A 56375-nucleotide genomic window follows, 5' to 3' on the forward strand; every position below is an offset into this window, starting at 1 on the left:
GAGTTCGCAGGCTTCTCCCCGGTTCCCCAGGGAATGCTTTCCGAGATCGTTATGGGTATCAGAAAGAGAAAGGGTCTCAAAGAACAGATCCCGACTCCGAAGGATTACCTCGATTAATTTTTCACGTTCAAGGGTCATCTGGCCGTTTCCCGCAGGCGGTATGCCTGGGGAAACCTGAATATTTTTTCTGTTTTAATTGCAGCACTCCCTCCAGTCCCCTCCTCCAGATCGGCCGCATGTAAACTATAATTGCCATATTGGTTTGTTTATGTTACATTATGTAAAACCATTGCCGCGGCCAATTACTTTTTGACCTCCGCGCTCCAATATACTAAAGACAGATGCAAAACAGTGTTCAGTATATCCCTTTTGTAAAGGACGATGAAAATAAAGGATTCGATATGCATGTCCATTCGACCGCGTCGGACGGACGTACAACCCCGAAAACACTGGCAAAATATCTCAATAAACACGGCCTGTCCGCCGCAATAACGGATCATAATGTGATTTCCGGGGTAAAGGAGGCGCTTGATCATTCTGAAAACATCATTCCGGGAATCGAGGTCTCCGCTCTCGAAGGTCCGCACATTCTGGTGTATTTCGATACCTACCGTGATCTTGCCTCGTATTACTCCTCCTCGATCCAGTATCACCGGGGCAAATGTCCGCACATGGCAGTGGACATTTTAACCGAGGATGTCATCTCCGGCGCAAAAAATGCAGGAGGATTTGTCGTGTCTGCTCATCCTTACGGGTATGGAGTAAGCGTGAGAGGCGTGATGAAAGGAGTAGACGTGGGAGTCATCGATCCCGCGGTCGCGGGAGAGCTTGACGGACTTGAAGTGATATGCAGCGGGATGTCGATGCGGCTGAATATGCGGGCCGAGCAGTATGCGGAAAAGAACGGTGCGTGCATGACGGGCGGATCGGATGCCCATGTTCTCTGGGAAGTGGGACGGGCGGTTTCGGTCGGCTGTGAAAATCAGACGCCGGTCGAGTTTTTGGAGGAGGTCCGAGGGAAAAGAACGGGTGTGTGCGGGGTAAACCGTTCATCCGGGCAGAATCTGCTGATGGGAGCATGCATGACGCCGGGATATATCCCGTATGTGGCGCCGGCGATGAGGATCCACGCACGGCAGAGCTGGATGCGGATGAGATCTTAATTCCTGATAAAAAAAGAAATGTGGAAGATCAGTAATTTATTCTGATAAATCCGAGCGGTTCATCTTTTACTTCGTAGGCAAGTTTTGCGTCGCCCTGAGGGATGATATATGTGAGCCATCCCTCGATCTTTGCATATTTCAGAATGTTGGTCGTCGAAAGCGGCGTATAACCGTTTGGAAGGGCGGCTGATACGGCAGGATAGCCGATCCCGTTTACATAAATCTCATAATGATACGGAGCAACGACTTTTGCGGCTTCGTCTCCGCTTTCATAAGTCTCGGAGATCTTCAGCATCACTGCATACTGTCCCGGAGCCGGTTTTGGATTTGCGGCTGAGCCTTTTTTCAGGATCTCTTCAACTTCACTGCCGAATTTTTTCTGTATGATACGTATCGAGATCGTTTTGCCGGTATCGGTGACAGTCAGTTCCTGACCCTGCATGACTTCGGCCGGTGTCGGAACAGGCGTAGGCGTCGTGGTCGGTACCGAAGTGACGGGTGTGGGTGTATCAGAGGGTGTTGAGATGCACCCGGCCGACAGGATTATCCCTGTCAGGACGATGAGCATACCAAAAACATACCAGATTTTTTTCATATGTTTTCTACTGGTTCTCTTCGCTATAAATAGATTATTGAAACTCCTCACAGCAGAGCAGAAAACAGCCGCGAAACTCCCTCTTTTATCCTCACGGATGTTGATCGCAGATTGTACTCTTCCAGCGTGATCTCCGTACAGTTCGTCTCCAGCTCCTCAAGAAAGATCCGGTTCATTCGTTTTCCAAACTCGATATCATAGACGAACGCGTTCGTTTCAAAGTTCAGTTTGAAACTGCGGATATCCCAGTTGGCTGTACCTATGGTTGTACTTATCCCGTCGAAGATCCCGGCTTTACTGTGGATGAATCCGTCATTGTATATATAACCCCGCACGCCTGCCGCGAGCAGATCCCCCAGATACGAATGATTCGCCCAGTACACAAACGGATGATCGGGTTTGCAGGGGATAACGATCCGCACATCGATCCCTGAGCGTGCAGCAAGCACAAGACCGGTAAGCATCGGTTCATCCGGAATGAAATACGGCGTGTGGATATAGATCGACTCCTTCGCATGGCCGATCAGACTCATGTACCCGGAATAGATGGCTTTTTCCGCAGAATCCGGTCCGGAAGAGGCGATCTGGACATAGGAATGCCCCGTAACATCTAAAAACCCGTCCTCGGGATAGTACGGACAGTCCCTGTCTTCCACTGATATCTGGGCATCCTTTGCCGCATAGTTCCAGTCCATAATGAACCTGGTCTGCAATGCAACGACGGCTTTTCCGTGAAGACGCAGATGAGTGTCCCGCCAGTATCCCATCGGTCCTTTCCCCAGATACTCATCCCCGATATTGAACCCGCCGATAAATCCGGTCACCCCGTCGACCACCAGGATCTTTCGGTGGTTCCTGAAATGCAGCCGGGTATTCAGAAATGAAACCTTGAGCGGGAAAAAGATCCGCACATCCCCGCCTGCCTTTTTCAGCGGAGCAAAGAACTCATCCTTCACGGAAAACGTCCCGGCGGCATCGAAGATCGCTCTGACTTCGACCCCTTCTGCTGCTTTTTCTGCGAGAAGCTGTATGATCTCATCTCCAAGCTCATCATCCCGGATGATGAAATACTCCAGGTGGATGTGATGTTTTGCTCCCGCCACTGCTTCTTTGAAGGCGGCGAACTTCATCTCTCCGTCGGTGTAGAGGGTGAGTTCATTATTTCTTGTCAGGACCGCCTTGTCCAGACTGAGAAGGAGTGCGATCGTGCTGTCGAACCGTGAGATGCTTGGGGCAAGTTCCAGTGCGTTCTCCGTGATCTTTTGAAACTGTTCCTCAGCCTGAGCCGCCAGCATCAGATCGGCTTTGGTCTTTTTGCTGAAGATACGCGATCCGTAGAGGTGTCTGCCGAAGAACAGGTACAGAAATAATCCCAGAAACGGGAGAAAGATCATGACCAGGACCCAGGTCAGTGCCGTCTGGGGGCTCCGTCTTTCCAGAAATATCACCGTGATACATGCGCCGATGTCCAGCAGCACAACGATCAGCTGCAGAAACCAGAGAAACTCTTCGATGATTACGGATACCAGATCAAGCATAAGATACATGAATATGCGCTTTGCGGATGATAAAAGTTGATGTATCTACACCTCGAATGATACTATATTGTGGTGTCTTACAGAATGCTCTTCGAGTACTGGGGAAAAGGGCTCCTGGTTGCTTCGGTCGTCTCGGCAGTTGCCGGACTTTTGATCGGCAATGCCGGTGTTTTTTATTTAGTCGCCGGCGTATGCCTGACCCTTTCACTCGCTTGCATCTTCATCGGACGCCGTTTTGAAAATGAGGTTGTGTGATATGCCGGTCATTACGTTTTCCCGCAATGTGTTTCTCCCGCTGACCAATGTCTGCGCAAATGCCTGCGGATACTGTTCGTTCAAATCCTGTGTGGCGGACGGATGTGTTATGCCAAAAGAGGAGGTCATCTCCACGCTGGAACGGGGAGCCGCGTTTTCCTGCACCGAAGCCCTCTTTACGTTCGGCGAACGCCCCGAACGGGAAACCGGGTTCACCGCATACATCAACAGGATGGGATACCCGGATATTCTTTCCTACTGTAAGGACATGAGCCGCTATGCCATATCGCTTGGGATTTTGCCTCACACGAATGCCGGCATCCTTACCTATGAAGAGCTGGAGGATCTCCGGCCCGTGAACGCGAGCATGGGTCTGATGCTTGAGACCACCGCCGCGATCCCTGCCCATGCCCACAGTCCGGGAAAAGATCCGGCCGTCAGGATCGAGATGATGGAAAATGCCGGCAGACTGAAGATCCCGTTCACGACCGGACTGCTCCTTGGGATCGGCGAGACACGGGACGACCGGATCGAGTCTCTCGAAGTCATCCGTGATCTGCATAAAAGATACGGGCACATCCAGGAAGTGATCGTCCAGAACTTCTGTCCAAAACCGGGAACCGAGATGGCGTCCTGCCCCGGCGCTTCGACCGAGGTGATCGCGGATACCATCCGGCTTGCAAAAGAGATCCTGCCATCAGACGTCTCGATCCAGATCCCGCCGAATCTTGCCGACGCTTCTCTTCTCCTCGATCTCGGGGTGACGGATCTTGGCGGTGTTTCTCCGGTGACGATCGATTACATCAATCCGGAGCATCCCTGGCCGGCTCTGGATGCGCTCAAAGAGACCGCCCGCGGATATGAACTCAGAGAACGGCTCTGCATTTATGAGAAATACTGTGATCCCGCGTGGGTGGCGCCGGAACTTTTCGGGCTCGTGAGCGAACTGGCAAAGAAGGTGTACTGATCCCTCCCCGGATCATTTCCATGCCGACCTTCTTTATCTCCCCCGACCTATAGTGATGCACATGGATGACGTCTGTCCCGCCCCGGTGAAGGAACGGTACTGGGAGATCGATGCGATACGCGGTTTTGCGCTTCTGGCGATGATCATTCTCCACACCGTTTTTCTTCTGGGTGTCTTTCACATCATTGATACGGAGGTGTGGTTAGGACTCTATGTCTATCTGCCTCTCGGGACAAGCGTGTTTGTCATCATATCCGGAGCGGCCCTTGTCCTTCGTCACGGACGAATGGCCGGCCGGCCGCGACGTGCTTATCATTTCGCCATCCTGAAACGCGGTGTCGAGATATTTCTGATCGGCGTAGGCGTCTCTGTCGTTGCCTCTCTTTTGATCCTGCTGTTCATCAACGACGCAAGGTACATGTACTTCAATTTTCTGCAGATGATGGGTCTTTCGATGATCATATGTATCCCTTTTTTGCGGCTCGGAAAATGGAATCTGATCCCAGCGGTATTTTTCATCCTGCTTGGGATCGGTCTTGAAAAGATCAAAGGACCGGCATGGCTGATGGTTTTCGGGATCCTGCCGCCGGATTTTGTTCCGCGTGATTATTTCCCTATCTTTCCCTGGGTCGGCGTTATGCTGCTTGGCGTATGCATCGGAGCTCTTCTGTATCCAAAAGGGATCCGCAGATATGCTTTCCCCGAAGCGGGAAAGATCAGTCAGGCGCTTGCCTTCATCGGCCGGTATCCTCTGGAGATCTACCTCGCCCACATACCTTTGATCGGCGCTGTGATCCTCGTGATCGTCGTAGTTTCCGGTCTGCTCGGTTTTCCGATCGGTCATCTCTGAATCCCTGCTGACAAACTACTTATCCAAAAAGCGCATACATGCCTGAAACAATGAGAAATGAAGAGCAGTGCGGCACTCCGGGTTCTCCTCCGCGGGTGAAAAGTGAACGATACTGGGAGATCGACGCCATCCGCGGTCTTGCCCTTTTCGGGATGCTCTACTTTCATTTTCTCGCGATCCTCGTGATGTTTCACATCCTGGAGGAGACCAACGAGTTTCTCTTTTATTACAGCCCGATCGTGATCGTCTCGGCGGCCTTTATTCTGATCGCCGGCGTGGCGATCGTTCTCCGGTATAACCGCATGCTTGGAAAGCCGATGGGGTCTTATTACCGCGAGATCGCGAAAAAGGCTTTGGTCCTGTTTTTTATCGCGATGTGTATCACGGCGCTGACATGGCTTGCTTCGGTCGTTATCTATAACAACGATGTCTTCATCAAGTTCGGGTTCCTCCATATGCTGAGTATTTCGATGCTGATCGCGATCCCTCTCCTGAGGTTTGGGAAATGGAACATCTTATTCGGCATCCTGATCATCCTTATCGGGGTGTTCATCATTCCAGGGATCCAGGATCCCGGGTGGCTTTATCCTCTCGGGATCCATGGCGCCGATTTTATGGATCACACGCCTGACTACTTCCCGATCTTTCCGTGGAGCGGGTTCATTCTCTTAGGGGTGGGTCTTGGAAACATCTTCTATCCAAAAGGCGTCAGATCGTTTTCCGTCAGACAACCCGGGATCCTCGGCAGATTTTTCGCGAAGATGGGATACGGCAAGATCACGCTGATCATTTATCTCGTTCACATGCCGGTCTTTTTTGTTATCCTGTGGCTGCTCAGCATCACGACCGGGATCGGGTATGTTTAGCTGTTCATAAAGTACTTAGATGCACACAACCAATAGGAATGGAACAATGGGTGGTGAAATACTGGAAAACGACGACTCTCTCCGGGTAATGCCCGGCGGGTCAGGCGCTCCGCAGAGCGAGCGGTACTGGGAGGTGGACGCCGTTCGCGGTATTGCCATTTTGGGGATGCTCTTTTACCACTTACTTGCGTGTCTTGTGATGTTTCACATCATCACCGAGGATCCCCGGTTCCTTGCCTATTATAACACGTATATGTTCGGGTCCGGCATTTTCGTTCTCATTGCAGGCATGGCGATGATCCTTCGGCATGAACGGATGAGGGGAAAAACCACAAAAGAGTATTACGGCGCTCTGGTCGTCAAAGCCCTGTTTCTTTTGGCTCTCGGTTTTTGCATCACGATCGCGAGCTGGATCGGCGCCTCTGTCTTTCTTGGGAGCGAGGCATTTATCAAGTTCGGTTTTCTCCATATGCTCGGGGTGTCCATGCTTCTTGCGATCCCTCTCTTGAGATACGGAAAATGGAACATCATCATCGGCATGATGATCATCGCGGTCGGCGCGTTCATTTTTCCGTATATCAATGATCCGTCCTGGCTCTATCCTCTGGGCATCCATGCAGAGGATTTTATGCAGTATACGCAGGATTACTTCCCGCTGTTTCCCTGGTTTGGCGTACTTCTTCTGGGAGTGGGTCTGGGGAATGTTTTCTATCCTCACGGACGCCGGGGTTTTTCCCTTCGGGAACCCGGGCCGGTCGGGACCGGTCTTGCAAAGCTTGGAAACGGGATGGTGACGCTGTTCATTTATCTCGTCCATGTTCCGGTGATATTTGTTATTTTGTGGATCTTCTCTTCCCTGACGGGGATCGGATATTTGTAGTATGATCATTGACATAGTGAACTCTGATTCCGATCCGGCGGGACGAAATATCCGGGCTGCTGTCGATGACCTTCTGAAAAATCCGCCAAAGGGAGGGTTCCCTCTTTTCAATGGAAACGAGGTGACGTTTCACACTGTTCCCGGCCGGATCATTCACGCGGAAAGATCCGCGGTGAATCCCAACGCTGATCTTATCATCGTTGTTTCCCGTCACTCAAGTGTGAACCCGGTTCCGGTCCTGACGGTCCATCCGGCAGGAAACTTCGGCGTCGCCGGACTTGGCGGCCGGGATATGGAGCTTGGTCTGACGAGTCCGGCCTGGATGAAGGCGGTTCTGCAGAATCATGCAATGTTCGCTCCGGAAGGTTACCGGGTCTCTTATGAGATCACTCATCACGGACCGACGGATCTTCCGGTTCCGTTCTTCTTTGTCGAGGTGGGCAGTACCGAAAAGGAGTGGAACGATGTTTCCGCATGTACGGCTGCGGCTAAAAGTGTTTTGTATGCTCAGCCTTCGCCGGAAGCATTGGCGCTTATCGGGTTTGGCGGGACCCATTATGCAGCCAGGCAGACGGCGATCTGTCTCGAGACGAAAGGGGCATTCGGCCATATGATGCACACCCGGGATGCAGGTTCCGTGTCAAAGGAGATGGTATCCCAGATGATCGCAAAATCCGGCGGGGCCGCGGCCGCGCATATCGACCGTAAAGCTCTTTCAAAGCAGGAGTTAGCGCATATCGACGGGATCCTCGCCGATCTTGGTCTTGAGGAGATCACCGAAGGCGACCTGCGAAAAATCAATGAGATGTCGTTTGGGACATGGCTCGCGTATCGCGATCTGGCCGCAGCTACGGCCCCTGATCTGAAAATCTTCCCGCACGGCAGGATTTTGGACGAAGAACCTTCGGTGATCGAGATGCCTCCGGATCTGTTTTCTGCAGCATTTCTCGGGTATGAAGAGCTCTTTCTGGCTGAGCTGGAGAAAATGGGGAATATTTTTCACACGACAGGAAAAGGCGGCAGGATTATGCCGACTCTGCTGACATCTGCAAAAAACAGGCGTCAGGTATCAGGTGATTTAATAGTCTTATCCGTTCAACAAATAACACGTACACAGGATAGTTTGGTGGAAGGTGATCAAATCACGATAACCCGCCGGCAGTTTGACCCCGGTATCGCGCGCACGCTTGGGGTCCCGTCAGGTCCGCTGTACGGGCAGCTCGCCGCCGGATCATCTGTGGATCTTCCCGACGGCAGAACGATCACGCCGGATATGGTCACGAAAGTGGTCAGGAAATCCATCAAAATACCGGGATTGGAGAATTACTCATGAGATCAATTGTAGAAGAAGCATTATCACGCAAACGGTTCGAAGACGTTGCACGCGACGATACACCGGTCTCCGCAATTTATGATGCGGAAACCGAGGCTGAGCTCGGTGCAAAAACCTACTCTGCCCGTCCGCAGACGCCGGCACCGGCCCAGGCGGCAGCTCCGGTACAGACTCCGGCTCCGGCTGTAAAGAAGGAGCAGCCAAAACCCGAGGTAGACTACTCCAGCCAGTACAGTTTTACCGCTGCCAAGACAACACCGACCGACGATGACGAAGAGTTCGACGACATCTTAGCTGCTCTCCGGACAAAGATCACGGTGATCGGCTGCGGAGGCGGAGGGTCCAACACCGTTGCCCGCGTTTATGAGGAAGGGGTTGAGGGTGCCGAGATCTATGCACTCAACACCGATGCCCAGCATCTCTCTATGCTTCGCGGAAAAGTCGGCCGCCGTATCCTTATCGGCCGGCAGACCACCAAAGGTCTCGGCGCCGGCGCGATCCCCCAGCGCGGCGAAGAGGCTGCCGTTGAAAGCGAGGATGTTATCCGCCAGGCGCTTGCCGGCAGCAATATGGTCTTCGTGACCGCGGGTCTTGGAGGAGGCACCGGTACCGGTTCCGCTCCCGTCGTTGCCAAAGTCGCAAAAGAGATCGGCGCTTTGACGATCGCGATCGTTACTCTGCCTTTTACGAGTGAAAGTGCGACCAGGATGGAAAACGCCGAGATCGGTCTCGAGCGTCTCCGGGAAGTTGCCGACACGGTTATCGTGATCCCGAACGACCGTATCCTCGAAGTTGTACCGCGCCTTCCGCTCGCCCAGGCATTCAAAGTCTCCGATGAAGTCCTGATGCGTGCCGTGAAAGGTATCACCGAACTTATCACGCTGCCTGGTCTCGTGAACCTCGACTTCGCCGATGTCCGGACCGTTATGGAACAGGGCGGCATCGCGATGATCGGTGTCGGCGACTCCGACAGTGAGGACAAAGCGACCGATTCGATCAAAAAAGCTCTCCGTTCCCCGCTCCTCGATGTGGATATCACCGGCGCGACGGCTGCTCTCATCAACGTTATCGGCGGACCCGATATGACGATGGTGGAAGCGGAAGGTGTTGTCCAGGAAGTCTATCAGAGGATCGATCCTGCAGCACGCATCATCTGGGGTGTCCAGGTCGACCCGAAGATGGAAGGCCGCATGCGTACCATGATCATCGTTACCGGTGTTCAGTCACCACAGATTTATGGTAAGCAGGAACAAATATCTAGGGCATCACAATCTAGTCAGGTCCAGCGCTCAAAGTTTGAGATCGACTTCCTGAGGTGAATACATGGTTAAAAACGAGAAAAATACCGATGAAAAAAAGGCACTTCCCACCATTCATATTAAGAAGCCGGTGATCACGAAAGCAAGTGTTTCAGAATTCTTCAGAAAATACCTTCGTGTTCTGAAACTTGCACGCAGGCCCACAAAAGAGGAGTTCTGGAAGATCTCCGCCGTCGCCGCCGTGGGTATCGCACTTATCGGCGTCCTTGGGTTCCTGATATATCTGATATTTGAATATCTCCTTCCATAACTATGACAGAATCAAAGTTTGGCAATCACTACTATATCTTAAAGACGACCTCCAAGCACGAGCGGACCGTTGCAGACAACATCCGTGAGGCTATCGAGAACAATATGACGGACGTCGTCGTCACAGCAGTAGTCGTACCGGAAGATATCAAAGGCTATGTCTTCGTGGAAAGCCCTGAAGAGCATGCCAGGATCGAAGAGCTTGTCGAATCGATCGCTCATGCCAGAATTGTTTTGAAGAATGAAACATCTCTGGAAGAGATCAAACATTTCCTCGTTCCAAAGCCGGCAGTTTCCGGCATCGACGAGGGAACTATCGTGGAACTGATCGCCGGTCCGTTCAAGGGTGAGAAGGCAGTGGTCAAGCGCGTTGACCACACCAAAGAAGAGATCACCGTTGAACTTTACGAGTCGATCGTCCCGATCCCGATCACCATTCGCGGCGATAATGTCCGTGTGATCGATCGTAATCAGGATTGAACCCGGATTTTTCTGCGAGGATGCAGAAAATCCTGATCCATTCTCCAATCCATCTGTTTTTTTCGGCCTATCTATCCAGTAGATTTATGTTCTCAGAGGTCGACCTTAGTGAACCAATGTTGGGCTACCTTCGGGTATGTGCCAACATACGGTGATACAATGGCAGAAACTGTCGAGGTACTGGTACCCGGCGGTAGAGCAACTGCAGGACCGCCACTCGGTCCGGCACTGGGTCCCCTTGGGATCAACGTAAAAGCAGTCGTTGATGATATCAACAAAAAGACCGCTGAGTTCAATGGCATGTCTGTTCCGGTAACGGTAATGGTCGATGACAAAAAGAACGTCACGTTAACAGTCGGTATTCCTCCGACAACCGCTCTTGTAATGAAAGAAGCGGGCGTCGAAAAGGGTTCCGGCACTCCGAACACTCAGGCAGTTGGTAATCTGCCGCTTGAAGCTGTCATTCGCATTGCAAAGATGAAGATGGAATCCATGCTCTCTTACGACCTGAAAACGGCCGTAAAGGAAGTTATGGGCACCTGCGTTTCCGTTGGTGTAACCGTCGAAGGCAAAACTGCCAAACAGGCAATTGCCGCCGTCAATGCAGGCGAGTGGGACGAACAGCTCGCGTAAGTGAGTTAGTTCGCGCCGCTTCAAACGGGTACGTGGATTTCCCACGTAAAAAAATGTACAGTAGTAGAGAACAAAACCATAGGAGATTGGGGAACACTCCAGTCGAAGAACTATGGGAGGCTTCATCAAATGGTTGAAAGAACCCAAATTATAACAGCTGTTACGGCAGCACTCAAGCAGGCCCCCGAGCGTAAGTTCCAGGAAAGTATTGATATCACTATCAACCTGAAACACGTTGACATGGCCCAGCCTAAAAACCGTATTGATGAGACGATTCTTCTGCCACAGGCAATAGGCGTCAAAAAGATCGCCGTTCTTGGTAAGGGAGATATTGTGTCCCAGGCACGTAACGCCGGTGTCGATTTAATTATCGGCCCTGACGAGATCGAGCGTCTGGGCGGCGTTCCGCGTGAAGCACGCAAAATGGCCGGACAATATGACTTCTTCCTTGCAGAGACCGCGGTCATGCCCCTTGTTGGTCGCTGGCTTGGTCAGAGACTCGGTCCCCGCGGCAAAATGCCGCAGCCGATCCCGCCGACCCAGGACATCACTCCGATCGTCGAGCGTCTGAGAAACTCCGTCAAGATCCGGTCAAAAGACAGACTCAATATGTCTGTCAAAGTCGGCAACACCGGCATGACCGTTGAGGAAGTTTCAGAAAATATTGACGCCGTCGTAAAGAGGGTTGTAGGAAGACTTGAAAGCGGAGAGTTAAACATCCGTTCCGTCTACGTCAAAACCACGATGGGTCCAGCAGTGAAGGTGATGTAAGTATGGCAATTTATACCCACCATCTTCCGGCATGGAAACGTGAAGAAGTTGAGCAGATCAAAGATCTCGCCGGCAAGTATACACTCGTCGGCTTAGTTGATGTCTACGGTATTCCCGCAAGACAGTTCCAGCAGATCCGCAGAAATCTGCGCAGCAATGCAGTTGTGAAGGTTGCAAGAAACACTCTTGTCGAGCATTCCCTGAATGAACTCGGCGGTCACTTCGTTGATCTGAACGAGAAGGTTTCCGAGCACTCGGCGCTGATCTTTGCGAACGGCAACCCGTTCAAACTGTTCAAGTCCCTTGAGCAGACAAAGACAAAACGCTCCGCCAAAGCAGGCGAGATCACTCCTGAAGACATTGTTGTTCCGGCAGGACCAACTACCTTTAAGCCCGGACCGATCGTAGGAGAACTCCAGCAGGCTGGTATCCCGGCAGCCATCGACGGCGGTAAGGTCAAGATCAAAGAGACCAAGACCGTTGTTAAGGCCGGTCAGGCTATCAACAAAAAACAGGCCGACGTACTTTCCAAGCTTGGTATCAAACCAATGCCGGTCGGTCTCTCCCTCCTCGCAGTATGTTACGAGGGAGATATGTATCTGCCGGACGTCCTCTCAGTAGACGACGAGGCATACAAGGCAAAGATCACTCTCGCAGCACAGCAGGCATTCAACCTCGCAGTCAACGCAGCAGTTCCAACGGCATGTGCCGGAGTTACTGAAGCTCAGATCGCGAAGGCCGTCCGTGAGGCAAGAAACCTCGGTGTAGAAGCATCCATCTATGAGAAGGGTGTCATCGAGCTGATCATCAGCAAGGCATACAGACAAGCAAACGCCCTGAAGGCAATTTAAACAAATACAAAGGTGAAATCAAAATGGAGTATATATACGCAGCTCTGTTAGTTCACTCCGCAGCTAAGACTGTGGATGAAGAATCGGTAAAGGCAGTTCTCTCTGCCGCAGGTATCGCAGTCGACGACTCCCGTGTCAAAGCATTAATTGCAGCACTTGAAGGTGTTGACATTGAGGAAGCAATCTCCAAGGCAGCAGCAGCACCCGTAGCAGTTGCAGCAGCACCGGCAGCAGCAGGCGCAGCAGCAGCAGCAGAAGAGGCAGCAGAGCCCGAAGAGAGCAAGGAAGAAGAAGAAGAGAACGCCATGGCAGGCCTTGGCGCCCTCTTCGGCTAAATCTTTTTTTTATTAATCCGGCAGTATCGAGCCGATCCTTTATCGTTTGTTCCGGTGTTTTTTAGCAACCGATGGGTTTATGAAAAAAAGGTGTCAGAAACGTTCTACATCAGTATGAGAGTTTCATTCTCAAGATTTTTATTCCATCTGCGTGTCTCCACAGGAATCGTCTCCAGCTGCGTGAGTATGTTAATCTCATCTAAAATATCGCGCCGGTCATAGAGATAGAACTCCACCGGTTTCCAGAGAGCGACCCAGCCGATCACCACAAAACTCTGTCCGATAGCATACAGTATGTCATTTTGGTCGTAGGTGCTTGTAATAATACTGCTGAGGATAAGGCATATCACCAGAAATATCAGACCGCGGAGGAGGTATCGTCTTCCTTTGCTCATCGAAAGCTTATATTTCTGGTTTTCCGAGCAGTGCCTCAGAGCAAAATGCGAATGGATCGCCTGTTCCATATCGGCCCGGATCTCCTCATCATCGTAAAGTGTCCGTTCCAGATATAAAATGATCTTGGCAGAACTGCGTTTATCATTCGGCATGTCCTCAAGGGAGTCCATGATATATGTTTCTGTTGCCTGATTGATCTCCTTTTCATCATTCGGCGCCGGGTCGAGAAAATTATAAAACTGGATCTGATGGGTGATCCGCAGTTCGATTGCTGTCCATGAGTCATGTAATCTGCATGACGTCATATGCGTCCCTCTTTTGCGAGGATTCCGGCGGTGATTACCTGTCCGCAGGAGATACATCCGTCACCTAACGGATAGCGGGGATTTGTCAGGCATGAAACGCCCGATTCACGCAGGGTCAAAATGATCGTCTCCCTGATCTGGCGGTTGATCGCGACCCCTCCGGAGAGCGCTGCTTTGCGTATCCCGGTTTTTTCCACGCCTGCAAGTGCCAGCTCTGCTATTCCTTTCGCGAGCGAGGTTTGTATCGAAGCTGCAATATCTTCTGCACAGATCCCCTCGCTCATCATCTCCATTCCTTCGCGTAAAAGGGCCGGGGTCGACAGAACATCCCTCCCATCCCGTGATTCGATAGTGATCTCCATCGGCTGGGCAACGCCTCGTGCTGCATATGCTTCCAGCATCATTGACGGTTCGCCGTCGTAGGTCCGTTCCCGGCAGATCCCGAGTAATGCCGCCGCTGCGTCCAGAACCCGGCCCGTCGAGGTCGTGACGGGAGTATTGAAACGCTTAGCTGTCTGCTGGGAAAGGATCCTGAGAGCCGTGTCGTTCCATCCTCTGCTTTGGAGAAGTGCCAGGGTCTCTTCTGTTGGAAGAATGCCGTAGAGCATTCTCTCCGGGAATTTTGTTGCCATATCTCCGCCCGGCATCATGACCGGTTCGAGATGGCCGGTTCGGATGTATCCGTTTGCCGGCGATCCTGCAAGGATCTCCCCGCCCCAGATGGTCGCATCGTCCCCATAGCCGACACCGTCGATCGCGATACCCACAACCTCCCCGGTGGTCACCGAGGCGATGTGTGCGCAGTGATGCTGGACCGGGCAGAGAGTTGCCCCGTATCGTTCAGCGAGTTCCTGAGCGACCCGTGTGCTCAGGAATTGCGGATGGAGGTCGTGAGCAATGATTTCGGGAACCGATCCGGTAAGACTGGTCAGTTTTTCGATCGTCTCCTCTAAATATGCCACGGTCGGGGGGTTTCTGATGTTTCCGATATGCGGCGAAGTTATCAGAAATCCGCCCTTATAGATCGTTGCATTCGCGTTCAGTTCCGGGCCTACCCCGAGGATCTGCCTGTCCCCGAGATCCATTCTGGTTCTGAGCGGGGCAAATCCCCGTGACATTCGAATCAGATACCCGTCCCGAACGACAGAATCATCGCACCGGTTCACGATCTCCCGGTCGTGAGTGAGGATAAAGTCCGCGACCCTCCCCATCTTTTCGATGATGGTTTTCGTTTCGGTGATCATCGGCGTTCCCGGAGCATTCGCACTCGTCATTACCAGAAGAGGGGACCTGAGTTTTGCAAAAAGCAGATGGTGAAGTCCGGTGTACGGCAGCATGATCCCGAGATTATGCAGGCTCGACAGGGACCCATGTGATTCCGGATCAAGCTTGTCAAGGACCATGATCGGATGGACAGGTCCTTTGAGGAGATCCCACTCATCTTTTGTCGGTTCGACCACAAACTCCCGAATCGTTTCCGGTTTCATCATCACGGCGAGCGACTGGTTCGGCCGTCCGAGAAGAGTTTTCAGGCGTTCTGCCGTTTTTTCAACACAGCAGATATGAAATCCCCCAACCCCTCTGACGGCAACAATATTTCCCGCATCCAGCAGCTCTGCAGCGGCGGCTATCGGATCGGCCGTCTGCACAAACTCTCCGGATCCTTTCAGCAGAGAAAGTTTCGGTCCGCATTCTGTGCAGGCGATCGTCTGGGCATGATGTCTTCTGTTTCCCGGGTCTTCGTAATCGTTCAGACATGCTTTGCATACAGGAAATTCATCCATGCTTGTTCGTTCCCGGTCGTAGGGAACGGAGTTAATGATGCTGTATCTTGGTCCGCAGTCGGTACATGACGTTGCCCAGTATCCAAAATACCGGCTGTTTGGATCCATAATATCGTGCAGACAGTTTTCGCAGGTCGCAATATCAGCCGGAACAAATCCCGTCCTCGCCCCGTCCTGACTTTTCAGAATAAAAAATCCTTTTGGCGGGATCCAGTCAGGCAGAGGTTGGACCGATACCGAATCGATGACCGCCATCTTGGGCCCTTTTGTCACTTCACGGGAGAACTCATCGAAATTTTCCCCGCCGGCATCGATCTCCACTTCACTTCCGTGATTGATGACCGTTCCGCACATTTCGTAGCGTTGTGCCAGCGCATAGACAAACGGGCGGAACCCCACTCCCTGCACGATCCCGCGCAGGATTATTTTACCTGACTTCATCAATCCCTCTCAAAAAGGATTATAGAATCACAGACAATATAAGTGTAGGGTTTTGTGCCCCACATATTTTCTTTGTGGAGCGCCCATACTACAGAATAGGAGATATACCATGCCTGATGATCCATTAACCAACATCCTTCGCAGTAAACGTGAAACGACCAGATTCCAGGTCTTAGTCGAGGTTGCCGAGCACCAGCCGTCGATCCGCCAGCAGGAGATCGCGGAAAAGCTCGGCGTCACCCCCCAGGCAATATCTGAATACGTTCGTGACCTCGCCGAAGAGGGGTACATCAGCGCTGAAGGGAGAGGGCGGTATTATGTCACCCACAAAGGGGTCGAGTGGGTCCTGAACAATGCGGAGATCCTGGAATCCTACGCCCGGCATGTTCGCCGTGACATCATCCATCAGGTCGTGACCTGGGCCGCTATCGCCGATTCCGATCTGAAAGCAGGCGACTCGGTCGGCGTGTACATGAAATCCGGCTGGCTGTATGCGGGCAAACGCCCTCAGACGGCAATGGGAATGGTCACGGCCGATGCATCGGAAGGAATGGACGTCGGCGTAGCCCGACTTGCCGGCATCATCGAACACACTGAAGGAAAAGTGGACGTTGCCAAAGTTCCGCGCATCGAACGCGGCGGCTCAAAGATGGTTTCGACGGAAAAATTCCTCTCTCTTGCAAAGAATGCGGATATCATCGCAGCCGTCGGACTTGAGGCCTATCTTGCCTGTAAAAATTCAGGCCTAACGCCGGATATGTTCTTCGGGGCGCGGGAAGGGGCTGTTGAGGCGGCATTCCACGGGATGCGCTGCCTGATCCTGATCGTTGACGAGGAGTTCACCGATTTCCTGAAACGTCTGGAAACTGCGGGTCTTTCCTATACGATCCACGAACTGGTGACTGAATAACGTGACGACCATCGTTCAGCCCTGGAAAAAAGGGTATAAAGTCTATTTTTGTGACGACGCAAAGGCAGGCAGAATAAAACATGTAGGTACCGTCGAACTCGAAGAGACCTCAAAAGGCATGCGTCCGTCTGAGTTTTTTGTCAGAAGACCCGGGACTTCCCACGTCGAGAAGACGCCCACAAAAGAGTTCATCACGGTACTTCGGGGGAACGGTCCGATCAAACTCACCCAGACCCTGCCGGAATTCCAGGATTTTCTCAGAGGCATGCAGTTATCCTGGGAAACAACGACACTTTGCCGGACCTGTCTTTTTGACGACCGGATCACCCCCCTTACCGAAGAGACCAGGATCAGATGCGGGCAGGAGTTTGTCTGCCTTGACTGCGCAAAGCGTGAGCTCCGCCGTGAACTCGGTCACATCAAACATCTTGGAAAACGAACCCAGCTCCATATCGAAAATCTTCTCGAAGAGTATCGTGATCTGGATATGGTGCTTGCGATCCTTCAGCCTGAGTCGCTCGACACCAAAAAAACGATGTTCGACCGGCTCGAGGCGCATGATCAGACGCCGACCGAACGTATCGAAAACCTGCCGCTTCCCCGAGAATTTATTGAACGGTGCGGTGTTGAGACACTCATGCCTGCCCAGCAGCGTGCGGTCGAGTCGGGACTTTTGTATGGAAAAGATCTCCTCGTTGTCGCCGCGACGGCAAGCGGGAAGACGTTCATCGGTGAGATGGCCGGGCTGAAAAATTATCTCGAGAAGCGCGGAAGAATGCTGTTTCTCGTTCCGCTCGTCGCTCTTGCCAATCAGAAGTATGACCGATTCTCAGAAAAATACAAGACCATAACCCAGACCTCGATAATGACCGGTGTCTCCCGGGTGAATCTGCCGGAGACCCGTCCTATTGGAAACCGCGGTGCAGGCGGAGGGATCGTTGTCGGAACCTACGAAGGTATGGACAATCTTCTGAGAAAGGGCATGCCGGTCAGCAATATTGGCACGGTCGTTATCGACGAGGTCCAGATGCTCGAGGATCCCGAACGGGGTCACCGTCTCGACGGACTGATTGCACGGCTGAAATATATCGCTCCAAAAGCCCAGTTCCTCTATCTTTCGGCAACGATCGGTTCACCCAACCTTCTCGCAAAAAAACTGAACGCCGCTCTTGTTTCGTATGCAGACCGTCCGGTGGCTCTGGAACGCCATCTGATCTTCACAGAAAAAGACGGAAAGATCCCGTTCATCAAAAAACTGGTCTTTGAGGAGTTCAACAAAACCTCTTCGAAAGGATTCAAAGGGCAGACGATCGTGTTCACGAATGCCCGGAGCAGGTGTCATACCGTAGCCGAGGCGATAGGAGGGACCGCCGCTCCGTATCACGCCGGACTTACGTCCCAGGAACGCCGGGCAGTTGAACGGCAGTTCGAAGAGGGAAAACTTGCCTGTGTTGTCACTACTGCGGCACTCGCAGCCGGCGTGGATTTCCCGGCAAGCCAGGTGATCTTCGATGCTCTCGCGATGGGAATCGACTGGCTCTCCGTTCAGGAGTTCCATCAGATGATGGGACGTGCCGGCCGGCCTGACTTCCATGATCTTGGCAGAGTTGTCGTCCTCGCCGAGCCCGGGGCCTCGTATTCGCGTGAAACCAAACTCACCGAGGAGGAGGTGGCCATCCAGCTTCTCAAAGGAGATATGGAAGAGGTCTCGCCGGTGTATGACATCGAGGAGACATCTGAAGAGTTTGCCGCCAATGCGATCGTCTGCCGCGGACGTGAAGCAGATATCATCGCCGTTGGAAACACCATGGTAGGCGTGGGTGATGATCCCCTTGCGGAACTTATCAAACACAAACTCGTCAGGAAATCCGGCGGGGTCCTGGAACTTTCCCAGCTTGGAAAGATCATGGCCGAACACTTCATCGGTATGGAGCGGTTATTGGAGATCGACAAACTCGTTCGCGTGATGGATGATCCCCTGGAAATGATCGCTGAACTTTCCTGTATGGACGACGAACGGGAAAAGGAAAAGCGCCGGACCGACCGCCGTTCGACGGAGAAAAAGGAAGCCGCCTGGATCGGCGACAAAAAGGCTTCCGCTAAACCCGCCTCCGAGCCGGCCTGGGTTGCCAAAAAGAAGGAGATCCATGCAGCCGACAAGCATGTCCATGAGGATGAACGGCGGAAAAAAGCAGGATCCAGAAAACTCCGCCGTGAATCAGCAGAGCCTGAGCTGCCCAAACCTCCCCGCCGGGCGAACAAAGAGATGGAGGACCGTGTCGAGCGCAAAAAACGCGAAGCTTCCCAGTATATCCCTCCGCCGAAGCGAAAACAGCAGAATACCTCCGGTCCCGGCGAATCCGGATCCAGACGCACATCGTCATCCGGTGATCCGCACACCCTCATCGAGACCGCTGTCGATCTCAGACGTGCCGGAAAATATGACGAGGCACTGTCGATGCTTGGCAATTACGTTGCCGACAATCCAAAAGACAGCCGTGCCCTTGTTGAACTTGGCAAGGTGTATGACCTTCGAAACGAGCGGGATACAGCATATTTGTGTTATCAGAGAGCTGCTGCGGCCGATACCAGAAACCGTGAAGCGATCGACCGAATGAACGCGTTTTTGATCGGGATCACTGTTGACATCGACACGGACATCCCCGGCGCCGGAAAAGGACCTGCTATCGTAAAAAAGAAAAAAGAGTGAGGAGATCCTCTACCTTTTTGTATATTCCATCCTCTCCGCATGGCTCATTTTTGAGAGGGAGACAACTTTATTCAGATCAAGACCGCAGAGTTTTGCAAACCTCGTCCCGTAATCCGGATCTGCAAGATAACAGTGGGCTGCGTGTCGGTATTTGATGTTCTCCGTTACGCCCTCCATGTTTCGTGCGGTGTTTTCGATCAGGACCTGTTTTTTATCCTCCGTCATCAGACGGTACAGATCGCCCGGCTGGTAGAAACAGTCGTCATTCTCATCATCTTTTTGTTCATACCTGTCCATATCCCCGGAAAGTTTCAGGGACGGGTCACGGTATGCCTCCTGCTGTTTCCACTCATCATAACTGTTTGGCACATATCCTTTGGCAGCTCCGTAGTTTCCATCCACCCGCATAAGTCCGTCCCGATGAAATGCATGGACGTCGACTTTCGGACGGTTGACCGGGATCAGCGAATGATTCACGCCTAACCGGTAACGCTGCGCATCGCCGTAGGAAAACAGTCTGCCCTGCAGGAGTTTATCCGGCGAAAGGCCGACTCCCGGAACGATGTTTGCCGGATTGAACGCCGCCTGCTCCACATCGGCAAAGTAGTTCTCCGGATTTCTGTTCAGTTCAAGCACACCGACTTCTATCATCGGATACTCTTTGTGACTCCAGACTTTGGAGATGTCGAACGGATTTTCTTTTCTGACTCTCGCCTCCTCTTCTGTCATGATCTGGAAGTACATCTTCCATCTCGGGAACTCTTTTCGTTCGATCGCTTCAAAGAGATCTCTCTGATTACTTTCCCGGTCTTTGCCTACGAGGATTTCCGCTTCCTGGTCGGTGATATTTTTGATCCCCTGCTGGGTCTTGAAATGATACTTGACCCATACCCGCTTCCCTTCGGCATTGATCAGACTGTAGGTATGGCTGCCAAACCCGTGCATGTGCCGGTAACTTGCCGGGATCCCCCGATCAGACATGACGATCGTTACCTGATGGAGCGCTTCCGGAAGCGAGGTCCAGAAGTCCCAGTTGTTCTGCGCGGAACGCATGTTCGTTTTAGGATCACGTTTTACGGCATGGTTCAGATCGGGAAACTGCAGGGGGTCTCTGATAAAAAAGACCGGCGTGTTGTTGCCGACAAGATCCCAGTTTCCTTCTTCGGTATAGAATTTGATCGCAAATCCCCGGATATCGCGCTCTGCATCGGCAGCTCCCCTCTCGCCTGCCACGGTAGAAAACCGGACAAAGACCTCGGTCTTTTTTCCTTTCTCGAAAACTTTTGCTTTGGTGTATTTTTCCACGTCAGCGGTCACGGTAAAGGTGCCGAACGCTCCGGAACCTTTTGCATGCATACGTCTTTCCGGGATGACTTCCCGATCGAAATGTGCAAGTTTTTCCAGAAACCACAGATCCTGGAGCATCAATGGTCCGCGGGGTCCTGCAGTGAGCGAGTTCAGGTTGTCGGCTACCGGCGCTCCGTTTTCATGAGTAAGATCCTGTTTTTTATCCATAGTATCTTCTTACTCATTTCCGGGGATAAAAAGTATTGCAATGTGGTAAAAAAATTATTGGCACTGATTGCCAAGTTCGTAGAGTGCATATAATTCATTTGCAGCATCTGCTCCGGCACGGCGCATCGCCTGTTCGATCAGAACTTCGGCACACTCGGCCGGCAGACATGCCACTCCTTCTTTTCCGATCCGGATGAGTTCGATGAGCGAAATAAACTCCTCCTCCGTGAGCCTGTTCAGCCGTGCTGCGAAATCATCCGCATCCTTTGCATAATGGTTGGCTACCGGCGGGAGGATCGAGCGAAACGCTGTTTCTGATTTTCCGCAGACAAGTGTATCACACTCGGGTGCGAGTTTTAAAAGAAGGGCTATATCGTGTTCTGATAATATACGAGACATATTCTACATTGGGGATTCATGGATTAATTAGGTTTTGCAAAGAGAACACAGATCCCGCGAGATCCGGAGAACATACAGGATCTCCCCGTCTTCCTGCCGTTCTTCTGCCGTCACGAGAGCGATCAATGCTTCTGTATGACAGATCTTCAGGACGTCATCGATCCCGGTAAGGGAGGAGATGAGAAGGAGGATCCGTCCGAATGTTGAAAGGTGAGGGGGTGCTTCGCGGATAAACCGCTCAACGACCTCCCGGCCGGTCGGCCCTCCGTCAAGAGCATACTCAAGCCAGTCGTCAAGCCGCTCTTCCGGATCCGTCGGAAGATAGGGTGCATTGAATAAGATCAGATCGAACTCTCCGCAGATCGGATCAAAGAGATCCCCTCTGATGACCTCGATACCGTTTACTTCGTGTGCATATTTTGCCGCGTGGGGATTTATTTCGACTGCGAGGACATCCGGCGTTACTTCTTTTACGGATTTTGCCACTGCCCCCGATCCGGTTCCGATCTCAAGGACCCGGTCGGCCGGCTTTACTTCGGCGAGTGCTGCTTTTATCAGGAGATACGTATCGTCAGAGGGAAAATAGATCTGGGTCCTGTCGATATCCATTATATCAGATCACTTAGCCGGTTGGCAAGCTCAATGAAATCCAGAATAGAAAGCTTCTCGGGGCGTTTGCCTGTGAGATCTTTTGGTAGACTGCCGATGAGTTTTGTTATGATCTCTTCACCGTAGATGCTTTTCATTCCTTTGAGTCCGTTCTGGATGGTTTTTCTCCGGTGGGAGAAGAGTTCGCGAACGAGAACTGCATGGACCTCGCGGTTCAGTATTTTGACCGGGGGTTCACGCGGGATGATCTTTACTACTGCTGAATCGACTTCCGGCGGGGGGCTGAACGCCCGGGGCGGAAGTTTGAGGATGAGCTCCACATCCGCATAGGTCTGCACCATTACGGAAAGTCTGCCGTACTCTCCGTCGCCAGGCGGGGACACCATGCGTTTTGCAAACTCCCACTGATACATCAGAACAGCTGTCTCGAATCCGGTTTCGAGGAGCCGGAACGTGATCTTCGATGAGATGGAGTAGGGCAGATTTGCGATCACCAGATCAAAATCCGGGAGGTCAACTCTGGAAGCATCGCCCCGGGTTATGGTCAGCTGACCTGAAGCGAGTTCATCTTTGAACCGCTGTTCAAGGTTTGGGAGAAGCGTTCCGTCCAGTTCGACCGCTCTGACATTTGCTCCGCGTTCCAGAAGTGCTGCGGTCAGTACTCCTCCGCCCGGTCCGACTTCAAGCACCTTTCGTCCCTGGATCGGGACCGACCCGGCGATAAAATCTACGGCGTCTGTATCAATCAGAAAATGCTGATCCTTTGGCGCTTTCATAAAAAAGATTATTTTGAGGTAAAGAGATGATACTTCTCTTCCGGATTCTCAAGTTCGAGCATGATCCGTTCACGGATAAACTTCTCCGGTTTCTGGAGGGTCTTGACCCGGGTGCGGATGTCCTCGAAGCTCTCAAACGGTTTTTTCTGGCGTTCTTCCAGGGTGTCGGTAAGGGTTTTCTTTCCGAATCCGGGGAGGAGATTTAACATATGCATCTTGAGGCTGATGGGAACAGCGGTGTTGTAGAACTCCACGAACCTGCCTTCAGACGCTGCAATGATCTTTTCAACTACCGGCTCAAGCTCGCCTTTCGCGGTCGGCGTCAGCTCGTCATAGGACAGCCGGCGTTTTACCCGCTCGACATGTTTTCTCTCCTCTTCGCCGATGTAGACTTTGTCGTGCAGATTGATCGCGACGTCTTTTTTTGCGATGAGTTCGAGAAGTTTGAACTGGTCAGTGCCGACTGCGATAATAATCGACTCGCGCTGATTCAACGGACGTCTGTCGCTTGCATATCCCCACTGAAGATAGTCAAGGACTACAGCTTCGACTTCCTTTTTATCGGTCCTCTCAGTCTTTGGCGGCATCGCTACCACTCACTCGTATTTGTGCAGAGTGTCAAGAATCTGATCTAAATCTTCTGGAAGAAGGGTGAACCGCTCTTTTGCATAGATCGCTCTGATCTCATCACGGCTCTGCGGCATAATGTTGACGATCCTGCAGGCGATCTCCGGTTTCGTTTTTTCCATTGAGGCAAGGTCAACAAGGAGTGACTTTGCCGTTTCAACACTGCATTTACTGAGACTGTCTGCATGGTCAATACTCTTACGCAGTTCGTATGATATGCTCCGGGATGGTTCATCATCCAGTTCTCCAACCGAGCGTTTTTCGCGGATAGCAATAAGTTCTACGCGAAGCTCCGGAAGGGTCATCATATCTTCACTGATAATTTTCTTTACTTTCATGCGAGACTCCTGATAAATGTAAAATAAGTATTTGGGGGTTAATTATATTTCTGCGCCGTGAGGTGCTGCGGTCTTGCAATGACTGTTTTGGTTGCATTGCCGTCTTTGATCTCAAGGAGCCAGGCTCTGCCTCTCTTGCCGATGATCGTTCCGGTCTTGCCGTGGAATCTCGGGTGGGGCTGTCCTTTCTGAACGCTTGAGTCTAAGACAAGGTGAACTTTCTGTCCTTCGTCGAAGTTCTGAATGACCTTGGTCACGTTGGGCATTCCGCGGGTGCGCAGGGTTTTCTGTAACTTATATCTTGTTCGTTTTTTAATTCCATTGTGCTTTGCCATGTTTACTCATCTCCAATATTTGGTAATCCGTCGACCTGCACCACGTCTAATTCGACGACTTTAGCCGGAACGGCGAGGATTTCAGCAAGACTGGGGGTCGTTCGACCCCCGTCTCCTGATACGAGCTCTTTGATGTAGAGGCCGCCTTCACCGAGCACTTCAAGCCGGTAAAGGCCGTTTTCCACACCAAGAACTCCTATGTCAATGACCTGTCTCTTTCGAACGAGGTCTGCACGTCTGTGCGAGACCCGTTCAGGCGTGCGCTGATCAATCCAGGCTCCTTTGAGCTTGGATACGGCATTCTGAACAGTTTCCAGAGAGATACTGTCATCTATTGAGACTAGAATCCTGTATGTTTTATGCCCTTTGTTTGATTTAAGCATTTCCACGGTTTTTTTGTCGGACCAGCTTTCAAGGACGACCCCTACTCTGGGGTTTGCAGACTCGTTTATCGCTTTTTCCAGTTCTTTTATGTCATATGTCCGCTTTTTCGGGTTCTGCATCTCCATAACAAAGGGTCTTCCGGTCCCGATCATGACTGCGTCGATGTCTTCTCTTCCCGCTCCGTGCAGGACCCCGCAGTCACTTTCGAAAATCTGTTTTGGGACTTCTGCAATGAGTTCTTCCACTGATGTGGGGTATTGTTTACCGGTAAAGCTGCAGATTTCACATCCTCTCCCTTTGCATGCGCGGCAGTCCCAGTGGGTCTGCGGGATCCCGCGTTCATATTTCAGATACCTGCCGTAGAAGTATAATGAGGCGATCTGGACTTCGACACAGTCGTCGGCAATATTCAAAACGATGGTGACCTCGGGATTTTTCGGATTCCCGCGTTTGCCGGTGAGAGCGGAAACTGCTTTTCCGACTTCACGGTTCATCTCGGATTTGAGGGGTTCGGGGTTTTCGAGTGAAAGGTCGGACCAGAGCATCTCTTCTGATTCAGCCATCATCGGGGGAACGCGGGTGCCTATGACGAATGTCTCGTGGTCGATTCCTTGTACGGCTGCTGCTGCTTTCTCAGCCCAGTAGGGAATCGTATCGAATAAGTCGTTACAGACCCAGCAGGTTCCTTTTTCATAGGGTTTGTAGGGGATATTATACGCAAGGGCATGAGCTATCCGAAGGGAACGGCCCCGCTCTTCGTTGGTGAGTCCGAATGATTTTTTTGCGAACAGCCGGCCAAGGCAGTGATCGCAGATATCGCCGTACTCTAATATGGTGTTGACGAGTTCAAGCATTTGATTCTGTTATATTGGATGGGAAACCATTTAGGCTTGTTCTCCACGGCGGTCAAACTCGTTTAAGATTACGGTGATCGTGTGATCTGCATGGAGGACACGGGGGCCGACTGAGTATTTCGGGAGGTCTTTGATAAGGTCCATTTCTTCTTCGGTGAAGTTCTGATGATCACTCAATATGAAATTTTCCGGAAGGATTTTTGCTGTTCGGATGTCTTCGCCGTTTTCATCAAGGACGGCGAAGGGGTGTTCTTGAAGAAGTTTGGAAAGCCCGCTTTTTCTAATGGATATTCCCGGAGCTGCCCGCTGGTATTCCTCCTCAGGAATAGTTACGAGTGCTTTTTTGATCAGTGCACCGGCACTTCGCTCGTCGGGGTTGAGGGATTTGATCTTTTCACCGGAAAACCGGAGGGTGACTGTGTTCTCAGGGTCGGCCTGTTCTCCTCCTTTCAGGATAAGAAAACATTCGGTGTTTCGCCGCAGGTCATGGCTGAGAAAAAATGAGGCGTTGATGCATCTGCATAAAACATCCATCCGTCCGGCTCCTCCCGGCATGTCGTTTAGTGAGAAGTCGGGTGTTGTGACTGCTTTGTGTCCTATTACTGCAAACCTTATCATTGTGATACTATGGTTGGGTGTGAGGGGTGAAAAAAGTTCATCCGGGATTGTTGTAAAGGATGATGATTTCTGCAAATTTCTAGGGCGCATACTGAAATATCACGCAGAGAACTAATTGAGCAAATAAAGTATTACAAATGTACTTTTTCACGCACGTAAAAAATCCCTGTGAATGAAAACACCCTTGAAATATGCTCTGACTGGCAAAATTCGTCAAAATATCAGGAATGTACACTAAATCACTTAATCTCTCTTCTAAAGATAATACTTATATCCCGACACAAAGAAACAGTGTAAATGTCCCGAGAGGGGGCGGATATCCAGACAATGGCTATCTGCCTGGCCTGTAGGTTTGCAAAAACCGGGCCGTGGACGTGAAAAAAGCAACCGTCACTGACCATCAGCGTTTCTATTCAGTAACAAGCAGGTATTTTCAGTATAAGTAACGGTAAAACAGCCAATCCAATCACCTTACAAAAGAGGAAAAATTATGGCAAAATACAAAGATGTAATCGACCTTTACGACGACAACGGCAAGCTCTTAAAGAGCAATGTCGCACTCGAAAAGATCAGCCCGCTGGTTAACCCGGCAGTAAAGAAAATCATCGACGACACCAAGAGGACCGTCGCAGTCAACCTCGGCGGTATGCAGGAGGCTTTAAAGACCGGTAAGATCGGTAAGCACCAGCAGATCCTCGGCCGTGAACTCAACCTTGATATCGTCGGCAACATCGACGCTATCGAAGCAAAGATCAAAGAGTACGTCTCTGTTGAAGCAGGCGACGACACAGTGATCAAACGCTACAACGGCGGAAAACTTCTGCTCGTCAAAGTGCCCTCGGCACGTATTGCAGCAGCTGCGACCTACGATGCAGCTCTTACCTCTGTAGCAGCAGCAACGACCTACGCAGTTGTTGAGCAGTTCAACGTTGACATGTTCAACGCAAACACTGTCAAAGCAGCAGCATACGGTACCTACCCGGTCACTATGGATATGGCAGGCGGAGCTTGCTCCATGATCATGTCCATCCCGCAGAACAATGAGTCTCTTGGATATGCACTTCGTAACATTCCGGCAAACCAGTCTGTTATGATCACCCACAAGAATGCTATGCAGGGTGCAGCCCTCACTGCCGTCTTTGAACAGGCAGGAGAGTTCGAAATGGGTGCCGCTATCGGTCCATTCGAGCGTGCACAGCTCTTACTGCTCGCTTACCAGGGTCTCAATGCCAACAACATCGTCTACGATCTTGTAAAAGAGAACGGTCAGACGGGAACTGTCGGTACTGTTGTCCAGTCCTTAGTCGAGCGTGCAGTCGAAGATAAAGTCATCAAACAGGGTGCAGCAGCAAAAGGCGGCTACTTCAAACCCTACGAGACCAAAGACCCAATGCTTTGGAACGCATACACCTCTGCCGGAACGCTTGCAGCAACCATGGTAAACTGTGGTGCCGGACGTTTCGCCCAGGCAGTATCCTCGACCTTACTGTACTTCAACGACCTTATCGAACACGAAACCGGACTTCCGGGATCTGACTTCGGAAGAACGATGGGTGTTGCAGTCGGTTTCTCCTTCTTCAGCCACTCCATCTATGGTGGAGGAGGACCTGGTATCTTCAACGGAAACCACGTCGTTACCCGCCACGCAGCAGGTGTCGGTATGCCTTGTATCGTTGCAGCATGTGCACTTGATGCAGGTACTCAGATGTTCTCTCCGGAAGGAACCGCCAAGATCTATGGTGAGACCTTCGGTCAGATCGATGAGTTCGCCCACCCGCTCCAGGCAATTGCAAAAGCAGTTTAAACCTGTACTGATTTCCGCTTAGGCGGAAAGGAACTAGAATGACAGAAACAACATATCCACAACTAAGAATCGTCCCCACGAGATTTCTGAATCCGGAAACTACCGAGATTCTTCTCGATAAAATCTGCGCAATAGATGGGATACGCCGTCTGGTCCTCAATGGTCCAAACCTTCCGGCTACCGTACCTTACGGTCCGGCCAGAGGCGAGATCAATGACAACTCGCATCGGCGCATCATAAAAGTCTGCGGTGAAGATTATCTTCTCCACGTTCAGGTCGGTGCAATTCTTCTTGAATTGGAAGATGCTTCTGTGATTCCGCTTGTCAAGGCGGCATGTGATGAGGTCTTCGCTGACAAATTCCCGTATGGTATCACCGAAGGTACCTATATGCGGTCGAACATGACTACCACCGACTATGCTAAATACGGTATTGTCGATGACAAACGAATTCTCGGAATGAGCGATCCAAAAAGCAAACAGCGCCCTATCATCCTTCAGGGAACAAAATAAAAATGCCGCTTGGTCGTGTAACACAACTCGTCGACTGCAGACAGAGTATGGGTATGGGCAAGGGGGGATCTCTTGCTCAGAGGGGAACCATCTCTGAATGTAAAAATCCTGATGTTATCATCGTGGGCATGTCTCCAGGCCGGAGACATATTACAAAACCTGTCTGCGATATTACGTCAGCACTGCGGCAGCAGGGGATCGAATACAGCGTAAGTACCTTGGTGCTGAACGCAGGCAGCGGAGTTCCACCTGATGCGGATATCGGCGGGGTAGCACTCGGCTCAAATTTCGGAATTCTCGATCGCGAGATAGAACAGATAGAACGTCACAAAGTTGCCGTTCTTCACCACGGAAACATACGGTCTCATGTGGTCCACAAATCAAGAAAGATCCTGCAGGAATGCAGCGTAAATGCTGTTGTCGTCTGCCAGGCTCCGGTTGATTATGAGGATCTTGCAAAAGCCGGTGTTAAGACCGCATACGTAATGCCAAAACCAGATGACATTCGGACCAAAGGCACGGTAATGGGACTTGTTACCGGGATAACCCGGGGACAGACGCCAAGTCGTGTGGCTATGTCAGATGTCATTCATGAAGTACTCAGAATTATTAAATCTACAAACTAGGTGAACAAACTATGGCATACAAACCACAGTATGGTCCGGGAACCTCCAAAGTTGCGGAAGTACGTCGCAACCAGATGAACCCGAACGTAAAGCTCGAAAAGATTCGCAGCGTCACTGATGAGGATATCGTCCTTATTATGGGACACCGTGCACCAGGACAGGCATACCCGTCCGCACACCCCCCGCTCGCAGAGCAGGGTGAACCCGACTGCCCGATCCGTAAAATCGTAAAACCGACCGAAGGCGCAAAAGCAGGTGACCGTGTCAGATACATTCAGTTCGCTGATTCTATGCTGAACGCACCCTGTCAGCCTTACCAGAGAACCTATCTCGAATGCTACCGTTTCCGCGGTATCGACCCGGGAACTCTCTCCGGCCGTCAGATCGTCGAGTGCCGTGAGCGTGACCTTGAAGGATACGCACGCGAGCTTATCGAGACCGCCATCTTCGACCCGGCAACCACCGGTATCCGCGGTGCAACCGTGCATGGACACTCACTCCGTCTCGCAGAGAACGGTATGATGTTCGATATGCTCCAGCGCTGCATCCTCGACAAAGATGGTGTTGTAAAATACATCAAAGACCAGGTCGGTGTCCCACTCGACCGCAAAGTCGCTGTCGGCAAACCGATGGACGCAGCCTGGCTCAAAGCGAACACCCCGATGTTCCACTCCCTTGTCGGAACGGCATTCCGTTCTGACAGTGAATATGTTGCATACGTTCAGCGTATCCACGCCCTCCGTACGAAATACGGATTCATGCCCAAGGAGGCCTGAGTAATATGGCAAAAGTAGAAAAGACCCAGAAACTTTTCCTTGATGCACTCAAGCAGAAGTTCCCCAAACAGGACGTTTCCTCCACTTCCACTGAATTCTATAAATTCAACGGTCTTGAACAGTCCCCCCGTAAGAAGGAGTTCATGGCCGAGAACAAGAAGATCGAAGCTGCCCGTGGAATCTCCATGTATGACCCGAACCGCTGCCACCTTGGTGGTATCCCGATGGGTCAGCGCCAGCTGATGACCTACGAAGTCTCCGGCACCGGAACCTTCGTTGAGGGTGATGACCTGCACTTCGTCAACAATGCTGCCATGCAGCAGATGTGGGATGATATCCGCAGAACCGTAATCGTGTCCATGGACATGGCCCACCAGACCCTGCAGAAGCGTCTCGGCAAGGAAGTTACTCCTGAAACCATCAACGAGTATCTCCACGTCGTCAACCACGCAATGCCCGGAGGCGCCGTCGTTCAGGAACACATGGTCGAGACCCACCCGGGACTTACCGACGACTGTTACGTCCGTGTATTTACCGGTGACCAGGAACTCGCCGACAACCTCGAGCCCCAGTTCGTCATCGATGTAGAAAAGCTCTTCCCGAAGAAGCAGGCTGAAGCCCTCCAGGCAGCAGTCGGCAAATCCCTCTGGCAGTGCGTCCACATGCCGACCATCGTCGGCCGTACCTGTGATGGTGGAACTACCTCCCGCTGGTCCGCCATGCAGATCGGTATGTCCTTCATTGCAGCCTACCGTATGTGCGCCGGTGAAGCAGCAGTCGCTGACCTGTCCTTTGCAGCAAAGCACGCTGGTGTCATCAACATGGCCCACCACCTGCCGGCCCGCCGTGCACGTGGCCCGAACGAGCCCGGAGGAATGCTCTTTGGTAACTTCTCCGATATGATCCAGGCTGACCGTGTCAATCCAAACGACCCGGCAAAAGCAGCACTGGAAAACGTCGGTGCAGGCGCCATGCTCTTCGACCAGATCTGGCTCGGATCCTATATGTCCGGTGGTGTCGGTTTCACCCAGTATGCAACAGCAGCATACACGGATAACGTCCTTGATGACTTTATCTACAGCGGAATGGACTACATCCACGACAAGTACAAGATCGACTGGAAGAACCCGAACCCGAAAGACAAAGTCAAAGCAACGCAGGAAGTTGTCAACGACATTGCAACCGAAGTCAACCTTTACGGTATGGAACAGTATGAACAGTTCCCGACCATGATGGAAGACCACTTCGGTGGATCCCAGCGTGCATCTGTTCTTGCAGCCGCATCCGGTATCACCACGTCAATTGCAACGGCAAACTCGAACGCCGGTCTCAACGCCTGGTATCTGTCCATGCTTATGCACAAGGACGGATGGTCCAGACTTGGTTTCTTCGGCTACGATCTGCAGGACCAGTGCGGTTCCGCAAACTCTCTGTCCATCAGACCTGATGAAGGCTGTATCGGCGAGTTCCGTGGACCAAACTACCCGAACTACGCAATGAACGTCGGTCACCAGGGAGAATACGCAGCCATCGCAGCAGCAGCCCACTTCGGCCGCGGCGATGCATGGACCCTCTCCCCGCTGATCAAGATCTGTTTCGCAGACCCGGCCCTGAAGTTCGACTTCGCTCACCCGCGTGAATGCTTCGCCAAAGGAGCAATCCGCGAATTCATGCCCGCTGGCGAGAGATCTCTCATCATCCCGGCACAGTAAGTGGTTACCTAACCACTCAATTTTTTCTTTTTTCCTAGGTTAAAACGCGCAGACGATTCTTTTCTTTATATGCTGTGTGCGAAAATATCCGACAACAAAGGTATTATATCACGTATCTCATCAAAAATACCTGTTTTGAAGTAAACTTCACTTTACTTAATCAACTCCATCATTATTAATACAAATAAACTGGCGTTAATTCGCAGATTTTCCGGCAGTATTTTAGTAAAAAACGTCATCTCCGTCAGTATCTCACGCATTTTTCGCATGTCTTATATATCTCTGAAAGTAAACAGAATACTTGTCCACACTTTGTACTCCATTCTTTAGAGTGGTAACGTTAAACGAACACTTGAGACGCATCCTTCGTTTCAGTTAGAATGCTGAAACATATTAGGTTCCTGATCAGTTATCCACGATCGGGAAACAAAACTCAAGGGAGAATCTTACATGCAAGAAATTATAATCGGCATTGGAGTAACTGCCCTTGCGGGAGCTCTCGCAGCGGTTGCCGGTGCAGCCGAAGATACTGAGTCCAACATCGGATCACAAGGTGACCCGAACTCTCAGGTCCAGCTCGCACCGCAGATGGGATACACTCACCGTATCTATAACAAGGCAGTGAGTGGGGAACCACCGGCATACACCCTGTGGGTGACCCTTGCTTGTGGTGTTGCATGGGCATTCCTTATGTTAGGAGTGAATGCAATCCTCGCAATCATCTTCGGAACAGTTCTCGCAACCTTTGTGCAGGGAGTTTACGCAACTACTGCATACCTTGGAAGAACCGCAAGTCTTTCCAAGTTCGGACAGCCGGTCTTTATTGATGTTGTTAAATCAGTAACGACCGTGACTATGGCTCACGCATTCGTAGCTATCTTCGCAACGGTAACTGTATGTTACCTTATGATGACAGTAATCGGTCATCCGTTTGCTCTTCCGCTTCTCGGTATCGTATGGGGTCTTGCCCTTGGTGCAGCAGGTTCTGCAACCGGAAACCCGTACTATGGTAAAGAGCGTCAGTATCAGAACCAGAAATTCGGTGCTGGTGTCCCAATCTCTGCATCAGGTAACATCGTTCGTTATGCAGAAGCCGGACAGAGAAGCTCGATCGACAACGGTTTCTTCACCGCAAAATTCGGTGGACCCGCTTCCGGTCTTTGTTTCGGTCTGATCGTGTTCTTCGAACTTTGGCGTACAATCATCTTCGAGGACTACCTCGCCGGATGGGGTGCCGTTATCGTCGGAGCACTTGTTATCATCATCTTCATGATCATCGACCGTTACGTTGAAGTCTGGGCACGTAAGAACTACGGACCCTACACCGTGGAGGCCTGAATATGAGTGCAATTGCAGCTAAACCCGGAGCAAACGCCGGCTCATTCCAGCCCGTTCCTTCGGTCATCGCAATCATCATTGCCATCGTTCTCGTTGGTGTTGCTTACTTCCTTGGAAGTGCCGGCATCCTCGCAGGCGGTGCAATGTACGTGCTTCAGACGCTGAGTCTGATCATTCTTGGTGCAGCCTTAATCGCTTTTGGTGTTCACTTTGTTCCCGTCGGCGGAGCGCCGGCAGCAATGGGTCAGGCACCCGGTATCGCTACCGGTGTCGCAATGCTTGCAACTGGTGCAGGTCTTGCAGGACTCTTTGGAGGAGCATGGGCAGCAGAGTTAGGTCTTGGAGTCGCACTCGCCAGTGGAGCGATCGGCGGCGCATTAATGATGGCAATCACCTGTCTTATGGTGAACATCTCCTATGTCTTCGGCATGGGTATCCCCGCAGCATCAGGTAAGGTCCTGAAAGACCCAATCACTGGTGACTTACAGGCAGCATACAAATCCCAGGGAACCGAAGGTCACGGTTTACCGTTCATTTCTTATGTTGGCGGTGTCATCGGCGGTCTTTTCGGCGGTCTTGGCGGAACACTCATCTACGTTGAACTTCTCAACTTCTACAACGCCGGTCTTCCGGCACTTGGTTTTGTTGGCGCAGAAGACATCAACATGCTCTCTGTTGGTCTTGCCGGCATCTTTGCAATCGGTATGTTCCTTGTTATCGCAGTACTTTCTGCATACAACATCACCGGAACCATTGAAGGCCCTCACGACCCGAAGTTCAAACGTTTCCCCCGTGCAATCGTCGCCGCAATCTTAGCATCATCTGTTTGCGGTCTCGTTGCAATGCTGGTGGTGGCATTATTCTAAGGTGTAAAAAATGTCAGTAAAAGTTGAAGCATCCCACGACGGCATTCCACATGACAAAGTCATGATCATTGGAGCCGTTATTTCACTGGTATCCCTTTACATCGCAATCATCGGTACAGTAATCGGTGTTGACTACCTTGCATTCTTTGGTGGATTTGCAGCAGTCGGCGCCCTTATCTGGGGTAACAGCACAATTAAAAAGCTGTGCAGCTATGGTATCGGAACCGGTGTTCCGTCTGCCGGTATGCTCGCATTCGGATCTGGTTTAATCGCCCTGCTCTTTGCGTCCACCCTTGGCGGATTCAGCATCTGGATCATACCTGTAGCAGCATTAGTAATCGCTCTCATCGTCGGTCTCTTCCTTGGATGGATCTCAAACTCCGTTCTGAACATGAAGATCCCGGTTATGACCAGAAGTATTGCAGAACTCGCCGCAGTCGGCGCCCTTGCCCTTATGGGTTTTGGCGTTGTTGCAACCGGAACCGTTGGCTTTACTGGAATCGCCACCATCGAGATCCTCGGTGTCACTGTATACAATGCATCCTATCTTGGTGCAGGTGTAATTGCAGTTTCATTCATGCTCGGCGCCATCGCTCTCCAGCACCCGTTCAATGCATGTCTCGGTCCGGGCGAGAAACAGGACAGAACCAATATGCTCGCAATCGAGTGCGGTTTCCTTTCCATGATCATCATGGCAGTGATCTCCTTCGTCTTTGTCTCACTGGCAGCGGCCTGGATCTCACTTATCGTGGCTCTCATCGGATGGGCAGTGTCCTATGTCAAATACATCGCTTTATCCAAACGCGATGCAGCAGCCTGGCTTGATGCCAAGCCGTTCTCCGATGCGGAGGAGTAAGTTAGGAGGAAACAAAAATGGGATATGTATTAGTATTACCGGAATTTGGCCTCGTAGCTGATCCAATAGCAGGTATCGTAACGACTGCCGGCGTATCATATCAGCCGGTCATCGATCAGGTGGCAGAACTCGAAACAATCGCTGAAGATCTTGTCGGCATGCTTTCGGGTGAAGGCAACTTCTTAAACAGCTTCCCCGGCCGTGAAAAGACCCTCATGAAAGCAGGTATGGTTACCTCTCTCTGGTATGGTCTTGCTGTCGGTCTGTTTGTGGCCTTCGTCCTTACATTTGCCCTCTACTTCGGAGGTATCTAAAATGGCAGACAAGAAATCCCCGGCAAGCGGATGGCCGATCATCCAGGGTGATTACCACACTGGTGATGCAAACAGCCCCGTCGCTGTTATCACCATGGGTTCTCACCTTGATGAGGCTGGAATCTGTGCCGCTGGTGCAGCTCTTGCAGGTTCCTGTAAGACAGAAAACCTCGGTATCGAGAAGGTCGTTGCAAACGTCATTTCGAATCCGAACATCCGTTTCGTTCTGCTTTGCGGTACTGAAGTGAAAGGTCACCTTTCGGGTCAGTCTATCGAAGCAATGCACAAAAATGGTGTTGAGGGCGGAAAGATCGTCGGTTCTACCGGTGCGATTCCGTTCCTTGAGAACCTTACGGCAGAACACATCAAACGTTTCCAGGAACAGATTGAACTCGTAAATATTATGGAGACCGAAGACATCGGTAAAATCTCCGCAAAAATGAACGAGCTCAAGGCCCGGGATCCCGGAGCATTCGGTGCAGACCCGATGGTCGTCCAATTGTCTGATGATGATAAAGATGGAGCATCAGGTGCCGAATCCGGAGCAGAAGAACCTTTGACCGGCGAAATGGCACTCATTACCGCCCGCATCAAAGCTATCCAGATGATGGTTACCGACATCGGTTACCGCAACAGATTCGCATCCGGTCTCTACGGAGGCAAGATCGAAGGTCTCATGATCGGTTTGATCATCTCTCTGGTTATTCTCGGCGCACTTATCGGTGTCCAGGTGATCTAAAATGGCAGGTTCGATTATTAGAATGGCCGCCATCGACAAGATGGTGGATAATATCAGATACAAGGGCCAGATTCTTGCCAGAACAAACAAGGTCGACTCTGCAATCTCGAGTTCCGGTCTTGTTGGCTTTGCCGCAGGTCTCGTTCTTGCTCTCGTCCTGATTCTTGTACCAGCGCTGGTGTTACTCTGAGGTGAAAAAAATGGCAGATAAAAAATCACCAGCAAATGGATGGCCGATCATTCAGGGAGATTACCACACCGGTGATGCAAACAGCCCAGTCGCTGTTATCACCATGGGTTCCCACCTTGATGAAGCCGGAATCTGTGCCGCAGGCGCAGCTCTTGCAGGTTCCTGTAAGACTGAGAACCTCGGTATCGAGAAAGTTGTTGCAAACGTCATTTCAAACCCAAACATCCGGTTTGTTCTGCTCTGTGGAACTGAAGTGAAAGGTCACCTTTCGGGTCAGTCCATCGAAGCAATGCACAAGAATGGAGTTGAAGGCGGAAAGATCGTCGGTTCTACCGGTGCTATTCCGTTCCTTGAGAACTTGACGGCAGAACACATCAAACGTTTCCAGGAACAGATTGAACTCGTAAACATCATGGAGACCGAAGACATCGGTAAAATCTCCGCAAAGATCAACGAGCTCAAGGCCCGCGACCCCGGAGCATTCGCTGCTGACCCGATCGTCATTCAGTTGACTGATGACGCCGGCGGATCAGAAGGCGGTGCAACGGTTGCCAGCGCCAACCCCCAGTTCCTCGAGATCGAGAAACGTCTTGATGCAATCGAGCAAAAGATTGAGTTCACGGACGCAGAAATTGCGATGCGTGTCGGAAGAAAAATTGGCCGTGACATCGGTATCCTCTACGGACTTGTAGCAGGTATCATTGCCTTCCTGGTAATCATTTACTGGATGTCAGGGTTATTATTCATGTAATGAGGTGCCAATATGTTCAAGTTTGAAAAAGAACAGCAGGTCTTTGACTTTAATGGAACGAAGATTGGTGGACAGCCCGGAGAATATCCGCGTGTACTTTCACCGTCCATCTTCTACAACAAACACGAGATCGTCTTAAACGATCACACCGGTGAAATCGACAAACCAAAAGCAGAAGCACTCTGGAACCGCTGTCAGGAACTCTCTGACATTACCGGTAACAAGTACTTCCTCCAGATCCTCGCAGAACACGCTGAGGCATTTGAGTCGTATTTCTCCTGGTTCGACAGTATCGACAACAAGACCGCATTCCTGATGGATTCCTCTGCTCCGGCAGCACTTGTCCACGCAACGAAATATGTTACGGAAGTCGGTCTTGCAGACCGTGCAATCTACAACTCTATCAACGGTTCGATCCTTCCGGAGAACGTTCAGGCACTTGCAGAGTCCGATGTGAACTCCGCAATCGTTCTGGCATTCAACCCAGGTGACTCATCCGTTGCCGGACGTGAGAAAGCACTCGTCGATGGTGGTGTCGCTGGTCAGGCAAAAGGTATGATCCAGATCGCAGAAGAATGCGGTATCACCCGCCCGATTCTCGACACTGCAGCAACTCCCCTTGGTCTCGGTTCCTTTGGTTCCTACCGTGAGATCCTTGCATGCAAGGCAATCCACGGTATGCCGACCGGTGGTGCATACCACAACATGACGGTGTCCTGGACCTGGCTGAAACGCTGGAGAAAGAACATCCACGAGCAGTATGCAGACAAACCGCTCCTTGCAGAGCAGATGTTCCACCACCACTACGGCGGCATCGAAGGCGTACGCCAGGCTGCATGGTCCTCACCTGATATCGGCTGCAACATCATGGCAATGACCCTTGGTGCAGACTTAATCATGTACGGTCCGATCGAGAACATGGAAGGCGCTGCAACTGCAACCGCATTCTCTGACATCGTTCTTGCCGAAGCCTTCAAGGACTTTGGCGGAACCCTCGGCGTCGAAGACGGTCCGATCTCCAAACTCGTATAAACGTAAGAATAGGGAAGGGAGATCTCTCCCTTCATTTGTTTTTTTTAATCTATTTTTCCGGTCAGGTTCTTTTCGCATCAGAAGAAATACATAGACTGACAGCGAAACACTGGTAATTATGCATGTCCGTGAGGGGAACCTGACCCAGCAGTACTTCTGCGATTACCTGACCTTGTTTGCCGGGGCTCCATCCGAAAAAAAAACAGATCATGAAGACATCGTCTTAGCCAATCTCTTTCTTCACCGGATGAGTGTCGACGGCGGGTTTCATGCACGGGTAATTTTCTCGATCCTCGGACACGAATCAGACCGCACGCTCCTCATCAGCCTCTTCAAGGAAGTCTCCGGCGAAGAATACGCTCCCCTTCGGCTTGACGACTGGCTGAAATCTGCATATGAATCTGCAGTAAAGAATGCCGATATCCCCAGGAAAACCGCTCTCTCTGCCATGCTCCGCTCCCAGATCGCCGGAACGAATATGGCTGCCGAGATCGTTTCCGCTTCTGGAAGTCCGTATCCCGAAAGCTGGTGGCAGCTCAAAAGCCGTCGTCTGACCGTGGAAGAGATCGAAAATGCCGACATCTACTTCGGAATCGGCCGCCGGCCGTTCTGGCACTCCTTCCCTCTCGACGAGTATGCTGCCGTCCTGAGCGGCGCTGAAACACTCTCTCCAGAGATCATCTATGATATCGTCGTCTGCGTTGCCGGCGCCTGGTTCTCCACCCTGACCCGCGAGGAAAAGATCATCTGGCTGAACATGCCCCGGACGACCACGGAGGAATGGACAAAATATGCCGCCCCTCTTCTTGCCCTCGAGACGCCGGGTCCTGCCCTCTCAACGGCAAACTGGCTGTATGCCTCAGGAAATCATGATGCGGCTTTGGACCTCTATGCCGGGATAACTCTTGCCTTCCCCCATACGCCGGCAGAAAAATCCTCGTTTGAACTGATGGGCGCCATTCTGCGTGAGTTCGGCGATGCCGACTACGCCTTTGAGTCTTACAAAAGCGCGTTTCTTCTCGCAAGAAACGAAGGTCCTTACCAGACTGCTCTCGGCCTGAAAAACCTCTGTGAAGTAGGTGAGGATCTTGGTGAAGATATGCGTGATTATTACGTCCGTATCGCCTCGATCGCAGAAGAACTTCCTTCTGCCGACCGGATCAGACTCTACTTCGATCTCGCTTCGTCTGCCAGAAAAAACTACCAGTATGCGGATGAGTATGCCTATCTCGAACGCATCATCAGCGAGGAAGAACCGCAGGAACCGTACTTCTCCCGGGCGCTGTCCCGCATCTCCGAGATGAATCAGTCTCTCGATGAAAACGGCACACCCGACGTCACTCTGCTTTCGGCAAAAGACCGGGATGAACAGGCCGGCATGCTCAGATCACGCGGGGATGCCGCCTACTTCGGTTTCGATCCCGTCTGTGCCCTTTACTGGTATAACCGGGCGGATATGATCACCGGTCCTTCCTCCTCCGGCAGCAAATTCCGGGCGGCGGTTGCTGCAGGTCTGTACGCCGAAGCAAAAGAGTATGCATCGTCATCTGCAGAACACGCCGTGGTTCTCGTAATGGAAGGGGCTCCTCCCCACATAATTGCCCGCGAACTGAACACGGCCGTCACCGATGCCTGGAAAACCGGCAGCGATATCCAGACGATCGTTACTCCGGCAATCACGATGCTTCCGGCAAAAGACCGTATGCTTGTCTGCGAGATCCTTGCCGACCGTTCGACCCGTGACGATGAAAGATCCTTCATCTGTTCGGGGCTCGGCCACTGCTGCATGGCCCTTGGCATGCCGGATGAAGCACGCCAGATGTTTCGTTCAGCTCTGCGTGCCAACCCCTCCAATCCGGTCCGGTCCCGGATCTTTGCGGAACTCGGCTGGCTGGAGTATGAAGTTGGAAATTATGAAGGATCATCGGAAGCCTACCTCTCCGCCTTAAAACACAATGAACGGTTCCCGGCAGCCTGGGCCGGTCTTGCAAAATCCTGTATCCGAACATCCCGCTATGAAGAGGCACGCGCTGCTCTTGAAAATGCGGTCAGACAGCATCCGGTCAACACGGCATATCAGGAGATGCGCGACGCCGTTTTTGCGATCCTCGCTCATCCTGTCGATGAAACCGCTGATCAGCTCTTTGCTTTGAATGAAGCTGCCGGCCTGCCCGCAGCTGCTGCCCTTTACGCGGAAAAATCGCCGGAAGGTTTTAGAAAAGAAGCCTGGGACGCGGTATCTGCTGCAGATGTTTTTGCATACAGAACCTGATCACCCTTTTTTACCGCTCTTCACGCACAGTGAACAGCTGCTCGTTTGGCGTAGCCAGCATGATTTTCACCATTTCCAGTCTGATCTCCTGCAAACGGTCCGACTCTTCGGGCGTTGCCGTCTTTGCCGCTGCTCTCACTTTGAGCCGGTGGAGTTCATCACTCGTGAGTTTCGTATCCGGGACCTCATCGATGAACAGTCTGCTCCCGTCCGGTTTTTCCAGAACATAACTCCCGGTGTTCGTGTTTTCAATTGTGAGACGATCCGGATGGCTGTTTAGATCGAAGATGTATCTAAGAGCATCCAGCGGACACCGCTGTGTATAGGACAGAACGGTGATCTTTGTTTCATTCCCGGCCCATGCCGCTGCTTCAAGCGCAATCTTGTAACCGAGCGCGATCCCCGGACAGACATGTCCGTGTGCTTTTGCTATCGTATCGAAATCCGGAACAACTGTCATACAAAAAAATGTTAAAGATATTTGTGGCCGCGAAGCCAGTCTACCTGAGGGGTGGTATACCGATAAATGATATCACACTTGTCATCCTGGAAATCCCAGGGCACAACAATAAGGATATCTCCTTCACGGATCCATACTCGTTTCTTAATCTTGCCTTTGATCCGCCCTAAGCGCGTAACGCCGTCTGAGCATCGAACTCTGATGTGGTTTGATCCAAGCATCAGTTCGGCCTGTGCAAACTGTTCGCGTATTCGTTTATTCGGCAGTTTTACACGAATAATACTGCCGTCATCTGATACGTCCTGATTAGCGTTCTCTATTCTTCCCAAGTGATACTTCCCCTATAGTACTTTATTATAGGGGTTGAAACCTGATAAACACTCCGGGACCCGGCCTCTTTTCTAAGAGAAGGAAAACGGCGGTGAAATTTTCGTTAAAATCCGTGACCGGGATGTCTCTGACGGTTCCGGCAGACCTTTTTTCATCATTTCCGTGAATCCAGTGCCAGGACCTATACGGTTGAGACGGGAGGAAAAAAAGGGACCGTTCCGTCCGGAAGCTTAATGTATATATACATTATACACATTAGGCAAGGTACGAACAGGTGAAGATCCTTATCAGCAACGCGAGTGAAAAGCCGATCTATGAGCAGATAACAACGCAGCTCAAAGCCATGATCATCAGCGGCGAGCTTCTTCCCGAGTCGCCGCTTCCAAGCATGCGTCTTCTTGCAAAAGAGCTGAGGATCAGTGTCATCACCACGAAAAGGGCGTACACCGATCTGGAACGCGACGGTTTTATCGAGACCGTTCCCGGGAAAGGCAGTTTTGTCGCCAAAAAAAATACCGAACTGATCAGAGAACAGCAGCTGCTTTTGGCTCAGGAGCATCTGCAGAAGGCCGTTGATGCGGCGAAACATTTCGGGATACCAAGATCCGAGCTCAGGGAGATGCTCGAACTCATCTATGATGGAGAATAACAATGTCTGACGCGATTTGTGTAGAGAAATTATGTAAAGAATATCCGGATTTTTCCCTGCAGGACGTCTCGTTTTGTCTTCCGAAAGGAAGCATCATGGGGTTCATCGGGGAGAACGGAGCAGGAAAGACCACTACGATAAAAACCATGCTTGGGATCGCGAAAAAAACCGGCGGTTCGGTGAAACTGTTCGGGCTGGATTTTGCTGATCACGAAAAGGAACTGAAGAACCGTATCGGCGTCGTCTTCGATGAATGCAGTTTTCACGACACGCTCACTGCGGCGGACGTGGCGAAGATCCTTGGAAGGATCTATCCCGCGTGGGACGATCCGCTCTATCTCAGATATCTCAGACAGTTCGGCCTTCCGGAAAAGAAAAAGATCAAAGAGTACTCCCGGGGAATGAAGATGAAACTCAGCATCGCCGCCGCCCTTTCCCATCACCCGGATCTTTTGATCCTCGATGAACCTACGAGCGGCCTCGATCCGGTCGTCCGCGAGGAGATCCTGGATATCTTCCTGGAGTTCATTCAGGACGAGGAGCATGCGATCCTGCTCTCCTCGCATATAACGAGCGATCTTGACAAGATCGCCGATTACCTGACCTTCATCCATGAAGGAAAGATCGTGCTTTCCAAATCCAAAGATGAGCTTCTGGAAGATCTGGGGATTCTCAAATGCAGCCGTGAGGAGTTCGATGCTCTCGACAAAAAATCATTCCTGACCTGCCGGACGAATCAGTTTGGGTGTGAGGTCCTCATCAAAGACAAGAAGGAGTTCATCGTCCGGCATCCTGAGATGATCGTGGATCCGGTCTCGACCGAGTCGGTGATGCTGATGTACGCCCGGGGGACAGCGGTATGAAACCCGCGTTTTTGCTTCCCGGCCTTATGCTCAAGGATCTGCTGAACCTTCGGCCGATGGGAAAGACCCTTCTTCTGATGTTTTTCATCTTCGGGATCATCTTCATCCCGATGGGAAATATCATGACCGTGTACTTCCTGCTGATGATCTTTGCCGCTCTGCTTCCGATGACCTCGCTTTCGATGGATGATCTGGCGAAGTGGGACCGGTATGCCTTAACGATGCCTGTTACGAGACAGGAGATCGTGCGATCCAAGTATCTGCTGATGCTGGTGTTTTTCGTGATCGCGTTTCTGGTCTCCGGGACCATCGCTGCTGTCATGATGTATCTGGATCCTTCGAACGCGACCCCGCTGTGGTTCATGCTGCTTGTCGCTGCTCTGGGTATCTTCTACGGAGCATGTCTGATCCCGCTCCTCTATAAATTCGGTTCGGAAAAAGCCAGGTATCTGATGTTTGTGCTGATGATCGCAGCCGGAGTATTTCTGGTCGGCTGGTTCGCTCTTTTCGGCGAATCGTTTACCGGAGATCTCCTGCCCTTTGTGCTGACGCTCGATGCAGCGTCCATCGCTGCGGTCGTCGCCTCATACTTTGTATCGGTCAGGATCTATGAGAAAAAGGAGTTCTGAAATGGCGGCATCGCCAAAAGAGCAGCTTTCAGAGCTTGAAGATGAGCTTGCCCTGCTGAAAGCGTATCCACAAGAGGGTCTGGAAACCATCATCAGAGAGATCGGGTTTTCCTGTACCTGCTGCGGGAAATGCTGCACAAAAGCGTTCAACGGTCATGTGTTTCTTCTTTCGGAGGATGCCAACCGTTTGAAATCGTTTTCGCCTGAGTCAATGATCCCGGCACCCGATTTTCCGTACTCGGATCCGTCCGGGAACTTCTATGTGTCGGGGTATGCTCTCAAAACACAAGAAAACGGGGATTGCGTGTTTCTGGACGAAAACCGCCGATGCAAAATCTATGATCAGCGGTTTGCGATCTGCCGTGTGTATCCGTATATGCTTCACCGGGAGCCGGATGCCCGGGGAAAGATCGACTGGCGGCAGATATCGGGTCTCGACGAACACGGGGAGTATGACTGTATCATCTCTGATGAGGAGTGTTCCCGGATCGCCGAAGAAACGATCGTCTATGAAACCGCGTATCTGGAACAGGAGATCGCTTTTCATAAAGCTATCCTGCAGAAGTTTTCCGACGAAGGCATTCGGTTCGTGAGAAAGGATCATGACGCCCGGGTCCGGGCATTTCTGAAAACAGGGAAAGCGAAGGTGTTTGTCTGGGACGGGTCCGGTTTCGTACAAGAAGTACTGTAAATGGGATTTACGCGGTGTTGGTGTGGATCCAATTCGGGAAGGAGTTTGTTGGGTGTGGAAAACTAAGAAAAACCAACCGCGAATCGGCGCGAATCCCGCAAGCCTTTGGCTTGCTCCCAGAATCGGATTTGCTATTCCTCACTTTCGCCATCCAGCTTCGCTGTCTTGCTCATCCCTCATCGGGAGCGTTCGGGCAAATCCTGTCGCCGCTCCAGCGGCTCCCAATAGTAAGTTCTCCTCCTCTTTTCCATAAAAATACTCTCCAAATATTTCTCTCACAGGAGGCGCTGGGGCGCCGACAGGATTTGCCCGAACGCTCCCGATGAAGGGACGAGCAAGTCGAGGGCGGGCTGACCCGCAGGGGAGGCCTCAGCCGAGCAAGGCTTTGCCTTGCGAGAGACTTGCGAGAGTGAGGATCAGCAAATCCGATTTTTCTCGCCCGAAGGGCGGATTCGCGCCGATTCGCGGTTGGAATTTTCTCATGTATCCACATGTTTACCTACACGAAATCGAAGTGCATCTCATAATTACCTCAGTTTTTCCCGATCGAGATCACAAAACCGCGTAACTTCTCTAAAAAAATTAGTTGATCTTTGCGACGTCTGCGAGGAAGTTTTCCACGACATCGCGGGTCACGTGGGGCATCACGACGAATCTGAGATGGCCGAACCGTGTATGGGAGACGACCCATCCCTTCGGGACCGATCCGTCACCAAACGTCGCAACGTTCATCACCGGATCAACGGCCCGAACATAACCGAACGCTTCCATACCTTCGATCAGGCGGCGGGTGTTTTCCATACAGCCGGCAACGACCGAACGGAAACCCTCTCGTCCGAGGAGTTTGATGACGGCGTAAGCGCCGGCAACATCCGCTCCCGGCCGGGTCCCGGCAAGCGTGCACTCCTTCTTCACGGTCAGATACGGCGTATCGACGTTGAGGGTTCCAAACTGCTCAGGTTCACGGAGGAGCAGACATCCGCAGGGGATCGTGCTCATTCCCATCTTGTGCGGATCGAGCGAGATCGAGGATACTCCCGGAACTTCGAAATCGAACGGCGCAGGGTTTGGCAAAAACGGGATCACCATTCCGCCGAACGCTGCATCAACATGGAAGAACAAATCGTTTTCCAGAGCGATTCGGCCGATCCGCTCAATATCGTCGATCATCCCGTACTCGGTCGTTCCTGCTATTCCGGCAACGGCTATGGTATTTTTATCGGTCATCTCCGCCATTTTATCGCAGTCAACGGTGTAATTTTTCCCGTAAGGGACCGTTCGCATCTCAAGTCCGAGCATATCGCAGGTCTTATCGAACGAAAAGTGCGCTGAAGCCGGCACAACGATATTGGGATTTATGATCCCGGGCTTGAGTTTTTTTGCGATACGGATCGCCTGCAGATTTGACTCGGTCCCGCCCGAGGTCGCATAGCCGCCGGCCTTTGGATGGTGCATAAGTTCGCCGAGCGAATGGACCAGACGGTCCTCTATCTGTGTTGTGCCCGGAAACAGTCCCGGGTCGCCGAGATTTGTGCCGCTGAACATTTCATGTACGGATACCGCGATCTCATGCGGAATCGTACACATCGAACTGAGGATATGATCGTGATGCAGATCCTCTGAGCGATATCCTGAGAGGAGAGAGATGACCTCCTCTCTTTTGCATCCTTTCTCCTCCATGAATAATCACGCTGAAAAATATGTTGGGGTTAGTTTTTCTTGAGCGCTGCGTTGAGCAGGATCTGTTTCTCGGTCTTTGCGACGGTCTCTCTGATCTTCTGGATGGCGTCGATGTTGGCCGAAACGCTTGCGATCCCCTGGTTTACGAGCCACTTGACGAACTTCGGATCTGAGCCTGCCTGACCGCAGATGGAACATTCCACGCCTGCTTCTCTGCACTGTTCGATGCAGGATGCGATCAAACGCATGACAGCCGGGTGTTCGGGTTCGTACATCTCGCCGATCAGACCGTTGTTGCGGTCAACTGCGAGCGTGTACTGGACAAGATCGTTCGTTCCAAAGGAACAGAAGTCGATGCCGGCTTTGATGAACTCGTCGATGATGATCGCCGATGCCGGGATTTCGACCATGATACCCAGATCCATGTGCTCCACATCGACTCCCCATTCGCGGAACGACTCTTTTGCTGCAAGGAACTCGCGCGGGTGCTGGACGAGAGGGAACATGATACCAAGGTTGTGGTAGCCTGCTTCCCAGAGACGGCGGAAACACTCGGCCTGCATTCTGAACTGCTCTTTCTGACGGAGGTCACGGCGCAGACCGCGGAATCCGAGCATCGGGTTGTGCTCATGAGGTTCATCCTCGCCGCCTTCCATATTGAGGAACTCGTCGGTCGGCGAGTCGAGTGTTCTGACCCAGACCGATTTTCCGCGGAATGCATCGAGAACGGTCCTGATGCCGTCCATCAGTTCATTGATGAGCTGTTCCTGTTTGTCGTGTTTGATGTACCAGGACGGGGTTTTGTTCATCCCGATGATGAGGTGTTCGATCCTGAGGAGACCGACTCCGTCTGCTCCGGTGGCTGCAGCGCGTGCTGCTGCTTCGGGCATGGAAACATTGACCTTGACGGAGGTCGCGGTGATGATCGGCGAAGCGACGATGGCCGGACCTTTGGGTGAAGCTCCGCACTCTTCGGCGACGGCAAGCTTTCCGTCGTAGATGATACCTTTTTCTCCGTCGATCGTGACGATCTGACCTTCTTTCAGAAGGGAGGTCGCCTGTTTGGTTCCGACGACTGCCGGTGTTCCGAGTTCACGGGAGACGATCGCGGCGTGGCAGGTCATTCCTCCTTCATCGGTGATGATGCCGACGACTTTTTTCATTGCCGGGACCATGTCGGGGTTCGTCATGGTGGCGACCATGATGTCTCCTTCCTGGACTCTGGAGGTGTCTTTCACATCATTGACGAGAATGACTTTTCCGGATGCAACGCCCGGGGAAGCGCCGTATCCCTGGAGAATGATGGTTCCCGAGGCGGATGAAGCCGAGGAAGAGGATTTTGCCGGGTTTTTCTGGATCGTCGTGATCGGGCGGGACTGGAGGATGTAGATCGTGTCGCCGACCATACCCCATTCCATATCCTGGGGGCTCTTGTAGTGTTCCTCGGATTTTACTGCATACTCAGCAAGCCGGAGGATATCTTTGTCGGAAAGGACCTGGATGTTCTGTTTGTCTTTTGCGACTTCAGCGACTTTTGTGCCTTTCTTTCCGTCAGGGATGATCTCGACGGATTTTGTGGCGACGGTCTTCTGGATGATCTTTCTGCCTTTTCTGTCATAGACATAGTTGTCGGGAGAAACGGTTCCGGAAACGATGGCTTCGCCAAGTCCCCAGGATGCTTCGATCATGACGGTTTTGGCACCGGAGACCGGGTGGGATGAGAACATCACGCCGGCTTTCTCCGAGTAGACAAGCTGCTGGACGACGACCGCGATATTCACGCTGCGGTCATCGAAGCCGTTCTTTGAACGGTAGTAGATGGCACGGGAGGTGTAGAGCGATGCCCAGCAGTTCTGGACGGCTTCAAGGAGGTCTTTGTCGCCAAGGATGTTGAGATAGGTGTCCTGCTGACCGGCAAAGGATGCATCGGGAAGGTCTTCAGCAGTGGCGCTTGAACGAACGGCGACAACGGTCTGGTTCCCCATTTTTTTGTAGGATTCAATGATCTCTTTTTTGATTTTGTCCGGCATTTTTGCCGTACCGACCATTGCCCGTACTTTTTCGGAGGTTGCGTTGAGGGCATCGTTGTCGTCAACGTCGAGTTTTTCAAGGATGGTGAAAAGAGGGTCTTCCAGTTTTGTCAGCTGTAAGAAACGGCGGAATGCCTGCGCTGTAACCACAAACGCCTGTGGGACAGGCAGACCGACATGGGTCATCTCCCCAAGGGAAGCGCCTTTCCCGCCTACTGAGGTGATGTCAGTGTTGCGGATTTCAGTCAGCCAGAGAATATTGGGTGATTTGTCCATAGATACTCATTATATCATTACTCCCTTAACAATAATAGATTATTGGCAGGGAGCAGTTTTTTCGCCGGCCGGGTCCTTTGGATGCCGGGCAAAAGGATATCTTTTTTCCGGGGATTTTTGGGTGGGGATTTTTCTTTGGCGGAGGGTTTTGCTCAGCACAGAAACATACTATACGGGTGACTGCCAAATAAGTACACGATTATCCGTGAGCTTCAAAGTACTGGTATCTGATCCTCTTGCAGCAGAGGGTATTGCTATATTAAAGGAATTTTGCGATGTCGATGAGAAAGCTGATCTCTCGGAAGACGAACTCGTCAGAATCATCGGCGAATACGACGCATTGATCGTCCGCTCGGGGACCCAGGTGACCGCCCGGATCATTCAGGCGGCTGACAGGATGAAGTATATCGGCCGTGCAGGCGTGGGCGTGGACAATATCGACTGCGAAGCGGCGACGAGGAAGGGCATCATCGTTTCCAATGCGCCGGAAGGAAATACGCTCGCAGCGACGGAACACACGATCGCGATGATGATGGCGATGGCGAGAAACATTCCGCAGGCAAATGCATCGCTGAAGAAGGGCGAGTGGAAGCGTTCGAAATTTATGGGCAATGAGATGAACGGCAAGGTCCTCGGCGTTGTCGGGTTCGGCCGTATCGGCCGTGAGGTCGCCAAGCGCGCCCAGGCCCTTCAGATGACGGTCATTGCCTACGACCCGTTCATTCCGGCGGAGGTCGGAGCGGCGATGGGTGTCGAGATGATGAGCGTTGCCGAGCTTTTTACGAAGGCTGATGTTATCACGGTCCACACGCCGCTTATTCCGTCCACGACCCATCTTGTGAATAAGGAGTCGATCGCGACGATGAAGACCGGTGTCCGGCTGATCAACTGCGCCCGGGGCGGGATCATTGATGAAGCTGCGTTGTACGATGCGATCGTTGCCGGCAAAGTTGCCGGAGCTGCTCTGGATGTGTATGAGGTTGAGCCGCCGACCGAGTCTCCGCTGCTGAAGCTGGATTCGGTGATCGTTACTCCGCATCTTGGCGCAAGTACTGTTGAAGCCCAGAAGAATGTGGCGATCTCGGTTGCCTATCAGTGTATCGATGTGCTGAAGGGCGGCTCTGCGAAGAGCGCGGTGAATACGCCTCAGGTTTCTGCAGATGTGAAGGCGAAGATCGATCCGTATGCGCTTCTTTCTGAGAAGATGGGGAGCCTTGCGGCCCAGATCGCGGACGGAGCGATCACGGAAGTGGAGTTTGCGTATCTCGGCGAGATTGCCGACCTGAAGCAGAATCTGAAGTATGTGACCCGTCTTGGGATCAAAGGGATGCTTGAGCAGGTTCTTCATGAGCCGGCGAATATTGTGAACGCTGAGGTTATTGCCCAGGGACGCGGTATTACGATTTTTGAGAAGACGTCAAGCGAAGCAGGGGATTATAAGTCTCTGGTGACGCTGAGTTATACTACGGAGAAGGGCCGGGAGTCGATCTCGGGTATCGTTACGCGCGCGGGTCCCCGGATCATTGCGATCGGGAAATACGCGACGGATATTGTTCCAAGCGGATTTGTTATCCTTGCGGATCATGTGAACCGCCCGGGAGTTGTCGGTCCGGTGGGTATGATCCTTGGCAAGCATAACGTGAATATTTCCAGTATGCAGGTCGGCGGCAGGAATGTCGGTTCCGAGTCTCTGATGATCCTCGCGGTTGATGATGTTGTTTCTCCTGAAGTGATGAAGGAGGTCGCGTCAAGCGACGGGATCACTGCAGCGAAATTTGTCAGACTCTGAATGGGGATCTCCCCTTATTTTTCCGGCACAAGTTAAAAAAATTTATATGTGTCGAGGAACAATCTAGTAAGGCACACAAGGTGCGATTCATCGGACTCGTGGTCTAGCTGGCTATGACGTCGCCTTGACATGGCGGAGATCCTGGATTCGAATTCCAGCGGGTCCATTTTTCTTACGGTTTTTGAGATTTGTTGTGATATTGTTGTTTAAATATTCTGTTTTGTTTCTGATTTTCAGATTTAGCCCTTTTGACAGCTGCTTGGAATTTTGATATATTTGCGGTTTTTCCATAGAAAAACGTCGTGATATTGTTTTGGAATGGGGTTATTCTGTGTTGTGATTTTGATCGGGCTGAACTGAAGTCATAATGAATGTACTTCGATTTCGTGTACGGCATTTTGTGGACACAAGAGAAAAAACCAACCGCGCTCGCAAATCAGAGATTTGCTCTCCCTTGTATAAATAGGACGGAGGCGGTATTAGTTTCAAGCCAATTCGGGAAGTGTATACTTGGTTTCTTTCTTACAATCGAAGTACATCAAAGCACTACTGATGTTTTTTTCAGTTGAAATCGCACCGCGTAACCCCAATTAAAAAAAATGGTTCCTATACCCGGGTATAGGTATAGACCCCGTCACCCCATCTCTCCGTAAGAACCCCGTCAGCTCCGATCGTGAACGTCGAAAGATCATCCGGATACCAATACCGGTACACGCCGTCTTCTGCCGACCAGGCAAGCGGATAACTCGACTCCTGCGTCCCGTTATTCAGATAATGCCAGGAAAACGACCCGGTAGTATCCTCATAAAACGCAAACCTCGCCTCATACAAAACGCCGTCGAACTCCTCCGGGGTCTCCTTCATCCAGACGCCGACAAAACCGTCTCCAATGAACCGGTCGCCGGATCCGTCGCCCAGGATGGTAAAGATCTTCTTATCCTCTGAAAAAACCAGCTCATACAGAGATATGGCCTCATACGTCCCCTCCTCCGTCGATCTCCAGGTAATATTGTACATCCCGGAAGACTCTGCAGGATCCGCAGACGTCTCCAGGGCATTCCCGGTCCCGTCCGGATGGAAAACATACGTGAAACTCGAATCATTGAACTGCATCGGATCATCCGCACTCCATATACCGACGATAGGGTCAGGCGTTGTTCCCGGGACCGCACATCCGGCTGCAAAGACACATGCGAGAAGGATCATCCCGAAGACTGCGATTTTTTTCATATGTCCATCGTTATGCAGTCAGCCCGGATAAATCTATCCGGCAGGACCATAGAAAAAAGGAAAATATCCGGGAGAAAAAAACCCCCTATCTCTTATTCGCAGGCTTTCCCGTCTTCTTCCCGCGGTAGTTCGGCGAGGGTTTTCTGCCGTATTTTTTCTTCAGCAATGCGATCTTATCCGGCGCGGCATTTCCCGTCGGGGTCCCCGCGATCATCCGCGTAAAACTCTCCCGGCCCATCAGCAGATTATAGGCATTCTGCTGCTTGTTGAATCGGACAAGCACCGAATCGACCGCCACCACAGATCCGTAGGATGCGGTAAGCAAAGCTTCATGCTCCGGCGTCCGGTGGAATGCCGGAAGGGCGAGGTACGTCGGCGTCGTCCCCGTCCCGTCGCAGACAAGGAACAGATAATTTTTCGCATCCCCGATGTCGGCCGACATTACGGAAACCGTGATATGGATCCGTTTTTCCAGATGCTTCTTCAGCTGGGAAAGCCTCGCCCGCTTCGCCTCAGCAGGGATCCTGTATCCGCATTTTCTGTGACCGTCGGTTCTTAGGATCGCATACGAAAACTTCACATCCGTGTTCACGAACCGGAACTTCTCCTCAGCACCGCCGAGAGCAAACATCAGCTCCGTCGGCTTGATGTCTGCGTAGGACCGAAACGACCAGCAGGGAGAGACCGTACAATACACGCCCCGCAGATCATTGCATGGAGCGTAGATCGTGAGACCCTTCTTCTTCACATCGCGTGAGAGATCGCGAAGCATCGTCGAATTCGTCAGATCGGCCGGTTCAAGGATCGCCAGATTCCCGTCCGGGACAAGATGCTTCGAAAGCGCGAGAACCAGATCGGCTTTCTGCTCCGGGTCGAGCCCGCTCAGTTCGTTGATCACGTTCGAACAGACGATCAGATCGAACTCGCCTTCGGGGATCTCTTTGGTGATATCCAGGGCAAGCGGTTTGTTTGCAGTGACTTTGCCGCCGGCCTGGGTCAGAAATGCCGGCACGACCGCCTGATACGCCTCGATATGGGTCTCAGACTGCTCAAGGGGCGTGATCTCGGCCGTCATCCCTTCAAGACAGGAAAGGACACGGCCGATCCCGATCGAAACCGTCCCGGGTCCGGATCCGATATCTAAGATCTTCACATGTTTCCGGATCAGTCCGGAGGTAACAAGGCCGGCAAAAAACTCGGAGAACTCCATGACATATCCGGGCATCTGGTACGCCATATAACCCAGAACACTGTATGCTCCTTTGTAGGAAACATTTTTTTTGCCCCCCTCTTTCCAGTATGACTCCTTCTGGGCAAGGATGGCGTTTCGGATCTTTTCCAGGACCGTCTCATCCTTCCAGGACTTGCCAGTCACCTTTTCGATGTAGGAGACCGTCTGTTTTTCGAGTTCGGGAATGCTGCGTATCTTTAAAAAAGCGCTGAGGCGTTTTATCTCCTCAGCGTTCGGAATGTATCGGGGATTATCCATGTTGGGGTTAAGCGAGCGGTTTGACGGAGTATCCGTTTTGTTCCGGCTCAATATCGAGTTTGGTCTTTTTTGCTTTTGAGGAAACGATGCCTGAGTTTCCGCTGGGATCCATGATGACGACAGTGAAGGGGAGCTCGGATCTTCGTGCCTTTTCGATCTCTTTGAGGAGTTCGGCCGCCCGGCATATCTCGTCTCCTTCACAGGAGATCGCAGCTCGTTTGACGGCATCCTCTGCACGTTCAAGGACGCCTTCGATGTTTGAGACGAACCCGAAACAGGCGGGGCCGGGACGGATATTTATCCCGAACTCAGGGATATCGATCTCCCCCTGCATGCTCCTAACGACGCGGGCGTCCAGATCGGCCGGGGTCTCGACCTTCAGCTCCCAGCAGCTTGGTTCATGATCGTTCATGACCATCGTGTCAACGATCTTAAACCCGCAGCTGCACACGCCGCAGATAAGGAGAATGTCGGAGAAATACGGAATGTTTTCCGTATCATAGATATATTCGATCTCCTCTCCGCAGTCAGGACAGGGTGCTGGAACTACCTGGCGCATCGGGAATTAGTACCCGCCGAGTTTCTCGCGGGAGATGCGGACACCGGTCGGCACAACGATCACATAGCGCTGATCGCCAAGGCCGATGATATCACCGTTTACATCGCGGGAAACGGCACGAAGATCGCCCATGACGCGATCGAACATGATCTTGTCGAGTTTCAGTTTGGTGATATCGATGATGACAATATTTCCGTTATAGATCTCGTCTTTTATCTTTGGACAGTCTTTGATATCACTGACGCTGGCGACCTTGACATACATGGTTGCCGGTTCGTTCTCGCCGACCGCCCCTTCGTACGCCTGCAGATCGAGCTTCATGTAGGTATCTTCATCTGTCGATTTTTCCTTTGAGCCAAATACTCCGTCAAGAAATCCCATATGAAAAATAGTTTAGTTGTTGGTTATTTAATTCTATCTGTGCGGGCCGTCTAGATCTCCATATTCCAGAGCTCATCGCCGATGTAATGGAGATTTTTGGCCGCCTTGCCCTTCTCAAGCGCGATGATTTCCTTTGCGTCATAGAGTGGAAGAACAACGGCAAGGGGTTTGTCATGGCTTTCGTCGACTGCGAGGGCAGGCAGGCCGGCTTTTACATCGTCCGTTACCGAAACGATACCCGGCCTCATCACGTCTGCCCCGTTGATCATATAGGGGATCGCCCCCATGTCGACGACGATCCGCCGCCCGGAAAACGGACGGGTGACCGCGCCCCGGAGCGTTGGAAATGCCCAGTCATCCTTTTCCATGATCAGCGGTTTTTTGTCGATGATGTAGATGTTGAATTTGGATGCCGTTTCCGCGATCTCGATCATCGGAGCCTCGTATAATGCTGCATCATCCCCGATACTGTCTGTAAGCTTGGTCATCAAAGCTGCAAGCTGACTTTTTTTGATGGCGTGGCGTTTTTTGATGATAAGGTCTGCCATAGGTTAGTGTATCATTTGGCGCGGGAAAGTAAATAGACTCCGTGCCGGGTTGGGGGATCCGGCGGGGTGACCCGGGAGGCGCCTGCGGATATTTTTTTTGCAATATCTGCAGAGATTTTCTTTTGGCATCCGGTCTGCCGCCGGCTTCTTTTCCCGCTATCTTTATGTGTTTCAGTGGCATATACATTAAGCACTCGTCCATGAGTCTCTAAGCTTATGTGACGTCCGAAACGTGCGCATATGCCTTCGGCTTTGCGTATAAGCCCGGCACGGTGTGCCGGAGCATTTCGTTTCGGACTCTCTCCCTGAGAGGAACGAGAGGTAATCCAATGACAAAGCGACCACTTGAAATTTTAGATCAGGTTCTGAACCGCCAGCCGGTAATCATTTCACTGAAAGGTGGACGGGAGATCCGTGGAGTTCTTCAGGGATACGACGTTCACATGAACCTGGTTCTTGACAAGGCTGAGGAAGAAGGGGAGAACGGCATGGTTCCACTCGGCACTTTGATCGTACGTGGAGACAACGTAATCTACATTTCCCCCTCCGTAGAATAACATCGAGGTGAATTTAACCAATGACAAAAGGCACTCCATCAATGGGTCTGCGCAACAAGCATTCCCACATCATCTGTCGCCGCTGCGGAAAGCAGTCTATGCACGCAAGGCACGGTGTATGTTCATCATGCGGTTTTGGCAAAAGCTCAAAAATCCGCGGGTACAACTGGACGAAAAAAGCAGCAGATAACTAAAAAGGTTGTAATATGAGCGGTATTGCAGGCATCATCGACTCCCGAGGTGTCGCTTACCCCCTTTATTATGCTCTGCACGCCCTGCAGCACAGAGGGCAGGAAGCGGCAGGCATATCTACTTTTGACGGGCAGGCATTTTTTATGCACAAAGGGCCCGGACAACTTTCTGAAGTGTTTTGTGAAGAGATCCTCGGCAGACTAGCCGGCAATGTGGGCGTGGGACAGGTTCTGTACACCCAGAAAGCACACCGGGGCAGGATAGAAAATATCCAGCCTCTCAATTTTACTTTTAAAAACCACAAGCTTTCTGTTACCGTTTCCGCTGCTCTGATCAACCGTGAGACGCTTCGAAGCGAGTATGAGGGGAAGGGGCACATTTTTTCCACAACGACCAATGCTGAACTGATCGCCGCGATGATCGCTCATGAGCTGATATCCGGCGTGTCTGCAGAGGAGGCATTCGTAAATACCATGCTGCGGCTTTCAGGCGCGTATGCAGGCGTCGCGATCCTCGATGGGATCCTGTATGCGTTCCGTGATCCTCTCGGCACAAAACCGCTGTGTTTTGGAAAGACCGGGTTTGGACATGTCGTAGTGTCGGAGAGTGTGGCTCTCGATATCCTTTCGGCAGTGTTCGAAGCGGATGTCTGTCCCGGCGAACTTCTTACGATAACCCAGGACGGAGTAACACACCGTCAGGTCCTTGAGTCGGATCACAAGGCCTACTGCGTTTTTGAATATGTGTATATCGCCCGGCCCGATTCGGTCATCGACGGCGTGCTTGTGTATGACGCCAGAAGAAAGATCGGGGCGTGTCTGGCAAAAAATCCCCCGAAAGCCGATCTTGTCTCGCCGGTGCCTGATTCTGGAATCGCGTTTGCTACCGGCTATGCGTCCGAGTCCGGTATTCCCTATATCGAAGGTCTGCTGAAGAACCGGTATGTCGGCAGGACCTTCATTATGCCGGCTCAGAATCTCCGGGAGAACGCAGTGCGGATGAAGATGAATCCGGTCCGCCGCCACGTGACCGGCAAGTCGGTCATTCTGGTTGACGACAGTATCGTTCGGGGAACGACTTCGCTTCGGATCGTGGACATGGTCAAAGATTTCGGGGCCGATGAGGTCCATCTCCGGATCGGATCACCGCCGATCGTTGCCCCGTGTTATTTCGGGGTCGATCTGCCGACCCGTGATGAGCTGATCGCGGCCGGCCTTGATCTGGAGTCGATCCGCGAAAAGATCCACGCGACGAGCCTGAAGTATGTTTCGACCGAGGATCTCGTCGCTTCGATCGGGATTCCTGCAGAGGATCTGTGTATGGCGTGTTCGGGCGGGACGTTCCCTCTGGATATCAAAAACGAATGCTCCTGCTGCTGCCGGCATATCTCACCGGCAGGCCAGTAACTTTTTTTTGGGAAACTTCTTGTATCTCCAAAACCTACCGAATGGTAATGCATCTCGAGTATACGTTAACCGAGAACGACTATATCGCGTTCAATAAATCCCATTACGCCCGTTCTCGTTCCATGAGATCCCAGTTTGCACGTTCACGCGTGTATATGGCGGGCGTGTTCTTTTTCCTGCCTGTCCTGCTTGCCGTGACTTTTTCCGGATTCACTTACATCTGGGCAGGGGTCGCCGGAGGAGTGATCACTGCCGTTTTGATCTATCTGGTCTATCCAAAGTTTTACTGGAAGATCATCGACAGGAATCTGAGAAAGTATCTGCGGGAAGGCAGATCGAACGCCCCCTGGGAGATGCAGGCCGCTCTGTCGCTCGAAGAGGACGGGATGCATTTTTCGATCGGGCCAAATATTTCTGTTTCGCCGTATGCATCGGTAAAGGATATCGTGACCGGGAACGGGGCGGTGTATATCTATGTGGATTCTCTGCAGGGCGCGATCATTCCTGCAGGGGTCGCCGGTATGGATGAGTTCGTTTCTGCGCTGAAAGCAAAACTCCCGGCGAATCCATAATTTTCATAACATCCCCCGTCCAATTCCCTTTAGCAATGATCACTGTTTTTTCCGGCGGCACAGGAACGCCCAAACTCATCCGGGGTCTCCGGCAGATCCTGCGCGATCACGAGATCACGGTCGTCGTGAATACGGCAGAGGATATCCGAATGTCGGGTCTGTATGTTTCT

General features: G+C 51.8%; 62 protein-coding genes and 1 tRNA gene (1 of these 63 running past the window's edge). 41 read left to right on the top strand and 22 right to left on the bottom strand.

What is annotated here, in order from left to right:
• Nucleotides 1-341: 341 nt before the first annotated feature.
• Entirely contained in the window at nucleotides 342-1163 is an 822-nt protein-coding gene (locus H575_RS03005) for a PHP-associated domain-containing protein (RefSeq protein ID WP_042697752.1), read from the top strand.
• A gap of 28 nt (nucleotides 1164-1191) precedes the next feature.
• Here the strand turns inward: H575_RS03005 and H575_RS03010 are convergent, their stop codons facing one another.
• Nucleotides 1192-1758: a hypothetical protein gene (locus H575_RS03010; protein WP_042697754.1), complete on the bottom strand. Its 567-nt coding sequence runs from the start codon at nucleotides 1756-1758 to the stop codon at nucleotides 1192-1194.
• Nucleotides 1759-1805: 47 nt separating this feature from the next.
• Nucleotides 1806-3305, bottom strand: coding sequence for a cardiolipin synthase (cls, locus tag H575_RS03015; protein WP_052319935.1), 1500 nt, complete (start codon nucleotides 3303-3305; stop codon nucleotides 1806-1808).
• A gap of 75 nt (nucleotides 3306-3380) precedes the next feature.
• On the opposite strand from cls, the gene H575_RS09255 reads away from it, so the two are divergent.
• From H575_RS09255 to rpl12p, 13 genes are all read left to right on the top strand, one after another.
• Nucleotides 3381-3551, top strand: a complete 171-nt coding sequence (locus tag H575_RS09255) for a hypothetical protein (RefSeq protein ID WP_155897840.1) — start codon at nucleotides 3381-3383, stop codon at nucleotides 3549-3551.
• A gap of 1 nt (nucleotide 3552) precedes the next feature.
• Nucleotides 3553-4518 (top strand): 7,8-didemethyl-8-hydroxy-5-deazariboflavin synthase subunit CofG, encoded by a 966-nt coding sequence (gene cofG, locus H575_RS03020; protein WP_042697757.1) that lies wholly within the window; start codon nucleotides 3553-3555, stop codon nucleotides 4516-4518.
• Nucleotides 4519-4579: 61 nt separating this feature from the next.
• Nucleotides 4580-5368 carry a heparan-alpha-glucosaminide N-acetyltransferase gene (locus H575_RS03025; RefSeq protein WP_042697760.1) on the top strand — a complete coding sequence of 263 codons (789 nt, stop codon included), beginning with the start codon at nucleotides 4580-4582 and terminating at the stop codon, nucleotides 5366-5368.
• A 38-nt stretch (nucleotides 5369-5406) separates the two neighbouring features.
• Nucleotides 5407-6234, top strand: coding sequence for a heparan-alpha-glucosaminide N-acetyltransferase (locus H575_RS03030; RefSeq protein WP_245554485.1), 828 nt, complete (start codon nucleotides 5407-5409; stop codon nucleotides 6232-6234).
• Between the two features lie 46 nt (nucleotides 6235-6280).
• Entirely contained in the window at nucleotides 6281-7114 is an 834-nt protein-coding gene (locus H575_RS03035; protein WP_042697767.1) for a heparan-alpha-glucosaminide N-acetyltransferase, read from the top strand.
• Nucleotide 7115: 1 nt separating this feature from the next.
• Nucleotides 7116-8447 (top strand): D-aminoacyl-tRNA deacylase, encoded by a 1332-nt coding sequence (locus tag H575_RS03040; protein WP_042697771.1) that lies wholly within the window; start codon nucleotides 7116-7118, stop codon nucleotides 8445-8447.
• Nucleotides 8444-9766 (top strand): cell division protein FtsZ, encoded by a 1323-nt coding sequence (gene ftsZ, locus H575_RS03045; RefSeq protein ID WP_081406635.1) that lies wholly within the window; start codon nucleotides 8444-8446, stop codon nucleotides 9764-9766. The genes H575_RS03040 and ftsZ overlap by 4 nt, the downstream gene beginning before the upstream one ends.
• A gap of 4 nt (nucleotides 9767-9770) precedes the next feature.
• Nucleotides 9771-10016, top strand: a complete 246-nt coding sequence (locus H575_RS03050) for a protein translocase SEC61 complex subunit gamma (protein ID WP_280841939.1) — start codon at nucleotides 9771-9773, stop codon at nucleotides 10014-10016.
• 2 nt (nucleotides 10017-10018) lie between these two features.
• The gene (locus H575_RS03055; protein ID WP_011833950.1) at nucleotides 10019-10495 is read left to right on the top strand and encodes a transcription elongation factor Spt5; all 477 of its coding nucleotides are present in this window, start codon (nucleotides 10019-10021) and stop codon (nucleotides 10493-10495) included.
• 159 nt (nucleotides 10496-10654) lie between these two features.
• A complete protein-coding gene (locus H575_RS03060; RefSeq protein WP_042697777.1) occupies nucleotides 10655-11128 on the top strand; it encodes a 50S ribosomal protein L11 in 474 nt (157 codons plus the stop codon).
• 129 nt (nucleotides 11129-11257) lie between these two features.
• Nucleotides 11258-11899 carry a 50S ribosomal protein L1 gene (locus H575_RS03065; protein ID WP_042697779.1) on the top strand — a complete coding sequence of 214 codons (642 nt, stop codon included), beginning with the start codon at nucleotides 11258-11260 and terminating at the stop codon, nucleotides 11897-11899.
• A gap of 2 nt (nucleotides 11900-11901) precedes the next feature.
• Nucleotides 11902-12750: a 50S ribosomal protein L10 gene (locus tag H575_RS03070; protein WP_042697782.1), complete on the top strand. Its 849-nt coding sequence runs from the start codon at nucleotides 11902-11904 to the stop codon at nucleotides 12748-12750.
• Between the two features lie 23 nt (nucleotides 12751-12773).
• Nucleotides 12774-13085 (top strand): 50S ribosomal protein P1, encoded by a 312-nt coding sequence (rpl12p, locus tag H575_RS03075; RefSeq protein WP_042697785.1) that lies wholly within the window; start codon nucleotides 12774-12776, stop codon nucleotides 13083-13085.
• Between the two features lie 104 nt (nucleotides 13086-13189).
• Here rpl12p and H575_RS03080 read toward each other — a convergent pair whose 3' ends face one another.
• Both H575_RS03080 and hypF read right to left on the bottom strand, forming a co-directional pair.
• On the bottom strand, nucleotides 13190-13786 hold the full coding sequence (locus tag H575_RS03080) for a hypothetical protein (protein WP_042697788.1): 597 nt from the start codon (nucleotides 13784-13786) through the stop codon (nucleotides 13190-13192).
• A complete protein-coding gene (hypF, locus tag H575_RS03085; RefSeq protein WP_042697793.1) occupies nucleotides 13783-16011 on the bottom strand; it encodes a carbamoyltransferase HypF in 2229 nt (742 codons plus the stop codon). The genes H575_RS03080 and hypF overlap by 4 nt, the downstream gene beginning before the upstream one ends.
• Before the next feature lie 109 nt (nucleotides 16012-16120).
• On the opposite strand from hypF, the gene H575_RS03090 reads away from it, so the two are divergent.
• Complete coding sequence (locus H575_RS03090; RefSeq protein ID WP_042697796.1) at nucleotides 16121-16921, top strand: DUF7839 domain-containing protein; 801 nt, start codon at nucleotides 16121-16123, stop codon at nucleotides 16919-16921.
• Between the two features lies 1 nt (nucleotide 16922).
• Entirely contained in the window at nucleotides 16923-19631 is a 2709-nt protein-coding gene (locus tag H575_RS03095) for a DEAD/DEAH box helicase (protein WP_042697799.1), read from the top strand.
• Between the two features lie 9 nt (nucleotides 19632-19640).
• Here H575_RS03095 and H575_RS03100 read toward each other — a convergent pair whose 3' ends face one another.
• Genes H575_RS03100 through trmY form a run of 9 tightly spaced genes read right to left on the bottom strand, consistent with a single transcriptional unit; the run spans nucleotide 19641 to nucleotide 26086 of the window.
• A complete protein-coding gene (locus tag H575_RS03100) occupies nucleotides 19641-21146 on the bottom strand; it encodes a catalase (protein ID WP_042697801.1) in 1506 nt (501 codons plus the stop codon).
• A gap of 54 nt (nucleotides 21147-21200) precedes the next feature.
• The gene (locus H575_RS03105) at nucleotides 21201-21545 is read right to left on the bottom strand and encodes a hypothetical protein (protein WP_042697805.1); all 345 of its coding nucleotides are present in this window, start codon (nucleotides 21543-21545) and stop codon (nucleotides 21201-21203) included.
• Nucleotides 21546-21572: 27 nt separating this feature from the next.
• On the bottom strand, nucleotides 21573-22154 hold the full coding sequence (locus H575_RS03110) for a HemK2/MTQ2 family protein methyltransferase (RefSeq protein WP_042697807.1): 582 nt from the start codon (nucleotides 22152-22154) through the stop codon (nucleotides 21573-21575).
• Complete coding sequence (gene rsmA / locus H575_RS03115; RefSeq protein ID WP_042697812.1) at nucleotides 22154-22930, bottom strand: 16S rRNA (adenine(1518)-N(6)/adenine(1519)-N(6))-dimethyltransferase RsmA; 777 nt, start codon at nucleotides 22928-22930, stop codon at nucleotides 22154-22156. Before rsmA ends, H575_RS03110 begins: the two co-directional genes overlap by 1 nt.
• A gap of 8 nt (nucleotides 22931-22938) precedes the next feature.
• Nucleotides 22939-23517, bottom strand: coding sequence for a DUF655 domain-containing protein (locus H575_RS03120; protein ID WP_042697815.1), 579 nt, complete (start codon nucleotides 23515-23517; stop codon nucleotides 22939-22941).
• A gap of 9 nt (nucleotides 23518-23526) precedes the next feature.
• Nucleotides 23527-23895: an RNA polymerase Rpb4 family protein gene (locus H575_RS03125; protein ID WP_042697818.1), complete on the bottom strand. Its 369-nt coding sequence runs from the start codon at nucleotides 23893-23895 to the stop codon at nucleotides 23527-23529.
• Nucleotides 23896-23933: 38 nt separating this feature from the next.
• Complete coding sequence (locus tag H575_RS03130) at nucleotides 23934-24230, bottom strand: 50S ribosomal protein L21e (protein ID WP_042697821.1); 297 nt, start codon at nucleotides 24228-24230, stop codon at nucleotides 23934-23936.
• A gap of 2 nt (nucleotides 24231-24232) precedes the next feature.
• Nucleotides 24233-25468: a tRNA pseudouridine(54/55) synthase Pus10 gene (locus H575_RS03135; RefSeq protein WP_042697824.1), complete on the bottom strand. Its 1236-nt coding sequence runs from the start codon at nucleotides 25466-25468 to the stop codon at nucleotides 24233-24235.
• Nucleotides 25469-25498: 30 nt separating this feature from the next.
• Nucleotides 25499-26086, bottom strand: a complete 588-nt coding sequence (trmY, locus tag H575_RS03140) for a tRNA (pseudouridine(54)-N(1))-methyltransferase TrmY (protein ID WP_042697827.1) — start codon at nucleotides 26084-26086, stop codon at nucleotides 25499-25501.
• A 490-nt stretch (nucleotides 26087-26576) separates the two neighbouring features.
• Between trmY and mcrB the strand changes: the two genes are divergently transcribed.
• The 14 genes from mcrB (at nucleotide 26577) to H575_RS03210 (ending at nucleotide 39874) form a co-directional block, all read left to right on the top strand.
• Entirely contained in the window at nucleotides 26577-27890 is a 1314-nt protein-coding gene (gene mcrB, locus H575_RS03145; RefSeq protein WP_042697830.1) for a coenzyme-B sulfoethylthiotransferase subunit beta, read from the top strand.
• A 38-nt stretch (nucleotides 27891-27928) separates the two neighbouring features.
• A complete protein-coding gene (gene mcrD / locus H575_RS03150) occupies nucleotides 27929-28402 on the top strand; it encodes a methyl-coenzyme M reductase operon protein D (protein WP_042697833.1) in 474 nt (157 codons plus the stop codon).
• A gap of 2 nt (nucleotides 28403-28404) precedes the next feature.
• A complete protein-coding gene (mcrC, locus tag H575_RS03155) occupies nucleotides 28405-29028 on the top strand; it encodes a methyl-coenzyme M reductase I operon protein C (RefSeq protein ID WP_042697836.1) in 624 nt (207 codons plus the stop codon).
• Nucleotides 29029-29039: 11 nt separating this feature from the next.
• Nucleotides 29040-29804, top strand: coding sequence for a coenzyme-B sulfoethylthiotransferase subunit gamma (mcrG, locus tag H575_RS03160; RefSeq protein ID WP_042697838.1), 765 nt, complete (start codon nucleotides 29040-29042; stop codon nucleotides 29802-29804).
• 5 nt (nucleotides 29805-29809) lie between these two features.
• Nucleotides 29810-31516 (top strand): coenzyme-B sulfoethylthiotransferase subunit alpha, encoded by a 1707-nt coding sequence (mcrA, locus tag H575_RS03165; protein WP_042697841.1) that lies wholly within the window; start codon nucleotides 29810-29812, stop codon nucleotides 31514-31516.
• Nucleotides 31517-31966: 450 nt separating this feature from the next.
• Entirely contained in the window at nucleotides 31967-32854 is an 888-nt protein-coding gene (gene mtrE / locus H575_RS03170) for a tetrahydromethanopterin S-methyltransferase subunit E (RefSeq protein ID WP_042697842.1), read from the top strand.
• A gap of 2 nt (nucleotides 32855-32856) precedes the next feature.
• A complete protein-coding gene (gene mtrD, locus H575_RS03175) occupies nucleotides 32857-33720 on the top strand; it encodes a tetrahydromethanopterin S-methyltransferase subunit D (protein ID WP_042697845.1) in 864 nt (287 codons plus the stop codon).
• Between the two features lie 10 nt (nucleotides 33721-33730).
• Nucleotides 33731-34576 carry a tetrahydromethanopterin S-methyltransferase subunit MtrC gene (gene mtrC, locus H575_RS03180; protein ID WP_042697848.1) on the top strand — a complete coding sequence of 282 codons (846 nt, stop codon included), beginning with the start codon at nucleotides 33731-33733 and terminating at the stop codon, nucleotides 34574-34576.
• A gap of 17 nt (nucleotides 34577-34593) precedes the next feature.
• Nucleotides 34594-34890: a tetrahydromethanopterin S-methyltransferase subunit MtrB gene (gene mtrB / locus H575_RS03185; RefSeq protein WP_042697851.1), complete on the top strand. Its 297-nt coding sequence runs from the start codon at nucleotides 34594-34596 to the stop codon at nucleotides 34888-34890.
• A 1-nt stretch (nucleotide 34891) separates the two neighbouring features.
• Entirely contained in the window at nucleotides 34892-35629 is a 738-nt protein-coding gene (gene mtrA / locus H575_RS03190) for a tetrahydromethanopterin S-methyltransferase subunit A (protein WP_042697854.1), read from the top strand.
• Between the two features lies 1 nt (nucleotide 35630).
• Complete coding sequence (locus H575_RS03195; protein WP_042697857.1) at nucleotides 35631-35819, top strand: tetrahydromethanopterin S-methyltransferase subunit F; 189 nt, start codon at nucleotides 35631-35633, stop codon at nucleotides 35817-35819.
• 10 nt (nucleotides 35820-35829) lie between these two features.
• The gene (gene mtrA / locus H575_RS03200) at nucleotides 35830-36570 is read left to right on the top strand and encodes a tetrahydromethanopterin S-methyltransferase subunit A (RefSeq protein ID WP_042697860.1); all 741 of its coding nucleotides are present in this window, start codon (nucleotides 35830-35832) and stop codon (nucleotides 36568-36570) included.
• A gap of 12 nt (nucleotides 36571-36582) precedes the next feature.
• Nucleotides 36583-37602, top strand: coding sequence for a tetrahydromethanopterin S-methyltransferase subunit H (gene mtrH / locus H575_RS03205; RefSeq protein ID WP_042697862.1), 1020 nt, complete (start codon nucleotides 36583-36585; stop codon nucleotides 37600-37602).
• Nucleotides 37603-37720: 118 nt separating this feature from the next.
• Nucleotides 37721-39874 (top strand): tetratricopeptide repeat protein, encoded by a 2154-nt coding sequence (locus H575_RS03210; protein WP_042697864.1) that lies wholly within the window; start codon nucleotides 37721-37723, stop codon nucleotides 39872-39874.
• 10 nt (nucleotides 39875-39884) lie between these two features.
• Here the strand turns inward: H575_RS03210 and H575_RS03215 are convergent, their stop codons facing one another.
• Both H575_RS03215 and eif1A read right to left on the bottom strand, forming a co-directional pair.
• Nucleotides 39885-40334, bottom strand: coding sequence for a formylmethanofuran dehydrogenase subunit E family protein (locus H575_RS03215; RefSeq protein WP_042697866.1), 450 nt, complete (start codon nucleotides 40332-40334; stop codon nucleotides 39885-39887).
• Between the two features lie 11 nt (nucleotides 40335-40345).
• Nucleotides 40346-40663 carry a translation initiation factor eIF-1A gene (gene eif1A / locus H575_RS03220; protein WP_042697870.1) on the bottom strand — a complete coding sequence of 106 codons (318 nt, stop codon included), beginning with the start codon at nucleotides 40661-40663 and terminating at the stop codon, nucleotides 40346-40348.
• 275 nt (nucleotides 40664-40938) lie between these two features.
• Here eif1A and H575_RS03225 point away from each other — a divergent pair, with 275 nt between their 5' ends.
• The 4 genes from H575_RS03225 to H575_RS03240 are packed head-to-tail and all read left to right on the top strand — an operon-like array spanning nucleotide 40939 to nucleotide 43496.
• Nucleotides 40939-41313: a GntR family transcriptional regulator gene (locus H575_RS03225; RefSeq protein WP_042697873.1), complete on the top strand. Its 375-nt coding sequence runs from the start codon at nucleotides 40939-40941 to the stop codon at nucleotides 41311-41313.
• Nucleotides 41314-41315: 2 nt separating this feature from the next.
• Nucleotides 41316-42176 carry an ABC transporter ATP-binding protein gene (locus tag H575_RS03230; RefSeq protein WP_042697877.1) on the top strand — a complete coding sequence of 287 codons (861 nt, stop codon included), beginning with the start codon at nucleotides 41316-41318 and terminating at the stop codon, nucleotides 42174-42176.
• Nucleotides 42173-42805 carry an ABC-2 transporter permease gene (locus H575_RS03235; protein ID WP_042697880.1) on the top strand — a complete coding sequence of 211 codons (633 nt, stop codon included), beginning with the start codon at nucleotides 42173-42175 and terminating at the stop codon, nucleotides 42803-42805. Before H575_RS03230 ends, H575_RS03235 begins: the two co-directional genes overlap by 4 nt.
• Before the next feature lies 1 nt (nucleotide 42806).
• Nucleotides 42807-43496, top strand: coding sequence for a YkgJ family cysteine cluster protein (locus H575_RS03240; RefSeq protein WP_042697883.1), 690 nt, complete (start codon nucleotides 42807-42809; stop codon nucleotides 43494-43496).
• Nucleotides 43497-44078: 582 nt separating this feature from the next.
• Here H575_RS03240 and mfnA read toward each other — a convergent pair.
• Nucleotides 44079-45176, bottom strand: coding sequence for a tyrosine decarboxylase MfnA (gene mfnA, locus H575_RS03245; RefSeq protein ID WP_042697885.1), 1098 nt, complete (start codon nucleotides 45174-45176; stop codon nucleotides 44079-44081).
• 29 nt (nucleotides 45177-45205) lie between these two features.
• Entirely contained in the window at nucleotides 45206-47482 is a 2277-nt protein-coding gene (gene ppsA / locus H575_RS03250) for a phosphoenolpyruvate synthase (RefSeq protein ID WP_042697888.1), read from the bottom strand.
• A gap of 205 nt (nucleotides 47483-47687) precedes the next feature.
• On the opposite strand from ppsA, the gene serA reads away from it, so the two are divergent.
• Complete coding sequence (gene serA / locus H575_RS03255; protein ID WP_042697891.1) at nucleotides 47688-49271, top strand: phosphoglycerate dehydrogenase; 1584 nt, start codon at nucleotides 47688-47690, stop codon at nucleotides 49269-49271.
• A gap of 92 nt (nucleotides 49272-49363) precedes the next feature.
• A tRNA-Val gene (locus tag H575_RS03260) sits at nucleotides 49364-49437 on the top strand.
• A gap of 440 nt (nucleotides 49438-49877) precedes the next feature.
• On the opposite strand, the gene H575_RS03270 is transcribed toward H575_RS03260, so the two are convergent.
• From H575_RS03270 to H575_RS03290, 5 genes are all read right to left on the bottom strand, one after another.
• A complete protein-coding gene (locus tag H575_RS03270; RefSeq protein ID WP_042697897.1) occupies nucleotides 49878-50501 on the bottom strand; it encodes a hypothetical protein in 624 nt (207 codons plus the stop codon).
• A gap of 85 nt (nucleotides 50502-50586) precedes the next feature.
• Nucleotides 50587-51990, bottom strand: a complete 1404-nt coding sequence (locus H575_RS03275) for a small ribosomal subunit Rsm22 family protein (RefSeq protein WP_052319936.1) — start codon at nucleotides 51988-51990, stop codon at nucleotides 50587-50589.
• Nucleotides 51991-51997: 7 nt separating this feature from the next.
• Nucleotides 51998-52549, bottom strand: a complete 552-nt coding sequence (locus tag H575_RS03280) for a ZPR1 zinc finger domain-containing protein (protein WP_042697900.1) — start codon at nucleotides 52547-52549, stop codon at nucleotides 51998-52000.
• Between the two features lie 6 nt (nucleotides 52550-52555).
• Nucleotides 52556-52930 (bottom strand): cell division protein SepF, encoded by a 375-nt coding sequence (locus H575_RS03285; protein ID WP_042697903.1) that lies wholly within the window; start codon nucleotides 52928-52930, stop codon nucleotides 52556-52558.
• Nucleotides 52931-52980: 50 nt separating this feature from the next.
• A complete protein-coding gene (locus H575_RS03290; RefSeq protein WP_042697905.1) occupies nucleotides 52981-53478 on the bottom strand; it encodes an RNA-binding protein in 498 nt (165 codons plus the stop codon).
• 329 nt (nucleotides 53479-53807) lie between these two features.
• On the opposite strand from H575_RS03290, the gene H575_RS03295 reads away from it, so the two are divergent.
• The 5 genes in view from H575_RS03295 to cofD are tightly spaced (at most 47 nt apart) and all read left to right on the top strand, a layout consistent with a single transcriptional unit that may run on beyond the window.
• Nucleotides 53808-54035: an LSM domain-containing protein gene (locus H575_RS03295; RefSeq protein WP_042697909.1), complete on the top strand. Its 228-nt coding sequence runs from the start codon at nucleotides 53808-53810 to the stop codon at nucleotides 54033-54035.
• A 20-nt stretch (nucleotides 54036-54055) separates the two neighbouring features.
• Complete coding sequence (locus H575_RS09090) at nucleotides 54056-54229, top strand: 50S ribosomal protein L37e (RefSeq protein WP_081406636.1); 174 nt, start codon at nucleotides 54056-54058, stop codon at nucleotides 54227-54229.
• 12 nt (nucleotides 54230-54241) lie between these two features.
• Complete coding sequence (purF, locus tag H575_RS03300; RefSeq protein ID WP_042697912.1) at nucleotides 54242-55633, top strand: amidophosphoribosyltransferase; 1392 nt, start codon at nucleotides 54242-54244, stop codon at nucleotides 55631-55633.
• Between the two features lie 47 nt (nucleotides 55634-55680).
• Nucleotides 55681-56205 carry a YcxB family protein gene (locus H575_RS03305; protein ID WP_042697915.1) on the top strand — a complete coding sequence of 175 codons (525 nt, stop codon included), beginning with the start codon at nucleotides 55681-55683 and terminating at the stop codon, nucleotides 56203-56205.
• A gap of 35 nt (nucleotides 56206-56240) precedes the next feature.
• Nucleotides 56241-56375, top strand: the 5' portion of a protein-coding gene (cofD, locus tag H575_RS03310) for a 2-phospho-L-lactate transferase (protein WP_042697918.1). The gene runs 780 nt beyond the window's last position; only the first 135 of its 915 coding nucleotides appear in the window; its start codon is at nucleotides 56241-56243; the stop codon falls past the right edge of the window.

The sequence above is a fragment of the Methanocorpusculum bavaricum DSM 4179 genome (assembly GCF_000430905.1).
Lineage (GTDB): Archaea > Halobacteriota > Methanomicrobia > Methanomicrobiales > Methanocorpusculaceae > Methanocorpusculum > Methanocorpusculum parvum.

Bases quoted from the DNA above. Each gene is read 5' to 3' on its own strand.
- H575_RS03010 (WP_042697754.1), bottom strand. From the start codon at position 1,758: ATGAAAAAAATCTGGTATGTTTTTGGTATGCTCATCGTCCTGACAGGG.
- H575_RS03090 (WP_042697796.1), top strand. From the start codon at position 16,121: ATGCCTGATGATCCATTAACCAACATCCTTCGCAGTAAACGTGAAACG.
- mtrE (WP_042697842.1), top strand. From the start codon at position 31,967: ATGCAAGAAATTATAATCGGCATTGGAGTAACTGCCCTTGCGGGAGCT.
- H575_RS03025 (WP_042697760.1), top strand. From the start codon at position 4,580: ATGGATGACGTCTGTCCCGCCCCGGTGAAGGAACGGTACTGGGAGATC.
- H575_RS03105 (WP_042697805.1), bottom strand. From the start codon at position 21,545: ATGTCTCGTATATTATCAGAACACGATATAGCCCTTCTTTTAAAACTC.
- H575_RS03290 (WP_042697905.1), bottom strand. From the start codon at position 53,478: ATGGCAGACCTTATCATCAAAAAACGCCACGCCATCAAAAAAAGTCAG.
- mtrB (WP_042697851.1), top strand. From the start codon at position 34,594: ATGGGATATGTATTAGTATTACCGGAATTTGGCCTCGTAGCTGATCCA.
- H575_RS03005 (WP_042697752.1), top strand. From the start codon at position 342: ATGCAAAACAGTGTTCAGTATATCCCTTTTGTAAAGGACGATGAAAAT.
- H575_RS03120 (WP_042697815.1), bottom strand. From the start codon at position 23,517: ATGCCGCCAAAGACTGAGAGGACCGATAAAAAGGAAGTCGAAGCTGTA.
- ftsZ (WP_081406635.1), top strand. From the start codon at position 8,444: ATGAGATCAATTGTAGAAGAAGCATTATCACGCAAACGGTTCGAAGAC.
- H575_RS03295 (WP_042697909.1), top strand. From the start codon at position 53,808: ATGACAAAGCGACCACTTGAAATTTTAGATCAGGTTCTGAACCGCCAG.
- mfnA (WP_042697885.1), bottom strand. From the start codon at position 45,176: ATGGAGGAGAAAGGATGCAAAAGAGAGGAGGTCATCTCTCTCCTCTCA.
- mcrC (WP_042697836.1), top strand. From the start codon at position 28,405: ATGCCGCTTGGTCGTGTAACACAACTCGTCGACTGCAGACAGAGTATG.
- H575_RS09090 (WP_081406636.1), top strand. From the start codon at position 54,056: ATGACAAAAGGCACTCCATCAATGGGTCTGCGCAACAAGCATTCCCAC.
- purF (WP_042697912.1), top strand. From the start codon at position 54,242: ATGAGCGGTATTGCAGGCATCATCGACTCCCGAGGTGTCGCTTACCCC.
- H575_RS03070 (WP_042697782.1), top strand. From the start codon at position 11,902: ATGGCAATTTATACCCACCATCTTCCGGCATGGAAACGTGAAGAAGTT.
- H575_RS03030 (WP_245554485.1), top strand. From the start codon at position 5,407: ATGCCTGAAACAATGAGAAATGAAGAGCAGTGCGGCACTCCGGGTTCT.
- rpl12p (WP_042697785.1), top strand. From the start codon at position 12,774: ATGGAGTATATATACGCAGCTCTGTTAGTTCACTCCGCAGCTAAGACT.
- H575_RS03125 (WP_042697818.1), bottom strand. From the start codon at position 23,895: ATGAAAGTAAAGAAAATTATCAGTGAAGATATGATGACCCTTCCGGAG.
- H575_RS03240 (WP_042697883.1), top strand. From the start codon at position 42,807: ATGGCGGCATCGCCAAAAGAGCAGCTTTCAGAGCTTGAAGATGAGCTT.
- mtrA (WP_042697860.1), top strand. From the start codon at position 35,830: ATGGCAGATAAAAAATCACCAGCAAATGGATGGCCGATCATTCAGGGA.
- mcrA (WP_042697841.1), top strand. From the start codon at position 29,810: ATGGCAAAAGTAGAAAAGACCCAGAAACTTTTCCTTGATGCACTCAAG.
- trmY (WP_042697827.1), bottom strand. From the start codon at position 26,086: ATGATAAGGTTTGCAGTAATAGGACACAAAGCAGTCACAACACCCGAC.
- H575_RS03235 (WP_042697880.1), top strand. From the start codon at position 42,173: ATGAAACCCGCGTTTTTGCTTCCCGGCCTTATGCTCAAGGATCTGCTG.
- H575_RS03285 (WP_042697903.1), bottom strand. From the start codon at position 52,930: ATGGGATTTCTTGACGGAGTATTTGGCTCAAAGGAAAAATCGACAGAT.
- mcrB (WP_042697830.1), top strand. From the start codon at position 26,577: ATGGCAAAATACAAAGATGTAATCGACCTTTACGACGACAACGGCAAG.
- H575_RS03215 (WP_042697866.1), bottom strand. From the start codon at position 40,334: ATGACAGTTGTTCCGGATTTCGATACGATAGCAAAAGCACACGGACAT.
- mtrD (WP_042697845.1), top strand. From the start codon at position 32,857: ATGAGTGCAATTGCAGCTAAACCCGGAGCAAACGCCGGCTCATTCCAG.
- H575_RS03130 (WP_042697821.1), bottom strand. From the start codon at position 24,230: ATGGCAAAGCACAATGGAATTAAAAAACGAACAAGATATAAGTTACAG.
- mcrD (WP_042697833.1), top strand. From the start codon at position 27,929: ATGACAGAAACAACATATCCACAACTAAGAATCGTCCCCACGAGATTT.
- H575_RS03040 (WP_042697771.1), top strand. From the start codon at position 7,116: ATGATCATTGACATAGTGAACTCTGATTCCGATCCGGCGGGACGAAAT.
- H575_RS03230 (WP_042697877.1), top strand. From the start codon at position 41,316: ATGTCTGACGCGATTTGTGTAGAGAAATTATGTAAAGAATATCCGGAT.
- H575_RS09255 (WP_155897840.1), top strand. From the start codon at position 3,381: ATGCTCTTCGAGTACTGGGGAAAAGGGCTCCTGGTTGCTTCGGTCGTC.
- H575_RS03275 (WP_052319936.1), bottom strand. From the start codon at position 51,990: ATGGATAATCCCCGATACATTCCGAACGCTGAGGAGATAAAACGCCTC.
- mcrG (WP_042697838.1), top strand. From the start codon at position 29,040: ATGGCATACAAACCACAGTATGGTCCGGGAACCTCCAAAGTTGCGGAA.
- H575_RS03305 (WP_042697915.1), top strand. From the start codon at position 55,681: ATGCATCTCGAGTATACGTTAACCGAGAACGACTATATCGCGTTCAAT.
- mtrH (WP_042697862.1), top strand. From the start codon at position 36,583: ATGTTCAAGTTTGAAAAAGAACAGCAGGTCTTTGACTTTAATGGAACG.
- H575_RS03270 (WP_042697897.1), bottom strand. From the start codon at position 50,501: ATGAAAAAAATCGCAGTCTTCGGGATGATCCTTCTCGCATGTGTCTTT.
- H575_RS03110 (WP_042697807.1), bottom strand. From the start codon at position 22,154: ATGGATATCGACAGGACCCAGATCTATTTTCCCTCTGACGATACGTAT.
- rsmA (WP_042697812.1), bottom strand. From the start codon at position 22,930: ATGAAAGCGCCAAAGGATCAGCATTTTCTGATTGATACAGACGCCGTA.
- H575_RS03210 (WP_042697864.1), top strand. From the start codon at position 37,721: ATGCATGTCCGTGAGGGGAACCTGACCCAGCAGTACTTCTGCGATTAC.
- hypF (WP_042697793.1), bottom strand. From the start codon at position 16,011: ATGAAGTCAGGTAAAATAATCCTGCGCGGGATCGTGCAGGGAGTGGGG.
- H575_RS03135 (WP_042697824.1), bottom strand. From the start codon at position 25,468: ATGCTTGAACTCGTCAACACCATATTAGAGTACGGCGATATCTGCGAT.
- H575_RS03055 (WP_011833950.1), top strand. From the start codon at position 10,019: ATGACAGAATCAAAGTTTGGCAATCACTACTATATCTTAAAGACGACC.
- mtrC (WP_042697848.1), top strand. From the start codon at position 33,731: ATGTCAGTAAAAGTTGAAGCATCCCACGACGGCATTCCACATGACAAA.
- H575_RS03195 (WP_042697857.1), top strand. From the start codon at position 35,631: ATGGCAGGTTCGATTATTAGAATGGCCGCCATCGACAAGATGGTGGAT.
- cofG (WP_042697757.1), top strand. From the start codon at position 3,553: ATGCCGGTCATTACGTTTTCCCGCAATGTGTTTCTCCCGCTGACCAAT.
- H575_RS03060 (WP_042697777.1), top strand. From the start codon at position 10,655: ATGGCAGAAACTGTCGAGGTACTGGTACCCGGCGGTAGAGCAACTGCA.
- H575_RS03080 (WP_042697788.1), bottom strand. From the start codon at position 13,786: ATGACGTCATGCAGATTACATGACTCATGGACAGCAATCGAACTGCGG.
- H575_RS03100 (WP_042697801.1), bottom strand. From the start codon at position 21,146: ATGGATAAAAAACAGGATCTTACTCATGAAAACGGAGCGCCGGTAGCC.
- H575_RS03280 (WP_042697900.1), bottom strand. From the start codon at position 52,549: ATGCGCCAGGTAGTTCCAGCACCCTGTCCTGACTGCGGAGAGGAGATC.
- H575_RS03050 (WP_280841939.1), top strand. From the start codon at position 9,771: ATGGTTAAAAACGAGAAAAATACCGATGAAAAAAAGGCACTTCCCACC.
- cls (WP_052319935.1), bottom strand. From the start codon at position 3,305: ATGTATCTTATGCTTGATCTGGTATCCGTAATCATCGAAGAGTTTCTC.
- H575_RS03065 (WP_042697779.1), top strand. From the start codon at position 11,258: ATGGTTGAAAGAACCCAAATTATAACAGCTGTTACGGCAGCACTCAAG.
- H575_RS03035 (WP_042697767.1), top strand. From the start codon at position 6,281: ATGGGTGGTGAAATACTGGAAAACGACGACTCTCTCCGGGTAATGCCC.
- ppsA (WP_042697888.1), bottom strand. From the start codon at position 47,482: ATGGACAAATCACCCAATATTCTCTGGCTGACTGAAATCCGCAACACT.
- mtrA (WP_042697854.1), top strand. From the start codon at position 34,892: ATGGCAGACAAGAAATCCCCGGCAAGCGGATGGCCGATCATCCAGGGT.